The sequence below is a fragment of the Desulfocurvibacter africanus subsp. africanus DSM 2603 genome (assembly GCF_000422545.1).
Taxonomy (GTDB): domain Bacteria; phylum Desulfobacterota; class Desulfovibrionia; order Desulfovibrionales; family Desulfovibrionaceae; genus Desulfocurvibacter; species Desulfocurvibacter africanus.
The window spans coordinates 56,974-114,644 of record NZ_AULZ01000014.1 but is presented as its reverse complement, the minus strand read 5'-3'; the positions used below and the strand labels follow the sequence as shown (position 1 = coordinate 114,644).

Sequence of the window (57,671 nt, the reverse complement as noted above, 5' to 3'; positions counted from 1 at the left end):
TTGTGCTTCTCCGCGAGGATTTTCCCGATGTTCATGGCGTGATACTGCTCAAGCCGCTTGGCCATGGAATTGAACTGGCCCGCGAGTTGCGCGAGTTCATCTTGTCCCGAGACCGGCACCTGCACACCATAGTCGCCATCGGCGATACGCTTGGCAGCCTCGCGCATGCGCTCAACCGGACTAGCCAGACGGCGGGCCAGGAAGATGCTGAGCACAAGCCCGATCACCGTTACCGCCGCTCCCGCGGCGACCATGCGCAGTACCGCCTTGGAGGCAAGCTGTTGCGCCTGGGCGCTGGCCTGGACCATGGCCTCCTGATTCAGCTCCCGCAGATCGACACAGGACTGTCTGACGGCAAAGAACAACGGCTGGACTTCCGTCTGGTAGAAGGTGGCTCTCTCGGCCGTAGGCTTCTGGTAAAAGCCATGTGCATTGCCCAGAAAGGCTAGGTATCCTGCTTCAAGCTTCTCAAGCAGTGCGACCTCACTCTCGATGGTGATGTTGTCCTTGGCCTTGCCGAGCCATTGCAGGAAATCGCTCTCCATCGCGCGAAAGGCTTCGGAAGTTGCCGGGTTGATGCCGAGGAGTTCGTAAAGGAGCAGGCTGTCCTGGCGCTCCAGGTCGTTGATCATGTTCTCGGCGGCGAGGATGGACTTGTAATTTTCTTTGAGTATGGACTCAGACGCCAGCCCGAGCGTTCGCACGTTCGTCACGGACCACCCGAAGACGATGGCGATAATGACGATGGCCGCGCCATAACCCAGGAGGATTCGCACCCGGAACGAACGCAACCCAAAAAGTTCAGCCATGGGGTAGCCTACTCATCTTGGGAGAATACCGGATTTTTATATTGCTGGCAGTGCGAGTACCGGTCCACGCAAAAGGAGCGGATTCTCGTCTTGTTGACGACCATGATGCTCCGGTACGCCCGGCAGAAGTGGATGTCCTGGCCATCTCCCGCAAGTTCGGCGAGCAGGTGTGGGCAAATCGAGGCCAACTCCTGTTCGGGACTTCGGGAACACTTCAAGGCCGCAGTCATGTTTTGAGGATGGAGCGCGTGCAAGGCAAGCTGTATAGGGTCACAGTAAAGAACCCCCGTAACGCCAGCCCCTGAAAGCGCTTGCAGGATGTCCCGATTGGGGCTTGTGAGAAGCACATAGATCAATGGCTTCCTATCTTTCTCCAGGCTGTCCAATATCCTGCATAGCTCGATGGCGAGATCTCTCTTCTCTTGTCCCAGGCCGTGGAAGGATATGAACACTGCCGCGACGTCCTTCTCCCTGGCTTCATGCAGGTATGTGGCAGGACTCGTGACGACTTCCAAGCTCTGACCGGCAGTCGGGGGCACTTCACCTTCATGGTAGAGCAGGTATTTTGGGGGTGCTACGGGAGACATCGGGTAACCTCCTGCCTTTATAGGCAGGAAGTGTGCCCAGAAGAAATATTTTTATATTTAAAATACTTAAATCAAGATAACCCAGGGGAGTCAGCCCGACTCATTGCATAATGCACGAAAACCACCTTGCATTCTGCACGATTACCCAAGGCCATACTTCCTGCGCTTGCGCCACAGCGTGGCGGGATCGATCCCGAGTATGCGCGCGGCTTCATCCATGGTTGCAGTCTGCACGAGTACCGAGCTGATGTGCTCGCGCTCCAGTTCCTCAAGGGTCGGGGGGATACCGGCAATTGGTTTGGGACGGCGAACTCCTTCGGGAAAGTCTTCAGGTGTGAGTTGCGGCCCCGAAGCCATGGCTACAGCCCTCTCGATGACGTTAGCCAATTCCCGGACATTGCCCGGCCATGGATAGCGGGTCAGTTGGCTTATTACACTTGGAGCGAAACCTCTCACATCTCTTCCATGCATATTTCGAAAATGATCAAGAAAATGGTCCGCAAGCACAGGAATGTCGTCCAGACGTTGCCGAAGAGGCGGCATGGACAGCTCAACCACATTGAGGCGGAAATACAAATCCTGCCTGAATAGGCCCTCGTGTACCATCTCCTCCAGGTTCCGGTTGGTTGCTGCGATCACACGCGCATCCACCGTGCGCACCTTCGTGTCACCGACTCGCTCAAACTCTCTGGACTGGAGGAAACGCAGCAGCTTGGCCTGCAGGCTTGGCGACAGCTCCCCCACCTCGTCGAGGAAAAGCGTGCCTTCATCGGCGGACTCGACCTTGCCTGGCTTGTCACGCACGGCTCCAGTGAAAGCTCCTTTAACATGGCCGAAAAGATCGCTTTCGAGTAGGCTCTCCTGGAGAGCGGTGCAGTCAACCGTGACGAATGGCTGCTCAGAGCGAGGACTCCAGTCATGGACAAGCCGTGCCAGTAACCCCTTGCCCGTGCCGCTCTCGCCAGTGATGAGAATGCTGGCCTTGGTTTCCGCTACCTGTCTTGCAATCTGCAAGACCTTCTTCACCTGTGCGTTCCTGGTCAGGAACGCACCCTGATGCACTATGCCGTTCAGCTCCGATCGCAAGCTTTTCACTTCGGTTTCCAGGCTGCGAAACCTCTCGATCATGTCCAGGACGTGCTCCACCTGGGCTGCCGAGAACGGCTTGACCAGATAATCGAACGCCCCCTTTCGGATTGCCGAGACAGCCGTATCCACCGAAGCATGGCCGGTTATCATCACAATGCTGGCCTTGTGGCTTCGTTTGCCTAATTCCTCCAGCACTTCGAGGCCGCTCATGTCAGGTAGCTTGAGATCAAGAAAGACTACGTCAGGCAAGCTGGAGTCATATGCCTCAATGCCCAGCCTGCCTTGATTCGCGGTCAAAGTTGTATATCCCCGCTCATCAAGGAGGAATGTAAACGTTGTGGACAGGTTGGCATCATCATCCACAATCAAGGCAGAGCGTTTGCCCATGATACGATACCTTTTCTTTTGAAAAGACTGATACTCCACGTCAAAGACGTTGCAGCAATCTGGATACAGATGCCGCGTACCATTTACCGCCGCGAGGCGTTGCAATCCGCTGGCGATTCAATTCCGGGGCTATGGCATTTGCACGTGTCAGCCCCTGAATCTCGACACCAGCGGCATTAACGTACTTCCGCAAATGCTGCGCCCCGTTCGGACACCCTAGCCTTACACCACGAGCCTTGGCCGCAGCCAGCGCTTCCTTGGTGCGCTTGGAGATGGCCTTGCGTTCCTCCTCTGCAACCAGGGCCATGATGCCAACAGTCAACTCGTTCGCCTGGGGCATATCTGCGCATACGAAGCGCACTTGGGATTTCTGTAGGCCAAGAAGGAAGTGGGCATCGCGAAAGAGCCGGTCAAGCTTGGCAATGACCAGGGCTGCCCCGGTCAGCCTGCAGGGCTCCAGGGACTTGCGGAGTTTGGGCCTGTCCGTTCAAACCTGTGTACGCGAAAGATGACCTTCGGGTCACGGGGGTGTATGCCGTCCAAAACAGCTAATAGCCTGCAAATAGATGCGAGTGTCCAGCGATGAGCGCAGTGAGCTTTTCACAGTATATCGGCATCGATTATTCCGGTGCTGGCAGAGATGACCAAGGGCAGGCCAATATCCAATGCTGCTGTTGGAAGCACATGGCTGATGCATGCGAGAATGCAAGGTCGCCAGCCGGTCGCCACTGGAGCAGGCAAGCTGTCTCCGAGTGGATCACCGATCGGCTTGCCACGGCAGAAGGGCCAGTCATCATCGGGCTCGACCACGGCTTCTCCTATCCACTCAGCTATCTTCAACAGCAAAATATCGACTGCTGGGACGACCTGTTGGAGCACATATTCCGCTTGCACAATGAAAGTGAACGGCCTGCCTTGCACGGAGCAGGGCAGTTGGTTGGCCCAAGTTATCCTCTTCGCCTTGCCGAGATGTGGACCGTTTCCGCCAAAAGCGTGCTCTGGTTCGGAGGGCAAGGGCAGGTCGGGCCCGCCACCAGGGCGGGCCTAGCCCAGCTGTACAGACTGCGGCAGGGGTTGAGGCGACAGGGGATCAAGACGCACTTCTGGCCTTTCGATGGCTGGAGCGTTCCAGCGGGAAGCCATGTCATTTGCGAGGCGTACCCGGCTATCTATAAGCGCAGATACGAGCAGGTTGCGCCGGCCGAGTTCAGCAAGGCTGCCAATCCGGACCTTTTCGATGCGTACTGTGTCGCACGATGGCTAAAGGAACGGGATGAAGCCGGGCTGCTTGAATATTACTTCACGCCGCCGCTCACTACTTCCGAGCAGGCGCAAGCTCGGCTGGAGGGGTGGATTCTTGGAGTCTGTTGAGCGGGCTTGGAGGGAGATGGAGGGGGCAGGTTGGGCAGAAGGCACTAGTGAAAATGCACCATTAGAAGCAAGGCAGAAGCTTACATGTTTGGGTATTAATTTATGATGGTTGGAATTGAGTGGTGGTGAGGGTGGTGTAGTTCATCCTGAAATTAGGTCCAAGCACAAGATTAGTTTCCGGCTTTTGTATAGGGTCTGCGGATATATCTCTGTGCAACTACCGGTCGCTGGTTTAGGCATGGAACCGATTGGTGATAAGCGCAGTCAACATCCTATCAATCGAAATTGGAAGAGTATCGCAGGCGCATGCCGGTTACATTGGTATCTAGATTTTCTGATGCTAAAGGGGTATCGAGAAGGCGTTTTGAATGCGACCTGATGGAGGCTTGTCATGCTCGGAAAATATTCGTGTTTGCTAGTTCTTACGATATTAACCTTTCCGGCTTGCGCGCGACTCAAGACTGATTTCGAGTATGTCAAACCAGTGCAGCAGCAGAGCCGGACGGAAATAGAGCGTCAATATCCATATCCGATGAATATAGTGTGGCATTCTTTAGTAGAACATCTTGGTCAATTGCCATTAAACCAGATGCGAATAGACAAGGACTCTAGCGTCATTAGAATTGAACAGCAAACTGAGGATCCAAGTGGTTTTGTTGACTGTGGCAGCAATACTTACACTGTCAATCGGAGGAGTGGTTTGCCGTTTTTTAGGAGAACGTCTTTGTATTCACAGAAGTCTATTCCGGCTGTCGCTAATTATGCAGAGTATGAGAAAGGTGAGGGCAGAAGGAAGTCTAAGTATCAACAGCGAACAGCTCTAAAAATAACTTCGACAATTAAAGTAAATCCAATTGCTTCAGAATTGACAAATGTTAGCGTTGCGTCAACGTATCTTCTTGTCATTGATACTTATATTAGTATGCGTGGCGGCTACCATAAGGTTAGTGGACGGAGTTATACGATAAGTCAGTTTGGAAACCATGGGGACACTGGAGAACTTACCTGCATTTCTACTAATTACGAATCTAGCTCTATCTTAAATGGGATTGAGGAGATGATTCATGTAAACGTAGGCAGGCTAAAGAACTAGATTCAGCGGTGGCTAGGAACCTCTAACAAACCTAGTCAGCAGCCTTTCGGCTTTATGGTTTCCCACAGGAGAAGCTATAAAATCCGCCGAGTATACCGCTCATATTTTTAGACCAAGGCATCCGATTCCACCCACCTTCCTCCCTCGGAATTCCGCGACGTTGACACGGAAACCAAATCGTATATCGCTGTCGGCATAATAGGACGACTTGAGGTGCCGTATGAGTATTCTATCTAGGCTGAACGGATGGCAGCGTCTTTTCCTCATCTTATCCATCTGTTGGTTCGTTGTCGGTTCAGTCCTTGCCGTCCAAAACGCACCATCGTTCTATACCGAGGAATATGAGATACAAGAAGCCATCCAAGCCTCACTACAAAAGGAACTCGATAGTGAACTAAAAAGAGAGTACAAAACTGGACTAGATGATATAATTCACTTTTGCAGAGAGCATGAGTCTGAGATCCATAAGGACTACGAGGAGGCTGTTACAAATAACCAAGTGCCGACGTTCTTAGACAACAGTGACATTAGCTATGATAGGCCGCACAATGCATATATTTATGAAGATCTTAATCTGGTCAATCCCTATAAAGTGCGGCTCCCTCACATTTTCGACTTCCTTACAGAGGAACAAGCTTGGTATATATTTGCCAAGCGCTACACTAATCTGAGTTTGTCAAAATATTCGCAAAAAGCGTTTCTATTGTCACTATCAACTAAGGGCGACTTCAAACCCTCTCTGGTTGCTCAATACATAATAGCTTGTTTGTTGGTGTTCTGCCTAACCACAGCTGGAACTTACATATCCCTTCTTGGCCTCAGAAAAATAACCTTATGGGTGGTCGAAGGATTCAAGAGACAATAGCTGGAGCCACCTCTCAAGGAAGCTACTCAGGGGCAACTCCACTATTCTCTATTAGTGTAAAAGTTGGGAAGCTGGAACCTGTTGAAATGAAAAAGGGTCAGACGAGTCTGACCCTTTGATAAGCAATGTGGCGGAGAGGGTGGGATTTGAACCCACGTACAGGCTATTAACCCGTAACCCGATTTCGAGTCGGGCGCGTTACGGCCACTTCGCTACCTCTCCGCGTTGGTAGGAGGACAGGTTAATTACCCACGATGCGTAACGAGGTCAAGGGGAAAGCAGGTCTTGGCGTGCCTTTCGCCTGCGCAGGAAAAAGCTCGACAGGAGCGTGCCGCATTCCTCGGCCATGATGCCCTCCAGAACCCAGAACTGGTGGTTGAGGAAGGGCAGGCGCAGCCCCTTGAGCCGCGACAGCACTGCGCCGGCCTTGGGATCGCGGGCGCCGATGACCAGCCCGGCGATTCGCGCGTGGACCAGGGCGCCCAGGCACATGATGCACGGCTCCAGGGTCACGGCCAGGATGCAGCCGGTCAGGCGGTAGTTGCCGAGCGTGCTCGCGCCCTGGCGCAGGCAGAGCATCTCGGCATGGGCCGTGGGATCGTTCAGGCTCAGAGGCGCGTTGTGCGCCTGGGCCAGCAGCTCTCCTTCAGCCGAAAGCAGGGCCGCGCCCACGGGCACTTCGCCCATGCTCCCTGCTTCGTGCGCCTGGCGCAAAGCCACATCCATGACTTCGCGCCAGGAAGCCCAGCCTGCAGGCGGCGAAACGGGAGGCAACAACTGAGGAGAGATCATGGACGCAGGTGGCTACTGCGCCTTCAGGTAGCGCACGCCGCCCGCCAGCACGGAGATGCCGAGTTCGGCGTGTTCGCCGCGAGTCCAGCCCGGATGGTTGGTAGGATGGTTGAAGGCCTCGGGATGGGGCATAAGGCCGAGGATGCGACCCGAAGGGTCGGTCAGGCCGGCGATGCCCAGGGGAGAGCCGTTGGGGTTGAATGGATACTCTTCGGTGGGCTCGCCAGTCTCGGGATGGACATATTGCAGTGCCACGAGATTCTCGCGCACGACCTTGCCCATGAGCTCGGCGTCCTGAAAGACCATCTTGCCTTCGCCGTGACGTATGGGCAGGGCGAGTACGCCCAGGTCCTTGGTGAATACGCAAGGCGAGGCAGGATTGGCCTTGAGCTGCACCCAGCGGTCCTCAAAACGGGCGGAGTCGTTGTTGCCCAAGGAGGCTTGGCGCTCAAAGTAGGCGCCGTCCATGGCAGGCAGCAGCCCGAGCTTGACCAAGAGCTGGAAGCCGTTGCATATGCCCAAGATTACTCCGCCGGACGCGAACAGGCGTTCGAGTTGGGAGACGATGGGTTCTCCCTCGGAGGTTTTGGCGTAGCGCCAGCGCAAAGCCGCGGCCTGGGCCGCGCCCAAATCGTCGCCGTCCAGGAAGCCGCCTGGAAAGATAAGATAGTTGAATGGGTCCAGCCGGATGCGGCCCGAGACCAGGTCCGAGAAGTAGGCGACGTTGACCTCATCGGCGCCGGCCTGGCGCACGGCATAGGCCGATTCCTTTTCGCAATTGGTTCCATAGCCGGTGATGACGAGGGCTTTTACTAAGGCCACCGTGCGACCTCCACATTGGTTTCTTGACAGGGGGTTCCCGCCTGACTAGCTTGGGCGGGGCTCAGCGAAGATAAGGAGAGCCGGTGGCCGAGTCAACTCAAGGCGCTGAATCTCCCGAGGCTTTCACGCGAAGCCGATGCTTCGTGATAGCGGCCGGTAAGAGACCCCAGGTGTCCGGTTCCTTGCGGCCGCCTCTTTTTTTGTGTGCGGGAAGCCACGGAGCTTCACTCGCCGTTGGCGCTAAGAAATACATATGAGTGTCTTGCTTATCAGCAGAGTAAGGATGGGATGACCATGCAGACCAAGTTCATATTCATTACCGGCGGTGTTCTCTCTTCCCTGGGCAAAGGATTGGCGGCAGCCTCCATCGGTGTGCTGCTCAAGGCCCGTGGGCTCAAGGTGACCATCCAGAAGCTCGATCCCTACATCAACGTGGACCCCGGCACCATGAACCCTTTCCAGCACGGCGAGGTTTATGTGACCGAGGACGGAGCCGAGACCGACCTGGATCTGGGGCACTACGAGCGTTACCTCGACGCCTACATGACCCAGCGCAACAATTTTACCTCCGGAAGCATCTACAACTCGGTCATCACCAAGGAGCGCCGCGGCGACTACTTGGGCGGCACGGTTCAGGTCATTCCGCACATTACCGACGAGATCAAGCGCTGCATCACCGGCGTGGCCACCAATGAAGACGTGGTTATCGTGGAGATAGGCGGCACGGTTGGCGATATCGAGGGCCAGCCTTTCCTGGAGGCTATTCGGCAACTGCGTGGAGAATTGGGCAAGGACAACGTGCTCTACATCCACCTGACCCTCGTGCCCTTCCTGCGCACCGCAGGGGAGGTGAAAACCAAGCCCACTCAGCACAGCGTCAAAGAGCTGCGCTCCATCGGCATCCAGCCCGACATCATCCTGTGCCGCTCGGAAGTGGACCTGAGCAAGGATATCAAGGACAAGATCGCCCTGTTCTGCAACGTGGACAAGGACGCAGTGTTCACGGCCAGGGACGTGAAGAGCATCTACGAGGTGCCGCTTGAGTTTTACAGCGAGGGCGTAGACCAGAAGATCGCCATCATGCTGCGCCTGCCGGCCAAGAACGCGGCCCTGGAGCAGTGGAAAACCCTGGTCTACAAGCTGGAGAATCCCCAGGGCAGAGTGACCATCGGAATCGTGGGCAAGTATGTGGACCTCAAGGAGGCTTACAAGAGCCTGCACGAGGCGCTCATTCACGGCGGCGTGGCCAACGACGTGGCCGTGGATCTGGTCTACGTCAATTCCGAGGAGGTTCAGCCCCGGAACGTGGCTGACAAGCTTAAGAATCTTGACGGCATCCTCGTGCCCGGAGGCTTCGGCTCCCGTGGCGTGGAAGGCAAGATCGAAGCCATTCGCTACGCCCGCGAGAACAAGGTGCCCTTCTTCGGCATCTGTCTGGGCATGCAGTGTGCGGTTATCGAGGGCGCGCGCAATGTCATCGGGCTGGATAAGGCCAATTCCGAGGAGTTCGACCTGACCACTCCCCATCCGGTCATCTATCTCATGACCGAGTGGTATGATTTCCGCAGCAAGTGCGTGCAGAAGCGTGGAAAGGACAGCGCCAAAGGCGGCACCATGCGTCTTGGCGGCTATCCCTGCGAGGTCAAGACCGACACCAAAGCCTTCGACGCCTACCGGGAGACGGACATCACCGAGCGCCATCGCCACCGCTACGAGTTCAACAAAGCCTACTTCAAGCAGTTCGAGGAGCACGGCTACGTGTTCAGCGGCTTGTCGCCGAACGGAGAGCTGGTGGAGATCGTAGAGCGCCAGGACCATCCCTGGTTTCTGGGCTGTCAGTTCCATCCGGAGTTCAAGTCCAATCCCATGCGGCCGCATCCGCTTTTCAGGGAGTTCATCAAAGCCGCCAAGGTCAATAAGGAAACGTCCAAGTAGGGCGAGAGCCTGAAACAGGTCAGTCAGGAGCGAGCTCTAATGACATTTGAAGAACGCGCACGCAGGGTGAAGCTCCTGGTTCTGGATTGCGATGGAGTCCTGACCGACGGCGGGCTCGCGTACGACGAGGAAGGCCGCATCACCAAACGCTTCGACGTCCAGGACGGCCTTGGCATCAAGGCCGGCCAGCACATGGGTTTGGATTTCGCGGTCATAAGCGGCCTTGACCATGCAGGTGTCGCGCGCAGGATCAAGGATCTCGGCATCAAGCATTACTTCGCCGGCCACGTGCAGAAGCTGCCCATCTTGGACGCTTTATGCGCGGAATTGGGCATCCGTTACGACGAGATCGCCTATATGGGCGACGACTGGGTGGACGCGGCACCCATGGCTCGTGTAGGCTTGCCCTTGGCGGTGCCCAATGCCCAGCCCGAGATCCGGGCGCTGGCAGCCTGGGTCGCCTCGGCGCACGGAGGCCACGGGGCAGTGCGCGAAGCCGTCGTGATGATTCTCAAGGCCCAGGGCACATACGAGCAAGCCTATCGGCACTGGAGCGGCTAGGTGCTCAGGCGTCTGGCCGTGTTCTTTCTGGTGTTGTCCCTGCTCGCCGTAATCGGCTTCGCGCTGGTGAAGCTTACCGAGCGAGCCGGGCTCATGCCCGATCTCAGCGGCTTCGTCACTGATGTCGAAATCGACATGGCCGCCAAGGGAATTGAACTAACCCATGGAAACGAGGGTAAGCTCATCTGGCGTTTGCGAGCCGAAAGCGCGAGCTATGATCAGGAGAAAGGACTCGTGCTCGTCCAGACTCCCAACATAGACTACTTCACGCAGCCAAGTGACAAATTGCTGCATGTCCGGGCCCCTCAAGGCTCCGTGCATCAGGAAAGCAGCGAGGTTCATTTCTGGCCTGAGGTTACGGCCGTATATGAAAAAGCCTCGCTTACGGCCAAGGAGATAATGTATGATGGCCAGGGTTTGTTGACCGCTAGCGGCGGAGCGGTCGTTAAGCAGGAAGGGGTCACGCTCATGGCGCCGGTCATGCATTTTGACTTGAATGCGCGCGTCTTTGTCGCGGAGGGCGGAGTGGTTGTCGAATCCGGTACTGACAAGATTTTTACTGACCCCTTGAAAGCTAATGCACCCTAGCCATCTTATCGTATTCCTAATTTGCGCCATGGCGTGGATACTGCCCATCACTGCCCAGGCCGCTGAGGAGAACCTTGTCCCCACCAAGGTGACAGCGGATCGTCTGACTTATTCCCAAGAAGGCAACCGGGCCGTATTTGAGGGCAAGGTGCATGTCGTTCGGCAGGATATGGAATTGTGGGCCGATCGTATCGAAATCGACCTGCGTCCGAACGGTGATGGCAAGAGCGGCGCCAGCGGACCGGATATGGCCTTCGCCACAACCGAGGGCGCTTCGCGCATCAACAGGATTATCGCCTTGGGCAACGTGCGCATGCGCCGAGGCCAGAGCGAGGGCAAATGCCGCAAGGCCACCTACCTGGCGGATAAGAGCATGATTATCCTGGAGGGCGATCCTGTCCTCAAGGAAGGTGAGAATACCCTTCAAGGCAAGGAAATACGGATCTATATCAATGAGAACCGTAGCGAGGTCATTGGCAACACCAAACGCCCCGTGGAGATGATCTTCGTTACCCCCGAGAAGGGGGCCGAGAAGAAGAAATGAGCCAGAACGAGTTCTCTCAATTGCGGGCTGCGGGCCTCAAGAAGCGTTATGGAAAGCGCGACGTTGTTTCCAATGTGAACCTGGACATCACTCAGGGAGAAGTGGTGGGCATCCTGGGACCCAACGGCGCCGGCAAGACGACCACCTTTTATATGCTGGCGGGCGTCGTGAAGCCGAATGACGGCACGGTATTCCTTGACCAGCGCGAAATTACCATGCTGCCGCTGCACGAACGGGCGCGGTTGGGCATCAGCTATCTGCCCCAGGAGAGTTCCGTATTCAAAAAGCTCACCGTGCGGCAGAATATGGACATCATCCTGGAGCATACGGGGCTCTCCCGCCGTGAGCGGGCCGTCAGGGCCGAGGAGCTATTGGATGAACTGGGCATCACGCGCCTTTCGGGCCAGAAGGCTTCGAGCCTTTCCGGCGGCGAGCGCCGTCGGCTCGAAATCGCCCGCGCCCTTATCCGCCGTCCCCGTTTCGTCTTCCTTGACGAGCCCTTTGCCGGCGTGGATCCCTTGGCCGTGCTGGATATCCAGGATATCATTAAAGGACTCAAGGAAAAATGCATCGGCGTGCTCATTTCCGATCACAACGTACGTGAAACCCTGTCTATTTGCGATCGAGCCTACCTGGCCTACCAAGGCAGCATAATCCTGGAGGGCTCCCCAGAGCAGATAGTCTCCGATCCGAAGGCACAGCAGGTCTACCTGGGCCAAGGCTTTCGTCTGCAGGGAAGAGATATCTAAGAATCCTTGTCCCACAATGCTTCTCGCGTTCTGGCGCAATGGTTGCATACACACATCAAGTATGGCATGAATACACCCACGGCTGCCTGATGAAACTGTGGATACGCTTTCCCCGAAGCCCTTCAGGCCGCTTTATTTATACGGGAAGGCGTCACTGCACTGCCGTCGCGGCAACGAATCCTTCGTGAACGCCATTGGGAGATTATGGGCTTAGAACTACGACAACAACTCAAACTTTCGCAGCAGTTGGTCATGACTCCCCAACTGCAGCAGGCGATCAAGCTGCTTCAGCTTTCCCGGCTCGAGCTGCTCGATACCGTGCAGCAGGAACTCATGGAGAACCCGCTGCTCGAAGAGGGACAGGCCAGTGATCTTGGTAATGAGATCCAGGCCCTTGAGGTCCATGAGCCTGTTCAGGAAATTTCCAAGGATCGCGATGAGATTCTGACGCGTGAACTGACCCGCAATGCGGACTGGGAAGATTACCTCGGTGAGTTTTCCAGCTCGGGCAAGCAGATGCAGATGCGCGAGTCCGAAGTTCCCGAGGATGGCGTCAGTTTCGAGGCTCGCCTTTCCTCAAAGCCGTCCTTGGAAGGGCACCTGTTCTGGCAGGTGCGGCTTTCCGATTTCAGCGAAAAGCAGAAGCAAGTCAGCGAGATCATTATCGGTTGCCTGAGCCCGGCGGGTTACTTGCAGTCCACGGCCGAGGAAATCGCGGCCATGGCGCACACCACGCCGGAAGAGGTCGAGGTGATCCTGCGGCGCATCCAGCGTTTCGATCCCGTGGGCGTCGCAGCCAGGACCCCTCAGGAGTGCCTGCTGGTGCAACTCGATGTCTATGAACACAATGACCCCATACTGCGGGCATTGGTTTCCGAGCATCTGGAAGACCTGGAAAAACGGCGCTACAAACCTCTGGCTCGCAAATTCAAGATCACTCTCGATCAGCTCAAGGAGTACCTTGAGGTTCTGCAGACCCTGGAGCCCTTGCCGGGAGCCAGCTACTCCTCCACCGAGCCGTACTATGTCAGCCCGGACGCCTACGTATACAAATTCAACGATGAATTCGTAATCATGCTCAATGAGGAGGGCATGCCCAAGCTGCAGCTCAACTCCATGTATATGGACAGCCTGCAGGGTTGCAATTCCTCGGATAAGGAATACATGCAAGAGAAGATGCGCTCGGCAGTCTGGCTCATGAAGAGCCTTTACCAACGCCAGCGTACGCTCTACAAGGTCCTCGACAGCATTCTGCGCTTTCAGCGCGACTTCTTCGAGGAGGGGGTCACCCATCTGAAGCCCCTTATCCTCAAGGATGTAGCCGACGATATCAGCATGCACGAGTCCACGGTCAGCCGCATTACGACCAACAAGTATGTCGCCACGCCTCATGGCGTTTTCGAGCTGAAATTTTTCTTCAATAGCGCCCTGGACCTTGATGACGGCAGCCAAGTAGGCTCGGAGAGCGTCAAGGCGCTCATCAAGCAGCTCATATCCGACGAAAGCTCCAAGAGGCCTCTCAGCGACGAGCGCATAGCCGAGATTCTCAAGGAAAAACTCCAGGTGAATATTGCCCGCAGGACCGTGGCCAAGTACCGCTCGGCCTTGGGCATCGAATCCTCTTCCAAGCGCAAGCAAATCTTCTGATTTCTGCCAACCCCGCGCAAAAGGAGCAGGTATGAACATCCATTTCACGTTCAAGAACTTCGAGCCTTCCGAGCACCTCAAGAACTACGCGCGAACCCGGTTTGGCAAGCTCTCCAAGCATGGGATCAACAGTGCCGAGCTGCAGGTCAATATGAGTGTCGAGAAGCATCGGCACATGGCCGAAGTGGTTCTTTCCGGCGATAGTCTGCATCTGTCCGCCAATGAGGAATCACAGGACATGTACGCCACCATCGACATGGTCTTGGATAAGCTCGTGGCGCAAGTCAAAAAGAGCGGCGACAAGAAATCCCTGCGCAAAAAGCCCGGACAGACTTCGGTTCGCCTGGACGTGTTCAGTTATGCGCAGGCCGGTGACCGCAAGGAGCGCACCATCATCCAGACAGACAGCTATATCCCCAAGCCCATGGATGTGGACGAGGCGGCCATGCAGCTGGAGAGCCTGGGGTATGAGTTCCTGGTCTTCCACAATGCCGAGACCGAGCGCGTCAATGTCATTTATCAGCGCAAGGACGGCAACTACGGCCTCATCGATCCGGGGATATGAGCACATGCTGATTGCGGATTACCTGCACAAGAATCTCGTTCTTCCGGACTTGGCTGCGGTAGCCAAGTCGGAGGCGTTGACTGAACTTGTCGAGCCTCTCAAAAGCGAATTCCCAGATCTGGACCTGGCCAATGCGTTGCAGGTCCTGCTGGAGCGCGAGCAGTTGGGCACGACTGGCATCGGCGATGGCGTGGCTATTCCTCACGGCAAGCTCGTGGGACTCGACAGGATCATTCTCGTGGTCGGCCGTAGCCGCCAAGGGGTGCGTTTCGAATCCCTGGATGGCAAGACATGCACCATTTTCTTCCTGGTGCTGGCTCCGGAACAGGCCGCGGGTATGCATCTGCGCATTTTGGCGCACATCTCCAAACTGCTCAAGGACGAGGGATTCCGGCGTTCCTTCCTTGAGGCCGAGGGGCGCGACGAGCTGTACACCTTGCTGAAAACACTTTGATCGAGGCGCTCCATGCCTAGGCCTTCGCCTATTCCCGTGCTCGTTCTGACCGGGCTGTCCGGAGCAGGGAAGAGCACTGCCTTGAATGTGTTTGAAGATTTGGGTTTTTTCTGCGTGGACGGCCTGCCTGCATCCATGCTGCCCAAGCTGGTTAGCCTGTATGAGGGGCAGGAGGTGTTGCCCGGCAAGGGGCTGGCCTTGGGCATGGATATCCGTCAGCAGGATTTCCTTCGTCAATGGGGTCAGGCCCGGCAAGATTTGGCTCAGTATGACATCTCCCTGCAGGTCATCTTCATCGAGGCTGAACTGCCGGAGCTCATGCGCCGCTACGCCACCACCCGGCGGCCCCATCCGCTCGAGTCCGAGCAACTCGGCCTGCAACAGGCCCTTGAGTTGGAGCGGAACCTGCTGGAACCTGTGCGTGCCGAGGCCGACTTAGTGCTCGATACCACGCATTATTCGGTGCACGACCTCCGGCGCGTGTTGCAGGAGAAATGGAGTTATCTGGAGGAGCAAACCTCCGGCCTGCGCGTGCACATAATCTCCTTCGGCTTCAAGTACGGCCCGCCCAAGGAAGCCGACCTCCTCTTCGACTTGCGTTTTCTGCCCAATCCGTATTTCGATCTTCTGCTGCGTCCACTTACGGGCAAGGACCAGATTGTCGCCGATTATGTATTTCAGGACGAAAGCGGAAAGCTTTTTGCGAACAAGCTCATGGAGTTTGTTTTATTTCTTTTGCCGCTCTATGCTCGCGAGGGCCGCTTCAGGGTGACCATCGGTCTCGGCTGCACCGGGGGGCGGCATCGATCTGTCGCCGCCGCCGAGATGCTGTTCAGGAACCTTAAGGAACAGGGCTACGCCGTCAGTCTTGAGCATCGGCATATCGAGAAGGGCTGATTTTTAGGGCAGATTGCTTTTGACAGCCCGTTGGAAAAAGGGCTGTGCGGGCCAGGAAGGCCCGCTGGTTGCGAAGCAATCGCCCGTAATAGTGGAGCTTTGCTCCACTATTACGGAGTTGAAAAAGTCCAGGACGGACTTTTTCAACAGTCTGTTAAGACGCCCGCTCCGGCGTTGACGGCGCAAGTGAATTGCGCCTACGCGGCGGCAAGCCATGCCGACGCATGGCTTGCAGAGCATTTTCAAAAGCAAAATGCTCTAATTGCCTGTGGACAGGGGAAAGGCGAGGCGATAATCAGAACGCGATGAAAGTTATACGCAAGGACCAGCCCAAGATCACGGGCGTCATCATCGTCACGCACACGGACTATGGCGAACGTCTGCTGGCAGCGGCTCAACTCATCCTGGGTCAGCAGGGTGGCTGCCGGTCCATCCCCGTGGATGTGACTTCCAATGTGGAAGAAACTGTCCGGACCATCAAGGCCGCCATTCAGGACACCGATACCGGCAATGGCGCCCTTATCCTGACGGACATGTTCGGCGGGACGCCCACCAACTTGAGTTTGTCCTTGCTTGGCACGGCGCATATCGAGGTCATCACCGGCGTGAACCTGCCCATGCTGCTCAAGGTATTCGGCAGCAGGCATCTGCCGCCGGCGGATCTGGCCCGTGAAGCCAAAAAAGCCGGTGTGCAGGGTATTGTCGTGGCCGGCGAGGTGCTGCGGCAGAAGATCGCAGACGGATAAGCCATGCTCTGGGTGCGCATCGACAACCGCTTGATCCATGGCCAGATCATCGAGACATGGCTGCCCTATACCGGGGCGGCGCTGCTTATTATTGCCAATGACGAACTGGCCACCGATGCCTTGCGCCAGGAGATCATGTCTTTGGCCATTCCCAACGATGTAAAAGTCGTTTTTACAAAAATCAATGCCGTGACCGATTTGGTGGCCCGTTTCAGCACTGGTGATCGGTCCAATGCCCTTGTCCTTTTTTCGTCTTGTCCCGACGCCAGGCGGGCATACGAGCAGGGCTTCGCCTTCGAAGGGTTGAACATCGGCAATCTCCATTACAGTCCTGGAAAGAGACAGATCTGTGCGCACGTCGCACTTGGCGATGAAGATCAGTCCTGCATCGAATTCTTCAGCCGTAAGGGTGTCAAGCTGGACTTCCGTTGCGTGCCCAACGATTCCGTCCAGGTGAGGATCTTTTCGTGACCTTGGGCCAGATGCCCTTGCAGGCGCTGTTGCCCCTTGTCGGTTTTTTTTTGTCCTGTTTTCCCTCTTCCGTTTCCAGCTCAACATAGGCCTCCTCGAGCGGCCGCTGGCTATCGGCCTCGTGTGGGGCCTGCTTTTCGGTGACCTGGCCACAGCGATTTCCATCAGCCTGTTCTTCGAGCTGTTCTGGATGGATCTCATACCTGCGGGCACTTTCATTCCCCCGCAAATGGCCGCATCGACCCTGGCGGCGTTGACTCTCGTAGAAGTCTATCATTTCACTGCTCCACCTTTAGCAGTGCTGGCCATCATCGCCTGTCTGCCCCTGGCCTGGCTTGGCACGCGCATCGAGGCCATGGAACGTGAACGGCAGAACAAGAGCTACAACGAGCTGCTGCGTTCTTCCCGTGGCGGAATGGACGCGTTCTCTCCCGGGGGGCTCGTGCGCAAGGGCTTCGTTCGAATGGCCATCATTAATTGGCTTTTCTTCCTCGTCAGCTCCATTACGCTCGTGTGGATCGCCGGATTAGTCTTGCCGTTCCTGCAGCGGTATGTTGTCCTGCTGCCGGTAAAATGGTGGCATGTCTGGTTCGGTGCCAGTCTGGGCGGTTTGCTTTCCATTCGTTTCCGGCCTGGGTACATTCTGCTGGCCGTGGCTGCGGCAGCTACAGCGTTTGCGGCTTATCTTGCAAATCTTGGTACATAATGAGTTTTCCATAGACTGGATGTGGAAATGTCTTGGCAGCGCAGTATGTTTGTGCTATTTGGCACAAGCCTCTCTTGGCTGCAATTTCGCAATTCCATATAGGAGGAACCTACCATGGCTGCCTATGTTGTTGGACACAAGAATCCGGACACCGACTCCATCGTTTCCGCCATTGCTCTTGCCGACCTGATGACCAAGCGCGGCATTCAGGCCGTTGCCGCCGCTCAGGGCGCTCTCACCCCCGAGTCCAAGTTCGTTGCGGACAAGTTCGGGCTCAAGGCTCCCGAGCTGATCGACGATGCCACCGGCAAGCAGATCATGCTGGTCGACCATTCCGACATCGCCCAGACCGTGGAAAATCTGGCCAAGGGCGAGCTGCTGGCCATTGTCGACCACCACAAGCTGGGCGACATCACCACCTCCAACCCCCTGACCATGTGGGTTTGGCCCGCCGGCTGCACCTGCACCGTCATCAAGGGCATGTACGACTTCTACAAGATCGAGATTCCCAAGGGCATCGCCGGCGGCATGCTCTGCGCCATCCTGAGCGACACGGTCATGTTCAAGTCCGTGACCTGCACCGATGATGACAAGAAGGCTGTCGAGGCCCTGGCCAAGATCGCCGGCGTGACGGACGTCATGGCCCTGGGCATGGAAATGTTCAAGGTCAAGTCCGCCGTCGAGGGCGCCTCCATGAAGGATCTGGTGCACCGCGACTACAAGGACTTCGACATGTCCGGCAACAAGATCGGCATCGGCCAGCTGGAAGTTGTCGATCTGTCCATCCTCGAGCCCGTCAAGGCTGGCCTGCTCGCCGAGATCAAGAAGATGCAGGGCGAAGGCCGCCACAGCGTGTTCCTGCTGCTCACCGACATCATGAAGGAAGGCTCCGAGATGCTTATCGCGACCAAGGATGCCTCCGTGGTCGAGAAGGCCTTCGGCGTCAAGGCCAACGGCGACTCCGTTTGGCTCAAGGGCGTCATGAGCCGTAAGAAGCAGGTCGTGCCCCCCTTCGAGAAGGCTTTCGGCAAGTAAGCTGAATCCTCCTGAATCTACAAAGCCCGACCTGGATTTCCAGGTCGGGCTTTTTGCGTCTCTGCAAGGCCATTCTTAGGCGGCCCCCAATCGCGCGTCTTACAAAATGATGTAGGCGTGATTAGCTTGCCGTATGGCAATACAGCACCTTGCAAATAAAATGAAAAATGGGGGTGCAGGGAGCGCCGCTCCCTGCCGGGAGAGAGTCTGAGAGAGGGCAGCGCCCTCTCTCAGTTCAAACGCAAATTGCTCTAGCATCCAAGGAAATCAGATCCGACAAGAGAGGCTCTTAACAAAGACACGAGCAATCGCTTTGAACAAGGGTCCTCTGATTATGCAAGAGGAGACGGTTTAATGACTGTGTGTTTCTCTGGCTAATTGCTAACCGTTCTGGCTTGAATTCCCCTTTGGATCATAGACAGCCCCTGTCAGCAACGCCTAGCAGTGCTAGTGTTGCTGACTTGTGAGCATTTCCGCCGTCTAGGCGGGAAAGGCACATTATGCATTTCTTGCGGGGGCACAGGTGAAGGCAAGCGAGTGCAGGTCGTTGGCCGGCCAAGCCATACTACATCAGCAGCCTGAGGAGGGGGGACCCTCCTCAGATCAATGTGGGGCGCAAGGGTTAGGCGTCACTTCCCCTGTTGTCTGTTCCTGAGCTCTTTTTGTGCCTATTGCGAGGACGGCGGCGCTTCTTGCGTTCTTCGCCTTCATGCGCGGAGGCTGGCTCGTGACCCGTTACCGGCTCCGTGCGAGGCGCGGATTGGCGGATAACCGGCAGTTCGGGCGGAGAGTGTAGAGTCTGCTGATAATAGTCGTCCAGGAGCATGGCGATGATGGCCAGTTCCTCTTCGTTTTTGCCCAATTCCTGTGCCAGGGGCATGAAGCGCATCATGCGTTCCTGTTTTAGAGGCGGCCGAGCGCGTAGAGTGGACTCCAGAAGCGCGGTCACGCGCTCCGAGGCCACGGATCGCACGGTTTCATCCGTGGGCAAGGGACGTGTCACGAGGTCGATTGTGAAGCGCTTTGCCAGACGTTGCATCTCAAGCTTCTGGATGACGTCGACCAGGGTAATGACCTCGCCGCTGGCTCCAGCCCTACCGGTGCGTCCGGCTCGGTGAATGTAGGACTCGGGGTCCTCGGGCGGCTCGTACATGATGACGTGCGACAAGTCGGGAATGTCGATGCCACGCGCGGCCACATCCGTGGAGACGAGCAGCCGCAGGGAGCCCGCGCGTACGCGGTCCAAGATGCTCTCACGTTTGCTTTGAGACAGGTCGCCGGTGAGGCCGTCGGCGTCGTAGCCGAAATTGGCCAGCACCGTTGATACGTATTCCACCTGGGCTTTGGTATTGCAGAAGATGAAGGCCGAGGTTGGGTTCTCCACCTCGATGATGCGCATGAGGCACCGCTCGCGGCCCATGCGCGGCACCTCGTAAATGACGTGCTGCACCTCTGCCACATGTACCTGCTTGCTCGATAGGGACAGCATCTGCGGCTTGTGCATGAACTCGCCTGCCAAACGCATGACGAAGGCTGGGTAGGTGGCCGAGAACATGAAGGTGTTGACGCGCCGTTTGGGCATGTACCGCTGCACCTGCTTCATGTCGGGATAGAAGCCGATGGACAGCATGCGGTCGGCCTCGTCAAAGATAAGCGCTCGCAACTCCTGCAGATTGAAGTTGTGGCGCAGCAGGTGGTCCAGGATGCGGCCGGGCGTGCCGACCACGATGTGCGCTCCGGCCTTGAAGCCTTCGACCTGCTTGCCGAAGCTTACTCCCCCATAGACGGCCACGACTCTGGCGCGGTCTCCTACCAGTACCTCGGCCTCGTGGGCCACTTGGCGGGCCAGTTCACGCGTGGGTACGAGCACAAGGGCCTGGGTAGCGGCCAAATTCGGATCAATGCGTTCCAAGATGGGCAGCACGAAGGCCCCGGTCTTACCGCTGCCGGTCCTGGATTGAACCATGAGATCGTGGCCGCCCATTATTATGGGCATGGACTTTGCTTGAACAGGCATCAGACTGGTCCAGCCTGCACGGGACAAGGCCTCTCGGAGGAGGGGCGGGAGCATTTCCAGAGTCATTTCTTTGAGCCCCTCGTCAGGCTCCACCTGGGTGACCGCAGAGCTTCCGCCGGCCTTGATCGGCTCCTCCGTTGAGGGCTGAACGCCCTGCTTGGGGGTGTTGCCGTCGTTAATGGGGTCTTGATTCATGGTATGTCCTTTTATCGACCTAACGGTGATGTCACGATCATAAGTCCAGGAAGAGAACAAGGCAAAAGAGAATTACATCCTGACAGCCGCAGTTACGGGAAATGTGACAGCCCCTTTTCGCTGTCTTAGGGGTGCAGGTCAAGATAGTTTAAACGAAAACTGTTTTACTCCAGTCAGATGCAGATCATGTTTTATGCTGTCGCTGGCCCGAAACGGGCGCGGCACACAGATATCTAGCTTTTCCTCGTATTCGGTGCTATTTTTGAAGTCCTCTAGACGTTATATGCAGTAGTAACTGTATTCTGAAGCACTCGGCAAGCATAAGCTCGCGCAGTGTTTGCATAAACGCCAGGATAAGCCGGTGATTGCGCTAGTAACCCTTATAATGTGCGATCAAGACAGCCTTTACAATAGGGCGGAAGGCGACAAGCGCTTTACATTACAGGGGGAGAACATTGATTCGGGTAGTCGTCATTGATGATTCCGCCTTCATGCGCAAGGCTATAAGTACCATGCTCGCGAAGGACCCGGAAATCCAGGTCGTGGGTACGGCCCATAACGGCAACGAAGGGATCGAACGCATCCGCGAACTCGACCCCGATGTCGTAACGCTGGATATCGAGATGCCCGTCATGGACGGCTTGACCGCCTTGCGACGCATCATGATGGAAATGCCCCGGCCGGTGATCATGGTCAGCTCGCTGACCACCGAAGGCGCCGAGGCAACGCTCAAGGCCATGGAACTCGGAGCCGTTGATTTCATCTCCAAGGAATTGTCCAAGGTTTCCTTGGATATCATAAAGATCGAAGCTGACTTACAGAAAAAGGTTAAGGCCGTTGCCAAGCGGAAGTTACGCCACCGGATACCGTTTCGACCCGTGCCGCGTACTGCCGAGTCGCACCTGCGCGAACGCATCGCGGCCATTGGCGGGCGGCCTGTACGGGACATAGTGGCTATCGGCGTTTCCACGGGAGGACCTCCGGCGGTGCAGAAGGTCCTGTCCTCCTTGCCCGTGGATTTTCCGGCCGCGGTCCTTATTGCGCAGCACATGCCGCCAGCCTTCACGGGACCCTTCGCCAAAAGGCTGGACAACGTATGCGCCATCAGCGTCAAGGAAGCCGAGGACGGCGAGCCGCTTAAGCCCGGTACGGTCTACATTGCGCCCGGCGGCAAGCACCTCAAGATAGCCCAACGGGGCACCAAGCTCGATGTCGTCGTGAGTCCGGACCCAGCCGGCGCCCTCTACAAGCCATCGGTCAACGTGCTCATCTCCTCGGTGGCTGAGACTCTGGGGCGTCGAGCTCTGGGGGTCATTCTTACGGGCATGGGAAACGATGGTTTGGAAGGAATTCGCGAACTCAAGGCTCGTGGCGGCCGGGTTTTGGCCCAGAATGATGCCACCTGCGTGGTTTACGGCATGCCCAAGGCTATAGTCGATGCGGGACTTGCCGATGGAATATTAGGGATTGACGAAATGGGTCCGGCAATCATCAGCAGCCTGTACGAGAATTGAGGTTGCGGCCTGCCGGGTCGGCCTGACCGTGCGCATTAGCGTCGCGGTCGTGTGGCGGACCCGCATCTGAGGTATAAGATGGCGGAATGCCAGAGTATTTTTACACAGTTGTCCAGCGGCCAGACCGAGCTCGTGCGCGAGGCGGCCTACAACGCGGGCGAGTCCAGGTGCGAGGAAAGCGTGCCACTTCTGGCCGGGCTCCTGCGCAGCAAGAATATCGGCATCCAGGAGGCGGCCGAGGTCGCCTTGCGCAAGCTCGGAGGAGCCAGCACGGTCAGGTCCGTGTTGCCACTGTTGCGTAGCGACGAGGCACCCGTGCGCAACGTGGCCATGGATATCCTTCGCTCCGTTGGCGACCAGGATTTCGAGTCTTTGGTGACCATCCTGCGCGATGACGATGCCGACATCCGCATCTTTGCCGCGGACATCCTCGGCTCCACTCGCAATGTCCTGGCCGTGGCGCCGCTATGCGATGCGCTGCTCAAGGACCCCGAAGTCAACGTGCGCTACCAGGCGGCCGTCAGTTTGGGAGATTTGGCCTTCCATGAGGGCGCGCGTTGTCTAAACAGGGCCCTGGAGGACGAGGAGTGGGTACAGTTCGCAGTTATCGAAGCCTTGGCCAAAATCAAGGACGACACGTCGGTGGGTGCCTTGGTCTTGGCTCTGAACCGTACCTCGGATCTCGTTGCTTCCATGATTGTTGATGCCTTGGGTGAGATGGGCAATATCAAGGCCGTCAATCTGCTTCTGCGTCGCATGGACGCCAGTCCGACGGCTTTGCGCAACAAGATTGTCAAGGCCGTGGTTAAGATCCTGGGCGGCAAGTCCCTGGCCCTGCTCACTGAAAAAGAGCGGGAGAAGTTCCGCGACTACCTGCTGGTGGCCATCCGGGACGAGGATGTCGAGATCCAGGACGCGGCCATTCATGGCCTGGGATACCTGGGCAATGACGCGGCTGCTGTAGAGATACTGGACTTGGCCGGGAAAATGAACCCGGAGCTTGATCGCGAGCGTATCCTACACGCCATCGACATGCTCGTGGCCATCGGGCCCAGCCCAGCCCTGATCCAGGTTCTGAACCAGGACGATGGCCAGAAAGCCACGGTGGCCGTGGAGGTCATGGCCAGGCTCAAGGACAATACCCTCAATCAGGCGCTTATGCAGGCCTTCTGGGCCAAGAGCCGCGACATCCAGCGCGAGATAGTCTCGGCCCTGCTGCGCGTTGGGGGCCCGGAGGACACACTGTTCTTCATGGATATCCTTGACCGGCATAATGACGGTACCGTGCTTAAAGGCGCCATCGCTTTCCTGGGCATGAAGGTCAAGGCGCAGCAGGCTGGCGACAAGCTCTTCGGCCTGCTCGACCATCCATACGACGACGTCAAGGAAGCTGCGCTGGAGGCTTGCCTGGCCATTTTCGACAGCAGCATGCGCGAACGTTTCGAGGATTTCTTTCGTAGCGAAAACCCGGTGCATCGTCTCATGGCTGTCTACGCCTTGGGCAAATCCGGTGATATGACCTCCAAGACCAGGATCGAGGAAGCCCTTGGCGACGAGGTGCCGGACGTGCGCAAGGTTGCCGTGGAGGCGCTCGTCACGCTGTGCGGTTCCGACGAGAGCGTTCTGCCCATTTTGGCTGGTGTTCTGAGCGATGAGGTGCCCGAAGTACGCATGGCCGTGGTCGAAGAGCTCGGCAAAATGGCTCTGAACGGTGCCGTGCCGCTGCTCATGCAGGGCCTGGATGACGGCAACGATTGGGTGCGCATACGTTCAATGGAAGCGCTTGCCGAACGCAAGGAGACTTCCGCCATACCACTGGTGATTCCCCTGTTGCATTCGGAGAACACGCTTCTGGTAATCAAGTCCATCGCGTGCCTTGGCGAGATCGGAGGGCGTGCCGCCTTTCGCGCCCTGTTGGAGTTGACAAGCCATGACGATCCGCAGATCCAGTCCGCCGCAGCAGAAGCCGTTGCGATGATTCAGGACCAGGAAGAGGTACGCTAGATGTCATCCCTGTTCTCCAAGACAATCACTCTTGGAAAAGAACTCAAGATAAGTGATAGCGAGTTCGCTCAGCTGCGCGACTTCATCTATCAGAAGAGCGGTATATTCATCGCCGACAATCGCAAGTATCTGCTGGAAAATCGTCTCGCCAATCGACTCAAGATTCTGAATCTAAAAGATTTCGGCGAGTATTACTATTATTTGCAGTACGACTCCAAGCGTCAAGGGGAGATGACCGAGCTCTTCAATGCAGTGACGACCAACGAGACGAGCTTTTATCGCAATCCGCCGCAGCTTCAGGTCTTTCAAGACAAGGTATTGCCCGAGATACTCGAGGATCAACGCAAGAAGCGTACACGGACGCTGCGCATCTGGTCGGCAGGCTGCTCCACAGGCGAAGAGCCTTATACCTTGGGCATTATTCTGCATGAAGCCCTGGGATCAGAGATCAGCATGTGGAACATCAAGATCACGGCCAACGATCTTTCTGAAAACGTGCTTCAGTCCGCCCGCGCGGGCGTATACACGGAGTACGCGCTACGTACCACTCCCAAGGTCATAGTGGACAAGTGGTTTACGGCGCAGGATGGCAAGTTCCTGATCAAGCCGGAAGTCAAGAAACTCGTCTCCTTCGGCGCCATCAACCTTAGCGACAGAGCGCTGATGAAACGGGTGGAGCGCTCTCATCTGATCTTTTGTCGCAATGTGATCATTTATTTCGATGACGAGATGAAGAAGTTGGTCATCAGCTCCTTTTACGACAACCTGCTTACCGGTGGCTATCTGTTCATCGGCCATTCCGAGTCGCTGCACAATATAACCCGAGCTTTCAAACCGGTGCATCATCCCGGCGCCATTATCTACCGCAAGGAGGATTAGCCGGGCATGAAATCCGTGGTTGAAGAGAAAAGAGAATACACGCGGCTGCCCAAAAGCTTTCGGGTCGAGATCAGGAAGCTTGCCTTCCCCCTGAATGCGCATCCGGCGCAGTTCGTGGAGAGCGTGGATATAAGCGTTGGCGGATTACGTGTGGAGTGCCGAGGCACCTTTGAGGCAGGGGACAAGGTTCAGGTGCGTATCTTCATACCGAGCTTGAACAAGTTTCATCCAGGTTTCCTAAAGGTCTTCGAGAGCGCCACCGATCAGAGCATGCAGGCCATCGGCGAGGTTGTTCGTGTGGAAGCAGGCCTGCGCGGTTCGATGTTGGGCATCAAGTTCGTGGATATCGATCAGGATGATTGGAAGGCGTTGCATCTCAAGATTCAAAGCGAACTAAGAAAATAAAGCGCGGGAGTCGGGCGGGCTTATGTCCGTAGGCGTCACTAACCGCAACAGAGGGAAGACCGTGGGCGCAACAATACTGCCGATCGCCAACCAGAAGGGCGGAGTGGGCAAGACCACCACGGCCCTGTCCTTGGGCGCGGCCTTGGTCAGACTCAAGAAGAAGGTCTTGGTCGTGGATTTAGACCCGCATGCCAACGCCTCCATCCACATGGCCTTCTTTCCGGAGAAGCTCAAGTACACAGTGCTTGATCTGTTCCTGTCTAAAGGCCCGGAGCCTGATATCTGGGACAGGATCATCTATCCGGACAAGGGCAGCGGCTTCGACTTCGTGCCCAGCCACATCCGGCTTTCCGAACTGGAGGTGGATCTCAAGGATAAGCCTGGCAAGGGGCTCATCCTGCGCAAGGCCCTGGAGGCCGTGAGCTCCGAATATGATTATGTCCTCCTGGATTGCCCGCCTCATGTGGGCATCATCCTGGTCAACGCACTGGTGGCCGGAGATCTGCTCATTATTCCAATCCAGACCGATTTTTTGGCCCTGCATGGCGTGCGGCTCATTTTCGACACCATCCGTACTTTGAGCAAGGCTTTGGGGCGGCCAATCCGTTTTCGCGCTTTGGCCACCATGTACGATCAGCGCGCCAGCGCCTGTCGCAGGGTGCTCGACATCCTCACAAAGAAGATGCCTGACCGCCTCTTCAAATCGGTCATCAGCATGGATACTAAATTTCGGGAAGCCAGCGCCCAGGGACAGGTGATCTTCGACATTGATCCCAAGTGTAGTGGCGCCAAGCAGTACCTCCAACTCGCCAAAGAGATTATCGCTCATGAAAACTCCTGAAGAGTACATAACGGAAAGCGTCTTCATCCCAGAAGAAGTTCAGAAGGACTGTCCGTTTAGCGATGCGGAACAGGCCTTCATCGACAAATACCTCGGCATGGACGGCGAGCAGTTCCTGGCCAAGGTGCCCAGGGTCGATCCCAGGGAGATCGACATCGTGCAAGGAGCGGCACAAGCCGCACCAGCCAAAACCCAGGAACGACTTGCCCAGACTGGTCCGTCAGCTCCTGTCGTTTCTGCCCCTGTAACGCCCATGGTTGTTTCCGCGCCCGCGGAGAAAGCCCCGCCTTCCATAGCCCCGGAGGCCCAGGTCCCTGCGGCATCGGCTGTCGCCAACACGGTGGTGGATAGTCAATTGGCGGGCAAGGCAAAGGGCCAGGGAAGCCCTGCCGCGACTGCTCCGGATAAGCCGCTGAACCAGGAAAAGGCTGCGCCTGTCAAATCCGTGCATGCCGCGGCCCCAGCCAGGGAAGAGGAAAAGGCGGAGGATCTGAGGTTCAAGGAAGGGCTGCAACTTGTAAGCTTCCTGCTCGACGCACGGGAGATGGCCCTGCCCATCCAGTGCATTCAGGAAGTCATTCGCTACATCGAGCCCACTAAGATTCCGTCGGCGCAGGTCTTTGTGTCCGGCGTCATCAACCTGCGCGGAAAGGTCACACCGCTTTTGAACTTGCGGGCTCTGATGGGACAGAGGAGTGGCCAGGAAGGAAACGGTAAAATCGACCGCTTCATCGTAGTCTGCCGGCACAAGGGACTGCAGGTCGGCCTGATAGTCACGGCCATTTCGACCATGTACCGTCCCCCGGCGCGGGATATCGAATGGAATGTCGAGTCCCAGGTGGGCATCAGTTCCGCTTTTGTCGCGGGCTTGATGAAAAAGGACGATAAGCTCATCAACATACTCTCCATCGACCAGCTTGTTGATAGGGTCATAGCGAGGTAGGAGAAAGCCATGTCCAAGCATATCCTTATCGTGGACGATTCAAAAACCGTCCGCAACCTCGTGGCCTTCATCATGAAGAAGGAAGGCTTCAAGGTGACTACGGCCGAGGACGGCCTTGACGGACTCGAGAAGCTCTACTCCAACTCCATTGACCTGATAATCTCGGACGTCAACATGCCTCGCATGGATGGATTCACTTTCATCAAGATCGTGCGCGAGCAAGAGGCGTACAAGGATACGCCTATCGTCGTCCTTTCCACCGAAGGTCAGGAGAAGGACATCCAACAGGGCATGAATCTTGGCGCTAATCTTTATCTGGTAAAGCCGGCACAGCCGGAAAAGATGGTCATAAACATCAGGATGCTGCTCGGCACTGAATAGCCGATGCCGTGCCGGTTGGTTTTTTTGGAAACGGCAGGCAGTGTGACAGCGCATGACGCAGAGGACATGCTATGAGCCAGGATTTCTTGGATCCTGAAATCTTTTCGGATTTCATTGTCGAGGCCAGGGAGCACCTGGAAACCATTGAGCCCGCGCTTCTGGAGCTGGAAAAGTCGCCTGGAAACTCGGATCTGCTCAACGATATATTCCGACCCATGCATTCCCTGAAGGGTGCCTCGGGATTTCTTGGGCTGAACAAGATCAATGGTCTGGCCCACAAGGCCGAGAGTATCCTGGATGAATTGCGCAACGGGAAGATGGTCGCGACTTCCGAGATTATGGACCTCATACTCTCTGCCACTGATGCCCTGACCAACATGATCAACAATCTGGAAACCGCCAATGATGAGGGCGACATTGAAACGCGTGACATAATCGCGCATATCGAGTCGCTCATGAACGGCGGTGGCTCGGTCAAACCTTCATCTGTTTCAACAGTGCCTCCGAAGCCGGGCAAGCGCAAAGAAAAAGCCCAACCGCTCCATGTGGAGAATTTGCCACCGTTCGACGCCGAACCCTACACCTTGACCGTTATCGGCGAAGGACACCTGCAGGATTTTCTGGAAGAGGCTGAGGAGATCCTGGATGGCTTAGGCAATGCCTTGTTGCAGTTGGAGAAGAATCCGCAAGGCAATAAGGAACTCATCAACGATTTGTTCCGCTACTTCCATAACATCAAGGGCAACTCGGGCATAATCGGTTTCAAGGAACTCAATGCCCTGACTCACGAAGCCGAGACGCTTCTGGGCCGCGTGCGCAAGGGCGAATTGGCGCCAAGTCGAGGCCTGATCGACCTTTTGCTGGCCGTGTCGGATGCCATGGCCGAGATCCTTTCGCAGGTGGACTCAAAAACGGCCAGAATTCAGCCCGTGGACACCAGACTTACCCTGGCGCGAGTCAAGCGAGCCCTGGAGGGCGACATTCCCGCCGACTCCGCATCGGCTGGGGATAGCGCATCCTCCAGCATGGCCGAGGGCGAGTATGATCCCGAGGACGTGCAGGCTTTTGACCAGACAGTGGTTCAACAGCTCGAAAATATCGGCATCGCGCTGCGCACCTTGTCCCAGGACAGCTCGCAGAAGGATTTTGTCGATGGCCTTTACCGCAGCCTGATGACGATCCAGAATTCTTGCGGCTACATGCGCTTCGGCGACCTCAAGGTCATGGCCGAGCGCACGGCCGGCCTTGTGGACCAGGCGCGCAAGAGCGGCCTCGATTTCGAGCTCATGCTCGACATTCTCAAGCAGGAATGCTCTATCATCGCCGACGGAGTGCACAAGCGGCTCTCCGTCCTGCGCTCGACGTACGGCTCCAAATCCGGCGACGCGGAGCCGTCTGCCAAGTCATCTGTGGCTGCTCCAAAACCAGCTTTAGCCGCCTCTTTGGACAGGACCCGACAGGAAGAGGCCGCGCCTGCGGAGATCGATGAGATAATGGAGCTGGAGGATGGCGAGCCCACCACCGGCATTACCGCCGCGCCATCAGCCGCGAAGTCGGCGCAGGCTGGTCAGGCTCAAGCGTCGCAAAAGGCAGCGGCCAAGGCCACAACCACCATCCGCGTGGATCATGAGAAACTGGACCATCTCATGAACGTCATCGGCGAGCTGATTATTAACCGCAATCGCTTTTCCATGCTGGCGAGGGCCTTGGAGTCCGGCCAGGAGGACGTGCAGAAAGTCGCCCAATCCTTGTCCGAAACGACCGACGCCATGGCGCGCATCTCAGACGACCTGCAGGACACCATCATGAAGGTGCGCATGGTTCCGGTGTCCTCTGTCTTTTCGCGCTTTCCCCGTCTTATTCGAGATTTGTCGCGCAAAAGCGGCAAGGACGTGGAGTTGCTCACCGAGGGAGAGGAAACGGAGTTGGACAAGAGTTTGGTCGAGGTCATCGGCGACCCTCTCGTGCATCTCATTCGCAACTCCGTTGATCACGGCATCGAGACGGCCGAAGAACGAACGGCGGCGGGCAAACCGCCGATGGGTCGGGTATGGTTGCGGGCTTACCATAAAGGCAACTCCGTGGCCATCGAGATCGCGGATGACGGCCGAGGCATCGATCCCGTCAAGATGCGCCGCGCTGCGGTGAAGAAAGGGTTGATCTCGGAGGAAGAGGCTGCGGCAATGGACGACCGGGAGGCTATCGAGCTCATCTTCGCCCCGGGCTTTTCCACTGCCGAAAAGATCACGGATATTTCTGGTCGCGGCGTGGGCATGGATGTGGTGCGTAACAACATCAAGAACCTCAAGGGCAGCGTGAGCATCACTTCCGAAGTGGGCAAGGGCGCCAAGTTCATTCTGCTGCTTCCGCTGACCCTGGCGATCATCGACGCGCTCATGGTCACCATTGATAACGAGGTGTTCGCCATTCCCCTGGATGCTGTTTCGGAAACGACCAAGATCGAGGCGAGCAGATTGACGGAAGTGAACACCCGCAAGGCCGTGACCCTGCGCGGCGATGTGTTGGGCGTGGTTGATTTGCGCGAGATCCTTGGCTTGTCGATCGGCGAGGAACAAAGGGAAATTCTGCCCATTGTGGTCATACAGGACCAGGATCGCAGGCTGGGAATCGTCGTTGACAAGCTGCTCGAACGCCAGGAAATTGTCATCAAACCTCTTGGAAGTTACCTGAGCGACTTCGACCTCAAGGGCGTGTCCGGTGCGACAATCATGGGCGATGGCAGCGTGGTGCTCATCCTTGACCCCCATGAAATCTACTCCCTTGCGACATCTACCACGGCACGCTCCATTTAGGCGTACATAATGGAAAAGGCCGGCCAGGAGTGTGTCCTGGCCGGCCTTTTTTTATTGCGGATAATTGACGCTATTGCCCCAGGAACTGAAAGCCAGCCAAGCAGAGTCCCGCGAGCATAAGCAGCAGGAACAGAACGGCCAGGCCGATGACCGGCTTATGGCGCAGCGGGGTGTCGCTCCGCCACACGAATAGATAGGCCAGCATGGCCACGAGCAGGGCCGAAGCCGTAATGATGACGCCTGCGCGCAGGATCGGATCGGCCGCCAGGGCAAGTCCGGCCAGCAAGTGCACACTGGCCAGCCACCCCAGGAAGCCGGCCTGCAATCCCAGGCTGAGCAGTGTCCAGCCGGCGCCAAGACGAAGGGCGAAGCCGTAGTAATCCCTGCCCCAATCATCCTTGTTGCGGCGCATGACGGTGTAGGCAAGTCCAAGGCCGCCGGCACAGGCCAGGGCCAGCATCACGACCAAGCCCAACAGGAGCCAGAAGGGCGCTGTAGCTGGAATAAGGAAGTGATCCTGGATCACGATAGCTGGATCAGCCCGGTTCTGGATAGCCAGTAGCCTGCACAGGGAAAGGGCAAACCAGATCGAGGCCAGGCTGGCCAAGGCGGCCAGCAATCCCAGCAGCTTGTGCAGGCCGCGGGATTCCTTCAACCCGCGCCAAGTCGTGGCGTGCAGCAACGCAAACGAGATCAGCAGGGCCAGGGCTATGACCAGCGGCAGTAAGAGCATCGGCTGCTCGTTGAGGAACGAGAGCAACATGCTGGTCTCGGCTTTTCGCAGTGCCATTACCAAGCCCGTCAGGAGCAAGGCCACCAGGAGCCAGATCAAACCGGCTTTGCTCATTTGCTGGGCGAACTTGTGATAAAAGACCTTGCTGCGCACGTCAGCCAGGATCTCGGCCGAGGCGCTCAACACGGGTGACCCAAGGGCCGACAGCCAAGCCAGCAGAGCCAGTGCTGCGAGTGCGGCCCACAAGGCTAACGTTGTCAGGTCGGCGGAAAGGGGCATGTGTTTCTCCTCCAACATGGGATTGGCCTCGGAACCAGGCACGCAAGCGGCAATGCGCCAGAGTGGACCGGGGCTGGAAACCTCGCCGTTTTGCCTTAATTCTTGCTGGCATGCAAGGCAGAACGCAATGCCAGCATAACGCGAGCATGCTCGCAAGCTGAGCGGCCTTACTGATCGAAAATGGCCTGGCTGGCATGATGCTTGTAATAAGCTCAGCAAGCATCCAGTTTTTGAATTGTCCGGACTGACCAGGCTGCTTGCCGAGGCCGTGGACAGGCGCCAGCGAGGAGAACATGAGACGATACTCCATCTGCCTATTAATTTTGCTGACGATCTTCACGATATGCGTCGTGCCTACAGTGACGGCCACTGTGCCGCCTCCAGACGGACGTGTGACGGCCACGGTGAATGCTTTCAGGGCTTCTCTGGCCTCAGCGAACCCTTCATCGGAAGCGAGCCAGGACCGGCCGAGGTTCACCGAAGGGGATATGGTGCAAAGCCTCGACCTTCCTGCGTTGACCACCGCAATCGAAAGCCCGGTCGTCATGGAAATGACGCTTGCGGAGCAGCCTCTGTCTCCTGGAGCAGTACTTGTGGCTGCTTCCGGGACGACGATGGTGGATGCCGGAACCAAGGGTTTAACCCCGGCACAGAAGGCGCGTTATGACAAAGCGCTGGCGCTCGTATGGGATAAAAAGCCCGAGGCGGCTCGCACACTGCTCAATGAATTCCTGGTGGATTTTCCCACATCAAATCTTACGCCCAATGCCCTGTACTGGCTTGGTGAAACGTATTACAGCCAGAAACGCTACTCCCTGGCCATACTAACCTTCAAGGACGTCATGCGGCGCTTCCCGGTGCATTCCAAGGCATCCGACGCAGCGCTCAAGATCGGCTATTCCTACGAGCAGCTCGGTGACACGCAGAACGCGCGCCTTGTTTTCAAGAATTTGCTGAAGACTTATCCAGATTCCAATTCGGCCGAGTTGGCGCGCACGAAACTCAAGCAGCTCGAGGGCTGATGTCCGGCGTATGCGAGGGCATGGGCTCGAGGCCGGATATGTCTGAACCGCCATGAGCAATCGACAGACTGCGGATGGACAGGGAGCGGAGAGTGCTGTCGCGCAGCAGGCTCTGCATGACGAGTACCGGGCGGCCTTGGCCTTGCGCCATACTCCCGGACTTGGGCCTCGTACGTGGAAGCGGATCGCCGAGGCCTTTCCGACGCTTACGGATGCGGCGCGCAGTGCCGGGGCTTGGCCGGGACTGCGACTGACGCGCAGCACGGTATCCGCATCTTTTCTGTCAAAGGCTTGGCTCAAGGCCGCCGAGCAGGAATACGGCCTGGTCCGCGAGCGCGGGCTGCGTTATGTGACCTGGAGTGATCCGCAATTCCCACGCCTGCTCAAGACTATTCCTGACCCGCCGCTTTACCTTTACTATCTGGGCGATGTTGCGCTCATGAACACGCCGAGCCTTGCCCTGGTGGGCTCGCGGCAATGTTCCGAGTACGGTCTCAAGGCTGCACGCGCCATGGGCGAGGAGTTGTCCAGGGCAGGCATCACCATTGTCTCGGGCTTGGCCATGGGCATTGATCGCCAGGCTCACCTGGCTGGCCTCTCCGCCATTGGCTCCTCCGTTGCCGTGCTTGGCACCGGCCTTGACCGAATCTACCCTGAAGCTAACACGGATATATGGGAGGAGCTTCGGACTCGGGGACTCATTGTCACGGAGTTTCCACCGCTCACCATTCCAGAGCCGCAAAACTTTCCAGTACGTAACAGGATCATCAGCGGTCTGTCCTTGGGTGTGCTCGTGGCCGAGGCTGCGGAGAAAAGCGGCAGCCTCATCACCGCCAAACTTGCGCTGGACCAGGGCCGCGAGGTCTTTGCCCTGCCTGGCCCCGTTACGCAGGCGACTTACGGCGGATGCCATGCGCTCATTCGCCAGGGCGCGCAGTTGGTGACCAGTGCTGTAGAGATTATCGCCACGCTGGATTATGAGTTGCGCTCCGCACTCAGTTCCGTCGTAAATGGGGACGCACAGCTTGACGTCAAAGACCATGCACCGATTATCATGCAGTCAGATGGAGGCCGGCGTGAGGAGGCACGCATTCCGATATCTTTGAATGCAAATGTTCAACTAGAAAATGGACGCCACATACAAATCGACGATCTTGCCCCAGAGGAAAACGCGGTACTGCTCGTGCTCGCCGCGGATGCCAGAACGCATATAGATGTCTTGGGCAGGACAACAGGCTTGGCCAGCGGCACTTTAAGCGGTATACTGTTGGCACTGGAGCTGAAAGGACTTGTTCGACAGTGGCCGGGCATGTATTATAGCAGAAAGGGCAGCTGAATCTGCTCAGCTTTTTTGAACAGTGCATAAGCCTCGGCGGATAGGAATGCATAAGATACCGCTTTCGGTGGCAAAAGCAGGCATGCTCCTCGCGGAGCCCGTGTGCAGGGCGAGCGGCATGGTTGTCGTCGGCCAAGGCTGCGAGCTCAACGAGTTTTTGTTGTCCAGGCTAAAGGAGATGGGCATTGACTCCGTTGTCGTCGTTTCTACGGAGATTGGCTGCCAAGCCCCTTGCCAATGCATATGGAGTGATCGAGCCGCCAGATTGGACCATCTTTTTCGTAAGCACTCCGGCGACGCCTGGATGGAAGAGGTTAAAAGTCATCTGAAGAATTATTTTCTCTTGCGCAGCTCCATAGGCGAGACTCGGCCCTCAGAAAACGCCGAGACCGCTGACAAGGGAGCCTGATATGGCCCATTCGGATCTACGGCTCCGTAAGGGGCGAATCCTAGCCATCAGGGATCTGCCCACCTTGCCCTCGGTTCTCGATGAAGTCGTGGCGCTGGTCGAGGATCCAACGACCTCCACGGAGCAGATCGCCAAGATCATCGCCTACGATCAGGTGCTTTCGGCCAAGGTGCTCAAGATGGTCAATTCGCCCATCTACGGCTTCCCCGGACGTATCGGCTCCATTCACCACGCCTTGGTGCTGCTGGGCTTCAATGTCATCCGGGGTATTGTCATCAGCACTTCGGTGCTCGAAATCATGGCCCAGTCCATGACACGTTTATGGACTCACAGCGTTGGCTGCGCCTTGGCCGCGGGTTGTATCGCACGCAGGGCCGGCTTAAAGGACCCCGACGAATATTCCGTGGCCGGGTTGCTGCATGATCTTGGCAAGCTGGTAATCGCCCTGCAGCTTCCGGACTTGCAGGCGGCCATCGACGATAAGATAGCCCAGGATGACACACACCCGCTGTTGGCTGAAAAGGAGATGCTCGGCTTTGGGCATGATCGCGTCAATGCTTGGTTGGCAAAGCATTGGAATCTTCCGCCAAGCCTTGAGGAAGGTCTGAGCCATCATCATAAGCCGCACTTGGCGCGCAACTATCCCAAGTTCGCCAGCGTCGTGCATCTAGCCGACTTCATCGTGCATGTCCTGGATGGCGGGTCGGAGGGCAAGGACCTCGTGCCTTACCTTGAGCCGAAAGCATTGGATATTCTGGGCCTGACGACCCAGGATTTCGGCCTTATTATAGAAGATTTCTTCGCTAAGCATTCGCTTGTTCCCTCATTTTCTCTTTAGCGCCAGAGGTGCGGTGAAATGGCCTTGTCCCCCTGCCGTCTGGAAGAGCATATGACTGCCACGTGCGCGGATTCTTGGGTAGGCAAGTTCCATCTGATCACTGCCGACGCTGGCCTGGAGCGGATGCTCAAAGGGCTTTGGCCAGGAAGTCAGGCCGAGTGGCAGACTTTCAGTGAAGGACGCAAGTCCGTGGAGAAGCTGCTGCTGGAACCTCCAGAGCTTTTCCTCATAGACAATCGCATCCCGGATATTTCGGGCATTGAACTGGCCCGGCTCGTCAAGGGCGAAAACGTCTACAGGCAAATACCCGTGGTACTGCTGCTTGCCAGGGCGGAAGCATTTGAGGGGGTCGATTTCCGCGAACTGGAAATAGACGATTTTCTGGTTTTGCCCTGCGAAGCCGAGCTTGCCCGCTTGCGCATCATGCTCGCCCTGCAGCGGGGCAAGCGCTCTTTCGATGCCAATCCTTTGACCCGCCTGCCAGGTAACACGAGCATCATCCGGCGTATTCAGCGCGGCATCGAGTGCGGCGAGGAATTCGCCGTGGGCTATGTGGATCTCGATTTTTTCAAGTCCTTCAATGATAGATATGGTTTCTCTCGCGGGGATGAAGTGCTCATGATGACCTCCCGCTTGCTGGTCAATTCAGTTCGTGGCGCGCCGGCCAAACAGAGTTTCTTGGGCCACGTGGGCGGCGATGATTTCGTCTTCATCACTCCTTGTACATATGCCGAAGCCACCTGCCGCAGCATCATAAGCTCGTTCGATGCCATCATCCCGAGCTTTTACGACGAGAAGGACAGGTTGGCTGGTGGCATCCGCTCCAAGGACCGTAGCGGCAATGAACGCGACTATCCCATAATGACCGTATCCATCGGCGTGACGCACAACTTTGGCGGTCGGCTCAAGCACTATGGCCAGGCTTCGGCCGCGGCTTCGGCGCTCAAGACTCTGGCCAAGCAGAATGGAAAAAGCGGATATGTCGTCGACCGTCGGGCCTATCCCTGAGTTCGAACTTCCGGACTCCTGTCTGGCTTTTCTCGTGCATTTGGACGTGGAGAAGGGTTACTCGCCGGCCACAGTGCAGGCCTATGGCCGGGACGTTGAGCAGTTCGAGCGCTTTCTGTCCCGGCGGGACAGAAGCCTGGCCGAACCCGAGGGCGTGGACCGCGACGACGTGCGCTCGTTCCTGGCCGAACTGCATCGCATGGGTGTGCGCAAGTCCTCCATGTCGCGCAAGCTGTCCTCCCTGCGCACCTTATTTCGTTACCTGCGCAAGAGCGGGCTGGCCACCGGCAACCCCATGGCTGGCGTCGGCAATCCCAAGCAGGACAAGCGCCATCCCAAGTCGCTAAACGTGGATCAGGCATTGGCTGTCATGGAGGCTCAGGTTTCGGCTGGGCCCGAGGGCTTGCGCGACCTGGCCTTGGCCGAACTGCTCTACGGCTCCGGGCTGCGCATCAGCGAAGCACTGGATTTGAACGTGGACGATATCGATCCGGGCTCGGGTATCCTGCGGGTCATGGGCAAGGGTCGCAAGGAGCGCATCGTGCCGCTCAGCGACGCCTCGGTGCGCAGACTCAAGGCCTATCTTGTCCAGCGCCACGCTTTTCCGGTGGAGCCTCAGGAGCGGGCCTTGTTCCTGGGCAGCCGGGGCGGCCGCCTCAACCGCCGGCAGGCCGCGCGCATCGTGGAGCACATGGCCGGGCTGGCCGGCTTGCCCCAATCCATCAGTCCGCACACCCTGCGCCACAGCTTCGCTTCGCACCTGCTTCAATCCGGCGCGGACCTGCGCAGCGTTCAAGAGCTGCTCGGCCATAAGCGCTTGACTACCACCCAGCGTTACACTCACCTCAATCTGGCCCAGATCACCCGCGCTTATGATGCGGCCCATCCGAGATCGAAGAAAAAAGACGACTAAAGAGTATTGCCGGCCCCGATGGCAAGATATCATTTCAGCGTGTTGGGAGCGAATGCAGCCATGTTTCCGGCCAGGGGAGTCCCAGCCCTGGTGGAGTTCGCGTTTTCGCTCCTGAGATGCCTTGCTGACCTTAACTGACTATATAAAACTCCTCATTATGTCCTCAGGTTGCGCTACACCGCAAAGCGAGGTGTGGCGTGGCGCTTGGACGGCTAGAGCAACTGCTGGGCAGCATGTGGGTGAGCTTTCCTGTAAATTATGAAAAAGAGAAAGGCCGGAACCCGAAGGTTCCGGCCCGGCATGTCGGAAGGGCGGGGCAGTACAGCTTAGAAGTTGTACTGGAAGCCGAAAGCGGCCTTCATGAGCGGATCGGTGTCGCCGGTATCCAGGTCGTAGTCGGCGTAGGCCAACTCGACGATGGCGGCCAGGCTCTCGTAGATCTGGTAGCGGGTGTTGAAGTCCACTTCCCAGTAGCTGTCGTCGGCGGTGAGAGCCACAGGGGCGACGCCAGCGTTATCAGCAACACCATCGCCATCGGCATCACCCGAGGAGTCGGCCGTGCCTTGGGCGTACAGGGCGATCACGTCATGCGATAGCTTCTCAATGAAGGTGATCTGGCGAGCGGCTACGCCGGCCAGCCAGAAGCCGGGGGTGGCGGCGGAGATGTCCGTGGTGAACGCGGAGCCCCAGATGAGCGTTCCGCCGATGCCCCAGTCAGACTGGATGATGGGCATGGCGCCGTCGCCGTCGTCGTTCTGGGAGCTGTAGGCGCCGAAGCCCTGCAGCACGGCGAAGTCCAGGCCCTTGAATTCGACCATGGCGTCAGCCAACCAGCCGCTGGTGCCGTCGTCGAGGCCGCCAAAACCGTCGTCGGCGGAGCCGTAGACGAAGTCAGCGTAGATCACGATGGGATCGAGCATGTCCATGTTGAAGCCAGCGCCAGCCCACCAGACATTGGCGGTCTCGTCATCAGAATTCAGACCGGAATTCTGGCCGATGATGCCATAGGAGAACCAGGGCGCGATGGTCATGCCGTCCAGGGACAAGGGCACGGCGGCCAAGAATGCGTCGGCGTCGTTGCCGGAGGTCGGGGCGGCAACCTCGGCCAGGCGGGCATAGGCAACGGTCAGGCCGATCATGTCGGTGATGGGTGTGGACACGGCAATGGCCGAGCCGTCATCGCCACCCAGGACCATGTTGCTGAACGCGCCGGAGCTGGGGAAGGTGATGTCCTGCTCGCCGGCGCTGATCAGCACGTCGCTGTCGGGCCAACGGAACTGGATGAAGGCGCGCTTGACGAGGAGGGCGCTACCGGCGGCGGAAGAGGTCGCGCCGTACGCGGCAGCTCCCTGGCCCCAAGTCACGTTGCCGTACTGGGTGTACAGCTCGGCCATGACGTTCTCGTTGTACGCGAAGCGGAGCTGCGTGCGGGCGCGGTGCTGAACCGTGAAGGTGTCAGCGCCGGTGCTGGAGGTATCGTCGTCGAAGTCGCCGAAGTTCTGCAGCACGTTGCCGTGCACGCGCCAGGCGCCGGCGGCCTTGACGGCCAGCTCGGCGGACGCGGTGGCGGCCAGGCCCATGATCAGGGCGGCGGCGGCCACGAGGGTCACGAAGCGTTTCATGGTGTCTTCCTTTATTTGCGATTTTTGACAAATGCTAAAGGCAAACCCATCCGACAATGCCAATGTAACGATATAAAGATGTTTTCTAGACTTCTTCAAGCCTGTTGACAATAGGAAAATACAAATATTTGGCGCTGAGTATAATTTTTTATACCAAATAGATCTTTCGTATTCTCATACGGGGTACTGGGCGATGTGCCGTCAGTGAGGCAATGCCGATGCGCAAGGCAAAAGAGTGTTTTGTCACAAAAAAGGCCGGAACCCGAAGGTTTCCGGCCAAGCGTGTCGGGTAAGGCTTTCAGGCTTAGAACTTGTACAGGAAGCCGAAGGCAGCCTTCATGAGCGGATCGGTGTCGCCGGCATCCAGGTCGTAGTCGGCGTAGGTCAGCTCGACGATGGCGGCCAGGCTCTCGTAGATCTGGTAGCGGGTGTTGAAGTCCACTTCCCAGTAGCTGTCATCGGCGGTCAGCGGGGCAGCGCCAATGAAGCCAGCGTTGTCGGCAACGCCATCGCCGTCGGCATCACCCGAGGAGTCGGCCGTGCCCTTGGCGTACAGGGCGATCACGTCGTGGGACAGCTTCTCGACGAAGGTGATCTGGCGGGCAGCGGCGCCGATGAGCCAGAAGCCGGGAGTGGCGGGGCCGAGGTCCGTGGTGAAGGAAGAGCCGTTGATCAGCGTGCCGCCGACAGTGAAGTCGGAGTCGATGTAAGGCATGGCGCCGTCGCCGTCGTCATTGTTGGAGCTGTAGGCGCCGAAGCCCTGCAGTACGGCGAAGTCCAGGCCCTTGAACTCGACCATGGCGTCGATCAACCAGCCGTCGGAGTCGCTGCCGTTCACGTAGCCTTCGTCGGCGGAGCCGTACATGAAGTCGGCGTAGATCACGATGGGATCAAGCATGTCCATGTTGAAGCCAACGCCAGCCCACCAGACATTGGCGTTATCGGTGTCGGTGTTGAAGCCGGAGTTCTCGCCGGCCATGGCGTAGGAGAACCAGGGCGCGAGCTTCATGCCGTCCAGGGTCACGGGCACGGCGGCCAGGAAGGCGTCGAAGTCGTTGCCCGAGGTCGGGGTGGCAACCTCGGCCAGGCGGGTGTAGGCCACGGTCAGGCCGAGCATGTCGGTGATGGGCGTGGACACGGCAATGGCCGAGCCGTCATCGCCGCCCTGGACCATGTTGCTGAACGCGCCGGAGCTGGGGAAGGTCACGTCCTGCTCACCGGCGGTGATCAGCACGTCGGTGTCGGGCCAGCGGAACTGGATGAAGGCGCGCTTGATGTTGAGGGAGCTACCAGCGGCGGAAGAGGTCGCGCCGTACGCGGCAGCGCCCTGGCCCCAAGTCACGTTGCCGTACTGGGTGTACAGCTCGGCCATGACGTTCTCGTTGTACACGAAGCGGAGCTGCGTGCGAGCGCGGTGCTGGACCGTGAAGGTGTCAGCGCCGGTGCTGGAGGTATCGTCGTCGAAGTCGCCGAAGTTGCTCAGCACGTTGCCGTGCACGCGCCAGGCGCCGGCGGCCTTGACGGCCAGCTCGGCGGACGCGGTGGCGGCCAGGCCCATGATCAGGGCGGCGGCGGCCACAAGGGTCACGATGCGTTTCATGGTGTCTTCCTTCTTTCTGTTGCGTTATTGGCAAAAACAGAGGCAACCCATTCCGACACGCATATCCTAAAGGATACGGGAGTGTTCTAGCGCTTTAAAAAAGAGCTGGCAACGGGAAAGTTCACCTTTTTGGCGCTGGGTATAATTTTTTTTACCGTACAATAAATTGAACCACTCGGACAGGGATTCCCTTTTGCTCCGCAAGGATTATAGCAACAACAACGCACTCCCGACCGCCATGCGGCCGGACATTTATTAAGCCGAAGCGGGCCAAGACGAGTAACATGTTCACTTTCGAATCCAAGGCTTTCAGCCAAGAGCCCGGCGTCTATCTCATGAAGAACGCCCAGGGCCGCATCTTGTACGTTGGCAAGGCCAAGTGTCTGCGCAAGCGGCTTGCGTCTTATTTCCGGTCCAGCTCTGGGCTCACGCCCAAGACGCAGTCACTGGTGGCCAGGATCGAGCGCATCGACACGCTTATCACCGCCACGGAGAAAGAGGCTCTGCTGCTGGAGGAGAGCCTCATCAAGAAGCATCGGCCGCGCTACAATGTGCTTCTGCGCGACGACAAGCAGTATGTCCTGTTCCGCTTGGACAGGCACAAGGAATTCCCGCGCCTGGTCATGACCCGCAAAGTGACCAGGGACGGCTCGATTTATTACGGGCCGTTTACTTCGTCCGTGGCCGCGCGCGAGACCTGGAAGGTCATCAACAAGGTCTTTCCGCTGCGCAAGTGCGGCGACCATGTCTTCGCCAACCGCGTGCGCCCGTGCCTCAACTACCACATCGGCCGCTGTCTCGGTCCATGCGTGAATGAAGTGGACAAGGGAGAGTACCGTCGCCTGGTAATGCAGGTAGAGATGCTGCTGTCGGGCCGTTCAGGCGAACTGATGGCCAACCTCGAGGCTGAGATGCGCGCGGCGTCGGATAACTTGGACTTCGAGCGCGCGGCCGTGCTGCGCGATCAGGCCGCCGCGGTGCGGCGCACCGTGGAGCGCCAGACCGTGGTTCTGCCCGAAGAACGCGACATGGACGTCATGGCCCTGGCTCCGACGGGCAGCGGCCTTTCGCTGGGGCTGCTGTTCATCCGGCAGGGGCGGCTCCTGGGCCACAAGTCCTTCTTTTTCTCAGGCATGGAACTAGAGGATGGGCCGGAGGTGGTAGCCAGCTTCCTGGCTCAATACTATACGCCGGCGCGCTTTATCCCTTCGCGAATCGTCATGCCCTTCCCGCCTTCGGAAGAGGAAGACGGCGTGGTGCAGCTCCTGGTGGAACGGCGGGGCGGGCTAGTGATCCTGGCCGAGCCGCGCAGCCTGGCCGAGAAGGAGCTCATAGACACGGCCAAGCGCAATGCACTGGAGTCCATCCGTTCGGCCGAGCGCCAGCCCATGACCGAGTTGCTTGGCCGCAAACTCGGGCTGGCTGTCGAGCCCCGGCGCATCGAGTGCGTGGATGTCTCGCACCTGGGAGGCGAAGGCATGCGCGTGGGGCAGATAGTCTATATGGACGGCGAGCCACTCAAAGACGCCTACCGCACCTATTCTCTGCCGGAGCTGGAAGGCACAGCCGACGACTATCTGGCTCTTGCTTCCTGGGCCAAGCGACGTGTGGAATCGGGAGAGCCTTGGCCCGATCTGGTGCTCATCGACGGCGGCCGGGGACAACTCGCGGCAGTGGAGCGCGCGCTGGGCGAAGCAGGGCAGCCGAATCTCTTCGAGCTGGCCTCCATTGCCAAGGCTGGCCGCCGGGCCGGCGAACTGGAGGACCTTATCTTCCGCCCCGGTCGCAAGAATCCTCTGCCGCTGAAGCCAGGTAGCCCGGAGCTGCTCTTTCTGCAGCGGCTGCGCGATGCGGCCCACAACTATGTCTTAGGGCGTCAACGCCAGGGGCGGCGCAGGCAGGTGCTCCAGAGCGAGCTGCTGTCCCTGCCGAGCATCGGCCCCAAGACCGCCCGCTTGCTTTGGGAGCGCTTCGATTCGGTGGATGCGATGCTCGCGGCCGCGCCGGACGAGATCAAATCCATACCCGGCCTGGGCGGCAAGCGCGCCGAGCGCATCCTCGCTTCGCTGAATGATTTGCGCAAGTCGCGAGCGAACTGATGCGATGCGGACTGCAAAGGAAAATGCCTCCGGCGATTGGGGGAAATCATTGCTGAGATCGCTCGTCCATTTCGCTAAGCGGCTACTTCGGCGGCTCGTAGAGCAGTAGCCTGACAGGCAAGAGGTGTCGCAGAGACAGCCAAAATGCCGGGGTCACCAAGGACCCCAGGAACTCGGTTCCGGGCCCGTAAGTGATCGCCATGTTGAATATGGCCATTGAGCCGCGCTTGGCATCTGCTTGACAAGCCCTCTGGAGGCTGTTCTATGGTTTGCTGGGCATTTCCATCAGTGAGAACTGCATGTTAATTGCAGTTTTAGTCTGGTTTGTATTTTTATCTGCATCCGCGTATTCAGGAAAGGCACGAAGCTGCATTCTGCTACATATTCCCGGCGTATGAGCTGTTTTCAGTCTGCGTAAATGATTATTGCTCTTCTAGAGCAGATCGCTTTTAAGACGCCCGCTCCGGCGTTGACGGCGCAAATGAATTGCGCCTACGCCTACGCGGCGGCAAGCCATGCCGAAGCATGCCTTGCAGAGCATTTTCAAAAGCAAAATGCTCTAAGTGCATACTCGCTTGTGAGTAACTTAAATCGTTGAGGGTCCCATGAAAATCAAGTTCTTAGGCGCGGCCAGGACCGTGACGGGCTCCTGCTATGTCCTTGAGGCCAACGGCAGGCGTTTTGCCGTGGACTGCGGCATGCATCAGGGCAATCGGGAGATCGACAAGCGCAACGAGGATATGCAGCCCTACGCCCCCGAGGACCTGGAGAGCATCCTAGTCACCCACGCACATATCGATCATTCGGGATTGCTGCCTCGCCTGGTCAAGACCGGCTTCAACGGTCCCGTATACGCCACTGTGCCCACGCGTGCCCTTCTGGATATCATGCTCCAGGACAGTGCACACATCCAGGAGATGGAAGCGGAATGGCGCAACTACAAGAACCTGCGTCGTGGCCAGCCAGCCGTCGAGCCATTGTACGACCAAGCCGACGCGCTCAAGGCCGTGGGGCTTATTCGACCCAAGGAGTACATGGACTGGTTCGAGCCGGTGCCTGGCGTACGGGCGCGCTTCTTGGACGCAGGGCATATTCTTGGCTCGGCGGTCATCGAGCTGTTCGTGCAGGAGGATGGCAAGGAGACCAAACTGGTCTTTTCCGGCGACCTGGGCCGACCGGATCAGCTGCTCATTCAGGACCCCTCCATTGTGGAGACCGCGGATTATTTGCTGATGGAATCCACCTACGGCAACCGCGACCACAAGGATCCGCAAAAGAGCCGCGAGGAGCTTGCCGAGGCCATCCGCTACAGTTATGCCAATGGCGAGAAGGTCATCATCCCGGCTTTTGCCGTGGAACGCAGCCAGGAGATCATTTATACTTTGTTCATCCTGGCCAAGGAAGGCAAGCTGCCAGCCGATATGCCCATCTATCTCGACAGTCCCTTGGCCATCAAGGCCACGGAGGTCTTCAAGCAGCATCCCGAGTACCTGGACAAAGAGACTAGGGAGCTGATCAATAACGGTGAGCACCCCCTGGAATTTCCCAATCTGCGTTTCACTCAGACGGCCCAGGAGTCCATGGCCCTCAACAATCTGCGCAAGCCGGCCATCATCATCTCGGCAAGCGGCATGGCCAATGCCGGGCGCATCAAGCACCACTTGCGCCACAATCTCTGGCGCAAGGGCGCTAGCATCGTCTTCACCGGTTTCCAGGCCATGGGCACGCCGGGACGCAAGATAGTGGACGGAGCCAAGAAGATCCTCATCCTGGGCGAGGAAGTAGCCGTCAATGCCAAGGTCTACACCATCGGCGGGTTCTCGGCCCATGCGGGGCAGAGCCAGATGCTCGACTGGCTGTCGAATTTCCGCAACAAGGCCATGAAGGTTTTCCTGGTGCACGGCGAGGCTAAGGCGCAAGAGACATTTGCTGAATTGATCCGTAGCCGCCTTGGCCTCGAAGTGCACATTCCCGATTACCTGGAGGATGTCACTCTTGAGCCCGGCCGTGCGCCTGCCATTGAAGTGGACGTGGCCAAGGCCCGCCCGAGCGTGGATTGGGATTATCTGCTGGGCACCACGCAAAAGCTTCTTGGAGATTTCCGCTCGCGCTTGGGCGAGGTCAAGTCCAAGCCTTGGATAGATCAAACCGAGTTGCGCGAGCGACTGCTGGAAGTCAACCAGTCGCTCATGAAGCTCAACTCCGAGATGTAGATGCGCATTCATAGCGGCGCGTTTCGCGGGCGGTCAATCAAGACCGTGGAAGGTCCAGGCTACAGGCCGGCCACGGCCAAGGTGCGCGAGGCGGCCTTTAACATGCTCTCTGCCAGAGGCTTGGAATTCGAAGGTTTGCGCGTGGCGGACTTTTTCGCCGGCAGCGGCAGCCTGGGTATTGAGACCTTGAGCCGTGGGGCGGAGTTCGCCTTGTTCGTGGAAATGAACCGTAAGGCCGCGGCCATGCTACGTGAGAACCTGCGTGGCTTGGGCGTGGAGCCTGCCCGTTATCGCGTCGAGGCAAGGGATCTGTTCACGGTTCTCAAGGCCCGGCCCGACGAAGCCTTCGGTCTCATTTTTATCGATCCTCCTTATGGCCAAAATTTACTGGAGCCAGCCTTGCAGCTTGCATTTAGCAAGGCTTGGGTTGCGCCCGGCGCACTCATCTTGGCCGAGGTTGAAGCTTCGCTGGATTTCAAGGACCTGGAAAGCCTGCCCGGGCTGGCCCTGGAAACGGACCGGTGTTACGGTCAGACGAGGATACTACTATGGCGAACTACAGATCCTGCGTAGCCGTCTATCCCGGCACGTTCGATCCCCTGCACAACGGGCATGTAAGCTTGGTGCGGCGGGGGCTGCAGATCTTCGAAACGATCATCTTCGCCGTGGCCAAGGACACGCACAAGATGCCTCTCTTCAGTTTGGAAGAGCGCGTGGCCATGGCCGAACAAGCCTTTCGGAATGAGCCCAGGCTCATGGTCGAACCCTTCTCCGGGCTGCTGGTTGATTATGTGGCCAAGCGCGGTGCAAACGTCATCCTGCGCGGGCTACGCGCTGTAAGCGACTTCGAGTTCGAGTTCCAGATGGCGCTTATGAACCGCAAGCTGAACAGGCAGGTTCAGACGGTCTTTCTCATGACCGATTACCAGTGGCTGTACAGCAGCTCCACAATTATCAAGGAAGCCGCCAAACACCATGGCAATATCAATGGCCTCGTGCCCCATGCCGTGCTCGACAAGCTGCGGGAGAAGTTTCCTTCCGAATCCGATGCTGGTCCTCTCGTGACGCGAGCCACGAATCGTCCTGTGATAGGTTGAGCCTACCAGGAGCGAAATCATACGCTTAGGGTTGATCACCTTGTGCGGATAAAAGCCTTGGTTGGGGATTGTATTGCGACAGATCGGTGCTCTGGTTGCCCGCCAATCAGGCAGATGGTATTAAAAAATCCAACCAAGTTTTTAGTGTGGAGAAGCTAGCGGTTATGGACAAAGGACCGAGAACATTGGTGGATGATCTAGCCGAGGAAACCTTGGCTGAAATGGCCGATACGTTTTTCGGTTCGCGCGTAGAGATCGAGCGAGTCTTGTCCAAGCTGGCCGAACTTGCCGGGGAGCTTCGGGAGCGCCTACCGCATCTTCGTCGTAGCGCCGCCGCCTTGCGTTATCTGCTTCTTGACAGAGCCACGACGGAGAGCTTCTATGATAACATCGGGGTTCTAGCCGAACCCTATCTGCAACTTGCCGAGCAGGATCCGGGCGAGTGGCGGCATGTTTTCAAACCTTCCTTTGCCTTGACCAGCAAGGGCAGGTGGACCAAGAGCGTGCTTGAGACATACGGGATTCTTCAGAGTGAGGTCGAAGTATACCTCCATGGCCGTTATGAGCCCGATTCCAAGGACCCGCGGCGCAAGCGGCTCACTGCGAATTATAACCAGGTGCGTGAATTGGCCGATGCATCGAACCGAAGCATCGAACAGGCCAACAAGGAAGGGCGCCCATCGGATGTAATGTGCTATATGCGTTCCCTGGACCCTCTGGAACAGGAGAAGGAGCGGTGCACCGGAGCCACCTTGGAAGGCTATTCCCAGCACCTGGACGAGTCCATGGCCATGGCCCCACTGGATTTCGACAGCCTTGGGCTTGTTACAGTCCAAGGTTTGCCGCGCCTCGACGTGGTGCGTGGACGGCTCGAGGCGTTTCTGGCTTCGGTCCACAGGGAGCACGCGAAAGAGATTCACGAACTCATGCGGCGATTGAGGACGCGCGGTAGCCACTGATCCGCGCTGACCTGGGAGGGCCATGTACAGAGAACTGCTCGTTGCTATCTTTACCGTAATTTGCTTCGGAACCCTTTTCGCGGGGATACCAAACGCCCAAGCTCAGGAAGTTTCTCCACAGCGGCCGGGATCTACGCCGCGCGCAGTCCCCGAAGCAGAAAAGGAAAGTAGTCCGCGCATTCCTGTCATTGTGGAGCATGCGGGCTCGGATCCCATAGGCATCCGGCTGGCCTTTGCCCTCAAGGAAACCTTTGGCAAGTCGACGCTCTTCCGACTTGCAGTGGGCGAGGAGAAGAAGATAACCCTGCGCATGGCCACCAAGGCCGAGTTCACGGATAGGCCGGGTTTGGCATCGGGGTGGGCTGTGATCTGGCTGTTCACGGAACAGAGTGATGTCCTCGGCTTTTACCTGGAGAGCGATCTTGGCTTCACTGGCCGCGAGGACCTGGGCGACGTAGCCGTGAGCGTGGCCTCCCGCACCGAAGAGATCGCCAAGCGGTTTTCCTACCTCTTCGAGTGACCGTGCGACGTGTTGCTTTTCCGCAAGAGCCATTCGCCCTCCGGGTGGGGTTCGCGTGGACCATGACTGTCGAGGACGGCGGCCCCCTGGAGGACGCCTTGATCCTGGGCGATCACGGCCAAGTCGAAGCGGTGGGTCCATGGCGCGAGTTACGGGGACGTATCCATAGCGAGGTGGCCGACTTTCGCGGAGTTGCATTGGCCCCAGGACTGGTCAATGCGCATTGTCACCTCGAATTATCGCACCTCGGCCATGGCCTGACCTTGGGCAAGGGTTTCCTGCCCTGGGTCCGCAGCCTTGTGCCCCATCTGCGCGAGCCACTCCGTCCTGAAGCCCTCCAGACGGCCTTGGGCCAGATGCTGGATTGCGGCACGGCTTTCGTGGCTGATATCACGGGCCGCAACTGCGAAGCTGTGGCTGCGGCGCTGGATTCCGCCGGACTTGGCTACTGGCAGTTCATGGAAGTATTCGGCTTTTCCAGCCAATCTCATGCCGGGCCTGCCGTGATTTGTGAGCGAACGCTGTCGGACGCGGCTCTCAGGCATGCAGCGACGGCAGGCCACGCACCGTATTCCACACATCCCGACTTCCTGCGGCAAGCCAAGCAATGGTCCAGAGTTCATGGCAGGCCTTTCAGCATTCACTTGGCCGAGCCCGAAGGCGAGGCTGAGTTGTTGAACTCGGGAGGCGGTGCTTTGGCCGAGTTCTATCGCCGGGCAGGCATCCTGCCGCACGATTTTCAGCCTCCAGTGCTTTCATCCGTGGTTTACGCCGATTCCCTGGGGTTGCTCGACTCCTCGACTTTGGCTGTGCACTGCGTGCACGTGGATGACGTGGACATCGGACTCCTCCATGAGAGGGCCGCGAATGTCTGTCTGTGTCCACGCAGCAACGCGCGCATGGCCGTGGGGCGTGCGCCGTGGGAAGCGCTGTTTGCCGCCGGGGTGAACATTTGTCTTGGCACCGATGGCCTGACTTCCAATGCCGATCTGGACTTATGGAACGAACTGCGTTTTTTCCGCGAGGGATTGCTCGATTCGCTTGATCTGGCTCAGGCTTTGGCCCTGGTCACGTACAACCCCGCCTGCGCCCTGGGTGTAGCAGAAGAGTACGGGAGCATCGCACCCGGCCGGCGGGCGGTTTTCAGCGTTCTTCCCGAGGATGTGGCGGCTTGGCCCGTAGGGAAGAGGAGGGCTCCTCGCCGGCGAGCATTGCATTAAGCACGGCTGTTTTCTGGTCGCGATGCCAAGGCTCTGAATGCTCCTTTAGAGCATTTTGCTTTTGAAAATGCTCTGCAAGCCATGCGTCGGCATGGCTTGCCGCCGCGTAGGCGTAGGCGCAATTCACTTGCGCCGTCAACGCCGAAGCGGGCGTCTTAAAAGCAATCTGCTTTAGGCAGGCTTGTCCACGGAGTGTTGTCTGCGTTCTGATTTGGCCAAAGCCAGGCAGCGCAACTCGCGCAGTCTTTGGCCTGAGCGCGGGCCACGATTGCGGTCCTCTGGCGGGAGGCGTACCTTGAGCATCGTCTGAAGATCATGGCGGGCCTGGGCCTCCATCTTGGCTGCATCGGCCAAAGGCGCGCTCTCGGGCTGGTCGGCGGCTATCAGGGCAAACATCTCTTCGAGCAGGCCGTGGTTATGCAATTGGCTGAGGATGTCCACGCGAGTGCCGGGTCTTAGAATGGAGTAGTGTGCGGCGGTCATATGCAGCGCCGCGGCGATGCGTCCAGCCCGTACGTACCGTTCCGGCAGGCCCAGACGGCGGGCCAAAGCTTCGGCTAGCGGCGCACCGAGTTTGTCGTGCTTGTGGTGCTTCGGCCAGCGCGACGGATCTGTGCCTGCCTTGCCCAGATCGTGGCAAAGGCCCATCCATACGGCCAGGGGCGAGCCGGCAAGTCTGTCCATAACCCGCTGCAGATGGGCTAATAGGCTGCCTGTATGATAGGGTGCTGGTCCGGCAGGTATGCGGTCGAATCCTTCGATTTCCGCAAACCACGGTGCAAGGGCTCCTGTCTGCGCGAGCAGCCCGACGAAGCGCGAAGGCTGGGGTGCGGCCATGGCTTTGAGGATTTCCTTACTGACGCGCTCGCGGGGCAGTTCCGCATAATCTGCTTTCTGCGCGGCCTCACGCATGGACTGGAGTAGTTCGCCTGAAGCCGTAAACTCTGGCAGTTCTGCGCTGAAGCGTGCTGCACGCAGCACCCGCACAGGGTCGGCGATCAGGGAGTCCGGCGAGGCGGGGCGAAGAATTCTGTAATGCAGGTCTTCCAAGGCCCGAGGATGTGCATATAATTGCCCCTGCTCATCCAAAGCCAGGGCATTGATGGTAAGGTCGCGGGCAGCCAAGTCCGCATCGATGTCTGGGCCACGTGGGAGCATATATTCCCGGCCTTCAAGCACAAATGAAGGCGTGGTTCTGCCGACCTCTTTGGCCATGGGGAAGCGCTGCCGGAATTCCTCGCGGCTCATGCCGAAAACGAGGATGTCCTCATCGCTACGCGGTCTGCCTAGCAGTAGGTCACGTACGGCGCCGCCTACAAGGAACAACTTCATGTCTTTTTGCTAACAGAACCGCTCGTGGTCCACCAGCACCGCGGCATGCCTGGCATTTGCGAGGAACTGCATGATTGAAAAAGGTATACATCTCTTGGCCGATGAACTGGAGCCCGGAGCTGCCGTCACGCCCGACGAACTTGCGCAAGCGCACCCGCTTTGGGGTTTAGATGTTCAAGGCTTGGCCCCTTGGGTGCGTCGCCGGCAATCATTTGGTGGAGAACACCTGGATTGTTGGACCAGTGAAGCCGTGGAGATTGCTTGGCCAGTACTGGTCAGCGGGCCATGCGGATCCTCCATGGACCTGGCTTGGCGTCTTGCCGCCCAGAACGCGCTCCCACCTTGGAGCTCCATTTTGGCCGTGAGCCAACAGTGCGGACGGGGCCAGACTCGCCGCCACTGGGATTCTCCCCCCGGAAATCTGTATGCCGCCTGGCTTTGGCCAAGGCTTCCCGAACAGTGGACACGGCTTGCATCTCTTCTGGCCGGTTATATTTTATGCAAGGCCTTGCAGGTGTACGTGCCTGATTTGCGCATGAAATGGCCCAACGATCTGCTGCATGGCGATGCCAAAGTTGGTGGAGTGTTAGTAGAGGAGCGCAAGGATTTGCTTTTGGTGGGTTTCGGACTCAACTTGAGTTCTGCGCCCGGCCCGCAGGACATGCGCGCTGGCGCGGTTGCACCGGCAGGCCACCTGAGCAGTCTGGGGCATGATTTCGGCATTTTGGGCCTATGGTTGAGACTGATCACGCCTGCCTACCGTGAACTTGAGAGAATACAGGCAGGCGAGCCCTGCCAATTCGTGCGATCCATGGAGGAGTTGTTGGCCTGGAGAGGCTCCAGGGTCAGAATCCGAGAAACAGGGGAGGGGGAGCGCCTGGGTACCCTTATCGGGCTGTCGGAGGATGGCGGTCTTCGGCTGGCCGAGGATGCAGGTGAACAAGTGCTTTACTCAGGCACTATTATTCCATTATAGGATTTGTTCGCCACAGCAGCCAGATACGTTATCTTTTCCTCTCCCGCCAAGCATATCACGAACGAAGGATTGATATGGCACCGAAGACCTTCGAGAAAGTCCTTTCCGAAATCAAGGGTAAGCCGGTCCTGGTGGCCAACCGGGGCATTCCAGCGCGCAGGATCGTGCGCACGCTCCGGGAGCAGTTTCAAGCCATTTCCGTTTTGACGGTGACCGATGTGGACAAGACGTCTCCCTCGGCTTCCGCAGCTCGCGAACTACTGCTTTTGGGCGAGGACCCTCGCTCATACCTCGATATCGATCTTATCATTCGCAAAGCCAAACGCCGTGGCATCGTAGCAATTCACCCCGGCTGGGGCTTTGCCGCAGAGGACGATACTTTCCCTCAGAAATGTGACGAAGCGGGAATTATCTTTATCGGACCCACGTCCGAGGCAATGCGCAAGCTCGGCAACAAGGTCGAGGTGCGTAAGCTTGCCAAGGAGATCGGCGTGCCCGTGGTGCCGGGCTCCGAGAATTCGGTGAGCATCCCCGAGGCGAGGCGGCTTGCCAAGGAGATGGGTTATCCCATCATGCTCAAGGCTGAAGGCGGCGGCGGCGGACGTGGTATTTCCGAGATTTATACCGACGAGCAACTGGAGAGCGCTTTCCATAAGGCCTCGGCACTGGCTCAGGCATCTTTCGGCAACCCACGCCTTTATGTGGAGAAGCTGCTCACCAATATCCGCCATATCGAAATTCAGGTCATCGCTGACAAGTACGGTAATGTTTTCGCTTTTGACGAGCGCGACTGCACGGTTCAGCGCAAGCACCAAAAGCTCATCGAAGTCACACCCTCGCCCTGGCCAGGCATGACCGACGAGTTGCGGACGCAACTCAAGCAGTACGCCACCGATCTGGTGAGCGCTGTAAAATATCATTCCCTGTGCACCGTGGAATTTCTTGTGGATGGTCAGGGCACGCCGTACCTCATCGAAGTCAATACGCGCCTGCAGGTGGAACACGGTATCACCGAAATGCGCTATGGCATCGATTTGGTGGAGGAACAGATCGCTGTTGCCCTGGGCTCCAAGCTGCGCTTCACCGAGGATAACACGAAGCCCAGCGTGAAGGCCATGCAGTGCCGCATTAACAGCGAAGACCCGCGCAACAATTTCCAGCCGAATGCCGGCGTCATCACCCGTTATGTATCGCCTGGTGGCCAGGGCATCCGCCTTGATTCCTGCGTATCCGTTGGCTACGATTTCCCTTCGCAGTATGATTCGGCCGCAGCGTTGCTCATCTCCTTTGGACACGAGTGGCCCAAAGTCTACAAGATCATGGAGCGCGCTTTGCGCGAATACATGGTCGGCGGCGTAAAGACGACCATTCCTTTCCATTTACAGGTATTGCAGCACCCCAAGTTTCAGAACGTCGAGTATGACACCAAATTCATCGACTGCACGCCTGAACTCTTATGCTATACGGACGAGGAGTCCGAGGAGATCCGACTCTCGCAGTTCGTAGCCGAGATTTCGGCCAAGGGTTACAACCCCTACGTATCGCTAGGTAAGTACCGCGGCCAAGGTGACATGCGCACAGGCCGTTTCAACCCGGTACTGCCCAAGTCGGATAAGGATGCTTGGACGTCACCCTACCCACGTGGCGACGCCAAGGCCATCCTGGACTATGTGCGCGACACTCGCTCCGATGGCGTGATGCACTTCACGGATACCACCACCCGCGACATCACCCAGTCCAACAGCGGCAACCGCTTCCGCCTTGCCGAGGACCGTATTGTTGGACCTTACCTGGACAAGTGCGGCTTTTTCTCGCTGGAAAACGGCGGCGGCGCACACTTCCACGTGGCCATGCTGGCCAACATGACCTACCCGTTCACCGAGGCGGCTGACTGGAATGTCTTCGCGCCCAAGACCCTCAAGCAGGTTCTCATCCGTTCCACCAATGTGCTCGGCTACAAGCCCCAACCACGCAATCTCATGCGCAAGACGGGCGAGATGATCTGCGAGCATTACGACATTATCCGTTGCTTCGACTTCCTTAACCATGTGGAAAACATGCGGCCCTTCGCCGAAGTGGCCCTTGCCCACGAAAAGGACGGCAAGATATTCGAGCCGGCTATCTCTCTGTCCTGGTCTCCTGTGCGGCAACATCTGTTCACGGTGGAACATTACGTTGGCGTAGCCGACGAGATCGTGGATATGTGCGCCAAGGTCGCCGGGGTCTCAACCGATAACATCGCCAAACGCATCATCTTGGGCCTCAAGGATATGGCCGGCGTTTGCCCTCCGCGTTTCATGCGCGAGTTGGTGACGACCCTGCGCAAACGCTACCCCGAGCTCATCCTGCATTACCATCGCCACTACACGGATGGCCTGTTCGTTCCTGCCGTGGCTGCGGCCTGCGAGGCCGGAGCGCACATTACAGACGTGGCCATCGGAGCAACGGTGCGCTGGTACGGCCAAGGCGAAGTGCTGTCCACGGCCGCCTACTTGGAAGAGTTGGGCCTTTCCAATGTGCTCAACAAGGATATGATTCGGCAATCCGGGTTCGTGCTTAAACAAATCATGCCCTATTACGACCGCTACACGGCACCGTACTTCCGTGGCATTGACTATGACGTGGTAGAGCATGGCATGCCGGGCGGCGCTACATCCAGTTCGCAAGAAGGCGCCCTCAAGCAGGGCTACATCCAGTTGCTGCCATACATGCTCCAGTTCCTGGCTGGCACACGCAAGATAGTGCATTATCATGATGTGACGCCTGGCTCTCAGATCACCTGGAATGCTGCTTTCCTGGCTGTGACCGGAGCCTACAAGCGCGGTGGAGAGCGCGAGGTGCTCCATCTTCTGGAGGTCCTGGAGGATGTCGCATCTACACCGGAAGAAAAGTTGACCAAGGCGGTAAAAGAGGATCGGCTGCTTCTCTACCGCGACTCCAATGACGCTTTTCGTCAGCTTCTTTTGGGAAAATATGGCAAGTTGCCCTTGGGCTTCCCTCCCGAATGGGTTTATCAGAGCGCTTTTGGGCCTGAGTACAAGCGCGCGCTGACCGAGCGCACCGAGCAATCTCCCTTGGAAGCGCTGCCTGATATGGATATCAAGGCCGAGCACAAGGCCTTGCGTTTGCGTTTGCAGCGCCAGCCTACGGAAGAAGAATACGTCATGTATCTTAACCATCCCGGTGACGCGCTCAAGACCATTGAATTCCGTTCCAAATATGGAGATCCGAATAATCTGCCATTGGATGTCTGGTTCGAAGGGCTGGAGACTGGACAAGAGTTGGTTTTCGAGGACACACGAGGCAAACCGCACCTCATGCATATTCTGGATATATCTGCCGTTGACGACCGCGGCATGAGCGTGGTGCGTTACGTGCTCGACTCGGAGATTCTAAGTTCGCAGGTAAAGGTGGCTGAAGCCAAGGGTAAAGCTCTGGTGGGTGTTGAGTTGGCCGAAGCATCCAATATCTACCACGTAGCAGCCCCATGCAATGGCGATTTGTGGGTCATGCACGTGAGTCCAGGCGATTTCGTCAAGGCTGGGGAGGAGTTGTTCAATGTTTCTGTTATGAAGCAGGAAAAGGCGATCTTTGCGCCCGTAGATGGCATGGTAAAACGTGTGCTCAAAGATGCTGACTTCCAGCAGAGCAAGAAGATGGTGCCTGTCAAAGAAGGTGAACTGCTGGTGGAACTTGGACCAGTTCCGCGTTCTTGTCCCAATTGCAAGGAGCCTTTAACACGCGATGAATACAACTTCTGTCCATACTGCGGACAGGATATAGTGGCGAACGACTGAGGAACTCATTGACTTGGCTCGCTGGCTCGCGCTAGGTACGTTAGGTTGAGAGTTTCGCGGCGCGCTCCGGGATGTCTGAACAAGTCTGCCGGTATGTGCGGAGAAGTTGGAGTAGACGCCGTTTTGATTTAAGCATCGTTTGTTTCGAGAATCCTGGACGTGCAAGGAGAAGCAAATGGCAAAAGCCGTGACTAAACCTGAAGATACCCCACAGATTAAGCTTGCGGAGAAAGGCGATAAGACCATGGGCAAGGAGCATGTCTCAGGGCTTAAGGACAAGCTTGTGCTCAATGGAGCCGATATCGTCGAGATCGGCGAGGATGCCGAGATTCTCGTGGGTGGGAAGAACTATAACACGGCCATTATCAGCCAGGTTTCGGGCATCCGGGCCCCACAGTTCCGGGCCATTTCCTCTATCGCGTTTCACAAAGTCCTTGATGAAACCAAGGTCAATGCTTCTCTTGTCCGTTCCATAGTCGATACGGAATACGTGAACACGGATTGGAACGATGCCGAGATCAATAAAGATCCGGAATTCCTAAAGAAGTTTGTGCGTTCCATAGCCCGCAAGGTCAAGTCCGAGACGAGTGCGCAAAAAGGCAACCTCATCCGCCTACGCACCTTTATCAATAACGTGGTTGAGGGCTTCGCCGTTTCTCCCGAAGGTATTGACCAACTGCGTAAGCGCTCGGTGCTCGTGCAGGTCGCCATTTTGTCCGTGCAATTGCCGATGGATGTGGAAGATGCCGTGCGCGGCGCTTACCTGTCCATATGCCGCGAAGCCAAGCTGGAGGACGTGCCAGTAGCAGTGCGTTCATCGGCTGCGGGCGAGGACAGTCGAAAGAAAGCCTTTGCGGGCCTGCAGGATACATATCTGAATATCGTCGGCGAAAAACAGGCGCTTGATGCCTATTTGTGGGATTGCTCCTCAGCCTACAACCTGCGTTCCATGACCTATCGCCGCGAAGCCATCCTAGATGCCGTGCGCAAGGCCGAAGAGACGGGTGACAACACAATCGCCGAGGAGGCGAAGAAAGAGTGGGCCATCGAGAACACCTCGCTCTCGGTGTGCATCATGCGCATGATCAACCCGGTCATTTCGGGTACGGCTTTCTCGGCCGATACAGCTACGGGTTGCCGCGGAACTTCGCGCAACGAACTCGTATCCATCGACGCCAGTTATGGTCTGGGAGAGGCCGTGGTGGGCGGCATGGTCACTCCGGACAAATTCTACGTCTTTCAGCGTGACGATGGGGCCGAGGTCGTCATCCGTTCCATGGGCTTTAAGGACAAGAAGATTGTCTACAGCGAGAAGGGCGGGACCGAGTTGGTCAAGGTCGAAGAAGAGGAGGCCTATCGGTGGTCTTTGTCTTTGGCTCAGGCCGAGGAGGTTGCCAAGGGTGTGCGCGCCATCAGCAAGGCTTATGGCGGCATGATCATGGATACGGAGTTCTGCATCGACGGCTCCTCACGCCTCTGGTTCGTGCAGGCTCGTCCCGAAACCCGCTGGAACGAGGACCTGGAGCATCACCCCTATACGATCTTCATGCGTCGCCTGGAAGTAGATCCCAAGGCACTGCCTACCGCCGAAGTCGTCCTGGAGGGCAATGGCGCTTCCCGTGGCGCAGGCCAGGGCAAGGTCAAGTATCTGCGCTCGGCCCTGGAGCTCAATAAGATCAATAAAGGCGATGTGCTGGCAGCAGAGCGTACGGACCCGGACATGGTTCCTGGCATGCGCATCGCCTCGGCCATCTTGGCGGATGTGGGTGGCGATACGAGCCATGCGGCCATTACTTCCCGTGAGTTGGGCATCCCGGCGATTATCGGCATTCAGCGCTTGGAAGTGCTGCGTTCGCTGGATGGCGCGGACGTCACAGTGGATGGTTCGCGCGGCAAGGCCTATCGTGGGAAGCATCCACTCGTAGAAGTTGGTGGAGAAATCGACGTTTCCACTCTGCCTGCCACTAAAACCAAAGTCGGTCTCATCTTGGCCGATGTGGGCCAGTCTCTGTTCCTGTCACGCTTGCGCAATGTGCCTGATTTCGAGGTCGGTTTGCTCCGCGCCGAGTTCATGTTGGGCAACATCGGCGTGCATCCCGCTGCGCTGGAGGCCTATGACAACGGCAGGCTGCAAAAGCTCGTCGAGTCCAAGATCAAGGAGCTGGACGCCAAGCTGACCAAGGTACTCCGCGAGCAGCTTGATGCAGGCATCATTTCCTTCAACTTGAAATTGCGCAACTATGTGGGCCTCATCACCGGCCTGGATAAGGAGATGGAGGCGCTGACCAACAAGGAAAGCGCTCGCGGCACCGACGAGGTGCTGGCCATCCACCGCCGTCTGCGTGAGCTCGACAAGAAGCTCGACCACCATGTGGAACTGGCTACCGAACGTTTCGACATCCTCAAAACGTCAGTGGATTTGGAGGCGCACATAGCCGTGGTGATGGGCTGGACCGAGGTCTTCGAGCCCTTGCCCAGGGATCCGGACGCCCTCAAACAGCGTCAGGATGTGGAACTAAAGATTCAAAAGGTCAAGGATCGCATCAAGGACGATCCAATGGTCACCACGACACTGGCCGAAATCGCCGAAATGCGCCGCGATGTTGCCGTTAAGATCGGCTTGGCCTCTGAGATGGAGACCGTGCGGACTCTGCCTGAGCGTATTCGCGCGCTGCTCATTTCCAAGGGTTTCCGTTCGGGACGGGAATATTATGTACAGACCTTGTCCCAGAGCCTCGCCCTGTTTGCCATGGCCTTTTACGGGCGCGAAATCATCTACAGAACCACGGACTTCAAGACCAACGAATACCGTAACCTCGTGGGCGGCCTGCTCTTCGAATCTCATGAGGACAACCCCATGCTCGGTTATAGGGGTGTGTCGCGCAACATACACGATTGGGAGCTCGAGTCCTTCAAGCTTGCACGCGGAATCTTTGGCGGACGGAATCTCAACATCATGCTGCCCTTTGTGCGTACTCTGGAAGAAGCACGCA

General features: G+C 57.6%; 49 protein-coding genes, 1 tRNA gene and 1 pseudogene (2 of these 51 only partly in view). 39 read left to right on the top strand and 12 right to left on the bottom strand.

The features are described 5' to 3' along the window. From H585_RS0111090 to H585_RS21335, 4 genes and pseudogenes are all read right to left on the bottom strand, one after another. Positions 1 to 809 carry the 5' end (the start) of a sensor histidine kinase gene (locus H585_RS0111090; protein ID WP_027367864.1) on the bottom strand. It extends 1,036 nt beyond the left edge of the window, so 809 of the gene's 1,845 nt are visible here — the first part of the coding sequence; its start codon is at positions 807 to 809; its stop codon lies beyond the left edge, outside the window. Positions 810 to 817: 8 nt separating this feature from the next. Next, positions 818 to 1,396 (bottom strand): hypothetical protein, encoded by a 579-nt coding sequence (locus H585_RS0111085; RefSeq protein ID WP_027367863.1) that lies wholly within the window; start codon positions 1,394 to 1,396, stop codon positions 818 to 820. 141 nt (positions 1,397 to 1,537) lie between these two features. Next, on the bottom strand, positions 1,538 to 2,872 hold the full coding sequence (locus H585_RS0111080; protein ID WP_027367862.1) for a sigma-54-dependent transcriptional regulator: 1,335 nt from the start codon (positions 2,870 to 2,872) through the stop codon (positions 1,538 to 1,540). 40 nt (positions 2,873 to 2,912) lie between these two features. Then, positions 2,913 to 3,344 (bottom strand): annotated as a pseudogene (locus H585_RS21335) (recombinase family protein); the annotation flags it as partial. Between the two features lie 110 nt (positions 3,345 to 3,454). Between H585_RS21335 and H585_RS0111070 the strand changes: the two are divergent. The 3 genes from H585_RS0111070 to H585_RS0111065 all read left to right on the top strand — a co-directional run bounded on the left by H585_RS0111070 (position 3,455) and on the right by H585_RS0111065 (position 6,201). Further along, a complete protein-coding gene (locus tag H585_RS0111070; protein WP_138708180.1) occupies positions 3,455 to 4,243 on the top strand; it encodes a hypothetical protein in 789 nt (262 codons plus the stop codon). Positions 4,244 to 4,634: 391 nt separating this feature from the next. Continuing rightward, positions 4,635 to 5,336, top strand: a complete 702-nt coding sequence (locus tag H585_RS23050) for a hypothetical protein (protein ID WP_138708179.1) — start codon at positions 4,635 to 4,637, stop codon at positions 5,334 to 5,336. 220 nt (positions 5,337 to 5,556) lie between these two features. Then, positions 5,557 to 6,201 carry a hypothetical protein gene (locus tag H585_RS0111065; RefSeq protein WP_027367860.1) on the top strand — a complete coding sequence of 215 codons (645 nt, stop codon included), beginning with the start codon at positions 5,557 to 5,559 and terminating at the stop codon, positions 6,199 to 6,201. Positions 6,202 to 6,329: 128 nt separating this feature from the next. Here H585_RS0111065 and H585_RS0111060 read toward each other — a convergent pair. The 3 genes from H585_RS0111060 to H585_RS0111050 all read right to left on the bottom strand — a co-directional run bounded on the left by H585_RS0111060 (position 6,330) and on the right by H585_RS0111050 (position 7,815). Further along, positions 6,330 to 6,423, bottom strand: a tRNA-Ser gene (locus H585_RS0111060). A 45-nt stretch (positions 6,424 to 6,468) separates the two neighbouring features. Beyond that, positions 6,469 to 6,993 carry a tRNA adenosine(34) deaminase TadA gene (tadA, locus tag H585_RS0111055; RefSeq protein ID WP_027367859.1) on the bottom strand — a complete coding sequence of 175 codons (525 nt, stop codon included), beginning with the start codon at positions 6,991 to 6,993 and terminating at the stop codon, positions 6,469 to 6,471. Between the two features lie 12 nt (positions 6,994 to 7,005). Then, on the bottom strand, positions 7,006 to 7,815 hold the full coding sequence (locus H585_RS0111050; RefSeq protein ID WP_027367858.1) for a phosphoribosylformylglycinamidine synthase subunit PurQ: 810 nt from the start codon (positions 7,813 to 7,815) through the stop codon (positions 7,006 to 7,008). Between the two features lie 294 nt (positions 7,816 to 8,109). On the opposite strand from H585_RS0111050, the gene H585_RS0111045 reads away from it, so the two are divergent. From H585_RS0111045 to H585_RS0110985, 13 genes are all read left to right on the top strand, one after another. Then, the gene (locus H585_RS0111045) at positions 8,110 to 9,750 is read left to right on the top strand and encodes a CTP synthase (protein WP_027367857.1); all 1,641 of its coding nucleotides are present in this window, start codon (positions 8,110 to 8,112) and stop codon (positions 9,748 to 9,750) included. A 39-nt stretch (positions 9,751 to 9,789) separates the two neighbouring features. Further along, positions 9,790 to 10,311 carry a KdsC family phosphatase gene (locus tag H585_RS0111040; RefSeq protein WP_027367856.1) on the top strand — a complete coding sequence of 174 codons (522 nt, stop codon included), beginning with the start codon at positions 9,790 to 9,792 and terminating at the stop codon, positions 10,309 to 10,311. After that, positions 10,312 to 10,899 carry an LPS export ABC transporter periplasmic protein LptC gene (lptC, locus tag H585_RS0111035; protein ID WP_027367855.1) on the top strand — a complete coding sequence of 196 codons (588 nt, stop codon included), beginning with the start codon at positions 10,312 to 10,314 and terminating at the stop codon, positions 10,897 to 10,899. 28 nt (positions 10,900 to 10,927) lie between these two features. Further along, positions 10,928 to 11,443 (top strand): LptA/OstA family protein, encoded by a 516-nt coding sequence (locus H585_RS0111030; RefSeq protein ID WP_102046955.1) that lies wholly within the window; start codon positions 10,928 to 10,930, stop codon positions 11,441 to 11,443. Further along, complete coding sequence (gene lptB / locus H585_RS0111025) at positions 11,440 to 12,192, top strand: LPS export ABC transporter ATP-binding protein (RefSeq protein ID WP_027367854.1); 753 nt, start codon at positions 11,440 to 11,442, stop codon at positions 12,190 to 12,192. Before H585_RS0111030 ends, lptB begins: the two co-directional genes overlap by 4 nt. Positions 12,193 to 12,396: 204 nt before the next feature. Further along, on the top strand, positions 12,397 to 13,839 hold the full coding sequence (gene rpoN / locus H585_RS0111020) for an RNA polymerase factor sigma-54 (RefSeq protein WP_027367853.1): 1,443 nt from the start codon (positions 12,397 to 12,399) through the stop codon (positions 13,837 to 13,839). 31 nt (positions 13,840 to 13,870) lie between these two features. Continuing rightward, the gene (gene hpf, locus H585_RS0111015; protein WP_005983399.1) at positions 13,871 to 14,404 is read left to right on the top strand and encodes a ribosome hibernation-promoting factor, HPF/YfiA family; all 534 of its coding nucleotides are present in this window, start codon (positions 13,871 to 13,873) and stop codon (positions 14,402 to 14,404) included. A gap of 4 nt (positions 14,405 to 14,408) precedes the next feature. Next, the gene (locus H585_RS0111010; RefSeq protein WP_027367852.1) at positions 14,409 to 14,858 is read left to right on the top strand and encodes a PTS sugar transporter subunit IIA; all 450 of its coding nucleotides are present in this window, start codon (positions 14,409 to 14,411) and stop codon (positions 14,856 to 14,858) included. A 12-nt stretch (positions 14,859 to 14,870) separates the two neighbouring features. Next, a complete protein-coding gene (rapZ, locus tag H585_RS0111005) occupies positions 14,871 to 15,755 on the top strand; it encodes an RNase adapter RapZ (RefSeq protein WP_014261098.1) in 885 nt (294 codons plus the stop codon). 305 nt (positions 15,756 to 16,060) lie between these two features. After that, positions 16,061 to 16,501: a PTS sugar transporter subunit IIA gene (locus H585_RS0111000; RefSeq protein ID WP_051183085.1), complete on the top strand. Its 441-nt coding sequence runs from the start codon at positions 16,061 to 16,063 to the stop codon at positions 16,499 to 16,501. Between the two features lie 3 nt (positions 16,502 to 16,504). Continuing rightward, a complete protein-coding gene (locus H585_RS0110995) occupies positions 16,505 to 16,972 on the top strand; it encodes a PTS sugar transporter subunit IIB (protein ID WP_014261096.1) in 468 nt (155 codons plus the stop codon). Positions 16,973 to 17,027: 55 nt separating this feature from the next. After that, positions 17,028 to 17,678 carry a PTS sugar transporter subunit IIC gene (locus tag H585_RS0110990; protein WP_274532706.1) on the top strand — a complete coding sequence of 217 codons (651 nt, stop codon included), beginning with the start codon at positions 17,028 to 17,030 and terminating at the stop codon, positions 17,676 to 17,678. Between the two features lie 114 nt (positions 17,679 to 17,792). Further along, on the top strand, positions 17,793 to 18,713 hold the full coding sequence (locus tag H585_RS0110985) for a manganese-dependent inorganic pyrophosphatase (RefSeq protein WP_027367849.1): 921 nt from the start codon (positions 17,793 to 17,795) through the stop codon (positions 18,711 to 18,713). Positions 18,714 to 19,335: 622 nt separating this feature from the next. Here the strand turns inward: H585_RS0110985 and H585_RS0110980 are convergent. After that, positions 19,336 to 20,925, bottom strand: a complete 1,590-nt coding sequence (locus H585_RS0110980) for a DEAD/DEAH box helicase (protein WP_027367848.1) — start codon at positions 20,923 to 20,925, stop codon at positions 19,336 to 19,338. Positions 20,926 to 21,380: 455 nt separating this feature from the next. Here H585_RS0110980 and H585_RS0110975 point away from each other — a divergent pair, with 455 nt between their 5' ends. The 8 genes from H585_RS0110975 (at position 21,381) to H585_RS0110940 (ending at position 30,705) form a co-directional block, all read left to right on the top strand. Continuing rightward, on the top strand, positions 21,381 to 22,439 hold the full coding sequence (locus H585_RS0110975; protein WP_027367847.1) for a protein-glutamate methylesterase/protein-glutamine glutaminase: 1,059 nt from the start codon (positions 21,381 to 21,383) through the stop codon (positions 22,437 to 22,439). Positions 22,440 to 22,517: 78 nt separating this feature from the next. Then, positions 22,518 to 24,443 (top strand): HEAT repeat domain-containing protein, encoded by a 1,926-nt coding sequence (locus H585_RS0110970; protein WP_027367846.1) that lies wholly within the window; start codon positions 22,518 to 22,520, stop codon positions 24,441 to 24,443. Further along, on the top strand, positions 24,444 to 25,322 hold the full coding sequence (locus tag H585_RS0110965; protein ID WP_027367845.1) for a CheR family methyltransferase: 879 nt from the start codon (positions 24,444 to 24,446) through the stop codon (positions 25,320 to 25,322). It begins immediately after the preceding gene. A 6-nt stretch (positions 25,323 to 25,328) separates the two neighbouring features. Then, positions 25,329 to 25,727 (top strand): PilZ domain-containing protein, encoded by a 399-nt coding sequence (locus tag H585_RS0110960; RefSeq protein WP_027367844.1) that lies wholly within the window; start codon positions 25,329 to 25,331, stop codon positions 25,725 to 25,727. Between the two features lie 22 nt (positions 25,728 to 25,749). Further along, positions 25,750 to 26,568, top strand: a complete 819-nt coding sequence (locus H585_RS0110955) for a ParA family protein (protein WP_005983424.1) — start codon at positions 25,750 to 25,752, stop codon at positions 26,566 to 26,568. Further along, entirely contained in the window at positions 26,555 to 27,511 is a 957-nt protein-coding gene (locus H585_RS0110950; RefSeq protein ID WP_027367842.1) for a chemotaxis protein CheW, read from the top strand. The genes H585_RS0110955 and H585_RS0110950 overlap by 14 nt, the downstream gene beginning before the upstream one ends. Before the next feature lie 9 nt (positions 27,512 to 27,520). After that, positions 27,521 to 27,892 (top strand): response regulator, encoded by a 372-nt coding sequence (locus tag H585_RS0110945; RefSeq protein ID WP_014261087.1) that lies wholly within the window; start codon positions 27,521 to 27,523, stop codon positions 27,890 to 27,892. Between the two features lie 71 nt (positions 27,893 to 27,963). Continuing rightward, a complete protein-coding gene (locus tag H585_RS0110940) occupies positions 27,964 to 30,705 on the top strand; it encodes a chemotaxis protein CheA (protein WP_027367841.1) in 2,742 nt (913 codons plus the stop codon). A 70-nt stretch (positions 30,706 to 30,775) separates the two neighbouring features. Here the strand turns inward: H585_RS0110940 and H585_RS0110935 are convergent, their stop codons facing one another. After that, positions 30,776 to 31,717, bottom strand: coding sequence for a hypothetical protein (locus H585_RS0110935; protein WP_244432523.1), 942 nt, complete (start codon positions 31,715 to 31,717; stop codon positions 30,776 to 30,778). A 323-nt stretch (positions 31,718 to 32,040) separates the two neighbouring features. Between H585_RS0110935 and ybgF the strand changes: the two genes are divergently transcribed. From ybgF to H585_RS0110905, 5 genes are all read left to right on the top strand, one after another. Next, positions 32,041 to 32,739, top strand: a complete 699-nt coding sequence (gene ybgF / locus H585_RS0110930) for a tol-pal system protein YbgF (RefSeq protein WP_476728577.1) — start codon at positions 32,041 to 32,043, stop codon at positions 32,737 to 32,739. A 52-nt stretch (positions 32,740 to 32,791) separates the two neighbouring features. Next, positions 32,792 to 34,075, top strand: coding sequence for a DNA-processing protein DprA (gene dprA / locus H585_RS0110925; protein ID WP_027367838.1), 1,284 nt, complete (start codon positions 32,792 to 32,794; stop codon positions 34,073 to 34,075). Between the two features lie 410 nt (positions 34,076 to 34,485). Next, positions 34,486 to 35,322: an HDOD domain-containing protein gene (locus H585_RS0110915; protein WP_027367837.1), complete on the top strand. Its 837-nt coding sequence runs from the start codon at positions 34,486 to 34,488 to the stop codon at positions 35,320 to 35,322. Positions 35,323 to 35,340: 18 nt separating this feature from the next. Further along, positions 35,341 to 36,330 carry a diguanylate cyclase gene (locus H585_RS0110910; RefSeq protein WP_027367836.1) on the top strand — a complete coding sequence of 330 codons (990 nt, stop codon included), beginning with the start codon at positions 35,341 to 35,343 and terminating at the stop codon, positions 36,328 to 36,330. After that, complete coding sequence (locus H585_RS0110905) at positions 36,302 to 37,243, top strand: tyrosine recombinase XerC (protein ID WP_027367835.1); 942 nt, start codon at positions 36,302 to 36,304, stop codon at positions 37,241 to 37,243. Before H585_RS0110910 ends, H585_RS0110905 begins: the two co-directional genes overlap by 29 nt. Positions 37,244 to 37,569: 326 nt before the next feature. On the opposite strand, the gene H585_RS0110900 is transcribed toward H585_RS0110905, so the two are convergent. Then, positions 37,570 to 38,865 carry an outer membrane homotrimeric porin gene (locus H585_RS0110900; RefSeq protein WP_027367834.1) on the bottom strand — a complete coding sequence of 432 codons (1,296 nt, stop codon included), beginning with the start codon at positions 38,863 to 38,865 and terminating at the stop codon, positions 37,570 to 37,572. A 304-nt stretch (positions 38,866 to 39,169) separates the two neighbouring features. Next, the gene (locus H585_RS0110895) at positions 39,170 to 40,465 is read right to left on the bottom strand and encodes an outer membrane homotrimeric porin (RefSeq protein ID WP_027367833.1); all 1,296 of its coding nucleotides are present in this window, start codon (positions 40,463 to 40,465) and stop codon (positions 39,170 to 39,172) included. A gap of 284 nt (positions 40,466 to 40,749) precedes the next feature. Between H585_RS0110895 and uvrC the strand changes: the two genes are divergently transcribed. The 7 genes from uvrC to H585_RS0110855 all read left to right on the top strand — a co-directional run bounded on the left by uvrC (position 40,750) and on the right by H585_RS0110855 (position 48,573). Then, a complete protein-coding gene (gene uvrC, locus H585_RS0110890) occupies positions 40,750 to 42,564 on the top strand; it encodes an excinuclease ABC subunit UvrC (protein WP_027367832.1) in 1,815 nt (604 codons plus the stop codon). Between the two features lie 605 nt (positions 42,565 to 43,169). Beyond that, complete coding sequence (locus H585_RS0110880) at positions 43,170 to 44,777, top strand: MBL fold metallo-hydrolase RNA specificity domain-containing protein (RefSeq protein ID WP_005983451.1); 1,608 nt, start codon at positions 43,170 to 43,172, stop codon at positions 44,775 to 44,777. Further along, entirely contained in the window at positions 44,778 to 45,350 is a 573-nt protein-coding gene (rsmD, locus tag H585_RS0110875) for a 16S rRNA (guanine(966)-N(2))-methyltransferase RsmD (protein WP_027367831.1), read from the top strand. Next, entirely contained in the window at positions 45,326 to 45,874 is a 549-nt protein-coding gene (gene coaD / locus H585_RS0110870) for a pantetheine-phosphate adenylyltransferase (protein ID WP_014261074.1), read from the top strand. Before rsmD ends, coaD begins: the two co-directional genes overlap by 25 nt. A gap of 164 nt (positions 45,875 to 46,038) precedes the next feature. Next, a complete protein-coding gene (locus tag H585_RS0110865; protein WP_027367830.1) occupies positions 46,039 to 46,833 on the top strand; it encodes a hypothetical protein in 795 nt (264 codons plus the stop codon). Positions 46,834 to 46,855: 22 nt separating this feature from the next. Continuing rightward, positions 46,856 to 47,353 carry a hypothetical protein gene (locus H585_RS0110860; RefSeq protein WP_027367829.1) on the top strand — a complete coding sequence of 166 codons (498 nt, stop codon included), beginning with the start codon at positions 46,856 to 46,858 and terminating at the stop codon, positions 47,351 to 47,353. A 62-nt stretch (positions 47,354 to 47,415) separates the two neighbouring features. Further along, the gene (locus tag H585_RS0110855; protein ID WP_034627849.1) at positions 47,416 to 48,573 is read left to right on the top strand and encodes an amidohydrolase family protein; all 1,158 of its coding nucleotides are present in this window, start codon (positions 47,416 to 47,418) and stop codon (positions 48,571 to 48,573) included. A gap of 171 nt (positions 48,574 to 48,744) precedes the next feature. Here H585_RS0110855 and H585_RS0110850 read toward each other — a convergent pair whose 3' ends face one another. Then, positions 48,745 to 49,905 (bottom strand): tRNA nucleotidyltransferase/poly(A) polymerase-related protein, encoded by a 1,161-nt coding sequence (locus H585_RS0110850; protein WP_027367827.1) that lies wholly within the window; start codon positions 49,903 to 49,905, stop codon positions 48,745 to 48,747. Positions 49,906 to 49,975: 70 nt separating this feature from the next. Between H585_RS0110850 and H585_RS0110845 the strand changes: the two genes are divergently transcribed. From H585_RS0110845 to H585_RS0110835, 3 genes are all read left to right on the top strand, one after another. Beyond that, complete coding sequence (locus tag H585_RS0110845) at positions 49,976 to 50,881, top strand: biotin--[acetyl-CoA-carboxylase] ligase (RefSeq protein WP_027367826.1); 906 nt, start codon at positions 49,976 to 49,978, stop codon at positions 50,879 to 50,881. 74 nt (positions 50,882 to 50,955) lie between these two features. Next, positions 50,956 to 54,678 carry a pyruvate carboxylase gene (locus H585_RS0110840; RefSeq protein WP_014261068.1) on the top strand — a complete coding sequence of 1,241 codons (3,723 nt, stop codon included), beginning with the start codon at positions 50,956 to 50,958 and terminating at the stop codon, positions 54,676 to 54,678. 175 nt (positions 54,679 to 54,853) lie between these two features. Next, positions 54,854 to 57,671: the 5' portion of a PEP/pyruvate-binding domain-containing protein gene (locus tag H585_RS0110835; RefSeq protein WP_027367825.1), read on the top strand. 779 nt of this gene lie beyond the right edge of the window; only the first 2,818 of its 3,597 coding nucleotides appear in the window; the start codon lies at positions 54,854 to 54,856; its stop codon lies beyond the right edge, outside the window.

Coding starts and splice junctions, on each gene's coding strand:
- H585_RS0111085 (WP_027367863.1), bottom strand. CDS start 1,396: ATGTCTCCCGTAGCACCCCCAAAATACCTGCTCTACCATGAAGGTGAA.
- H585_RS0111080 (WP_027367862.1), bottom strand. CDS start 2,872: ATGGGCAAACGCTCTGCCTTGATTGTGGATGATGATGCCAACCTGTCC.
- H585_RS0111070 (WP_138708180.1), top strand. CDS start 3,455: ATGAGCGCAGTGAGCTTTTCACAGTATATCGGCATCGATTATTCCGGT.
- H585_RS23050 (WP_138708179.1), top strand. CDS start 4,635: ATGCTCGGAAAATATTCGTGTTTGCTAGTTCTTACGATATTAACCTTT.
- H585_RS0111065 (WP_027367860.1), top strand. CDS start 5,557: ATGAGTATTCTATCTAGGCTGAACGGATGGCAGCGTCTTTTCCTCATC.
- tadA (WP_027367859.1), bottom strand. CDS start 6,993: ATGATCTCTCCTCAGTTGTTGCCTCCCGTTTCGCCGCCTGCAGGCTGG.
- H585_RS0111045 (WP_027367857.1), top strand. CDS start 8,110: ATGCAGACCAAGTTCATATTCATTACCGGCGGTGTTCTCTCTTCCCTG.
- H585_RS0111040 (WP_027367856.1), top strand. CDS start 9,790: ATGACATTTGAAGAACGCGCACGCAGGGTGAAGCTCCTGGTTCTGGAT.
- H585_RS0111030 (WP_102046955.1), top strand. CDS start 10,928: ATGGCGTGGATACTGCCCATCACTGCCCAGGCCGCTGAGGAGAACCTT.
- lptB (WP_027367854.1), top strand. CDS start 11,440: ATGAGCCAGAACGAGTTCTCTCAATTGCGGGCTGCGGGCCTCAAGAAG.
- rpoN (WP_027367853.1), top strand. CDS start 12,397: ATGGGCTTAGAACTACGACAACAACTCAAACTTTCGCAGCAGTTGGTC.
- hpf (WP_005983399.1), top strand. CDS start 13,871: ATGAACATCCATTTCACGTTCAAGAACTTCGAGCCTTCCGAGCACCTC.
- H585_RS0111010 (WP_027367852.1), top strand. CDS start 14,409: ATGCTGATTGCGGATTACCTGCACAAGAATCTCGTTCTTCCGGACTTG.
- rapZ (WP_014261098.1), top strand. CDS start 14,871: ATGCCTAGGCCTTCGCCTATTCCCGTGCTCGTTCTGACCGGGCTGTCC.
- H585_RS0111000 (WP_051183085.1), top strand. CDS start 16,061: ATGAAAGTTATACGCAAGGACCAGCCCAAGATCACGGGCGTCATCATC.
- H585_RS0110995 (WP_014261096.1), top strand. CDS start 16,505: ATGCTCTGGGTGCGCATCGACAACCGCTTGATCCATGGCCAGATCATC.
- H585_RS0110985 (WP_027367849.1), top strand. CDS start 17,793: ATGGCTGCCTATGTTGTTGGACACAAGAATCCGGACACCGACTCCATC.
- H585_RS0110980 (WP_027367848.1), bottom strand. CDS start 20,925: ATGAATCAAGACCCCATTAACGACGGCAACACCCCCAAGCAGGGCGTT.
- H585_RS0110970 (WP_027367846.1), top strand. CDS start 22,518: ATGGCGGAATGCCAGAGTATTTTTACACAGTTGTCCAGCGGCCAGACC.
- H585_RS0110965 (WP_027367845.1), top strand. CDS start 24,444: ATGTCATCCCTGTTCTCCAAGACAATCACTCTTGGAAAAGAACTCAAG.
- H585_RS0110960 (WP_027367844.1), top strand. CDS start 25,329: ATGAAATCCGTGGTTGAAGAGAAAAGAGAATACACGCGGCTGCCCAAA.
- H585_RS0110955 (WP_005983424.1), top strand. CDS start 25,750: ATGTCCGTAGGCGTCACTAACCGCAACAGAGGGAAGACCGTGGGCGCA.
- H585_RS0110950 (WP_027367842.1), top strand. CDS start 26,555: ATGAAAACTCCTGAAGAGTACATAACGGAAAGCGTCTTCATCCCAGAA.
- H585_RS0110945 (WP_014261087.1), top strand. CDS start 27,521: ATGTCCAAGCATATCCTTATCGTGGACGATTCAAAAACCGTCCGCAAC.
- H585_RS0110940 (WP_027367841.1), top strand. CDS start 27,964: ATGAGCCAGGATTTCTTGGATCCTGAAATCTTTTCGGATTTCATTGTC.
- H585_RS0110935 (WP_244432523.1), bottom strand. CDS start 31,717: ATGCCCCTTTCCGCCGACCTGACAACGTTAGCCTTGTGGGCCGCACTC.
- dprA (WP_027367838.1), top strand. CDS start 32,792: ATGAGCAATCGACAGACTGCGGATGGACAGGGAGCGGAGAGTGCTGTC.
- H585_RS0110915 (WP_027367837.1), top strand. CDS start 34,486: ATGGCCCATTCGGATCTACGGCTCCGTAAGGGGCGAATCCTAGCCATC.
- H585_RS0110910 (WP_027367836.1), top strand. CDS start 35,341: ATGGCCTTGTCCCCCTGCCGTCTGGAAGAGCATATGACTGCCACGTGC.
- H585_RS0110905 (WP_027367835.1), top strand. CDS start 36,302: ATGTCGTCGACCGTCGGGCCTATCCCTGAGTTCGAACTTCCGGACTCC.
- H585_RS0110900 (WP_027367834.1), bottom strand. CDS start 38,865: ATGAAACGCTTCGTGACCCTCGTGGCCGCCGCCGCCCTGATCATGGGC.
- H585_RS0110895 (WP_027367833.1), bottom strand. CDS start 40,465: ATGAAACGCATCGTGACCCTTGTGGCCGCCGCCGCCCTGATCATGGGC.
- uvrC (WP_027367832.1), top strand. CDS start 40,750: ATGTTCACTTTCGAATCCAAGGCTTTCAGCCAAGAGCCCGGCGTCTAT.
- H585_RS0110880 (WP_005983451.1), top strand. CDS start 43,170: ATGAAAATCAAGTTCTTAGGCGCGGCCAGGACCGTGACGGGCTCCTGC.
- rsmD (WP_027367831.1), top strand. CDS start 44,778: ATGCGCATTCATAGCGGCGCGTTTCGCGGGCGGTCAATCAAGACCGTG.
- coaD (WP_014261074.1), top strand. CDS start 45,326: ATGGCGAACTACAGATCCTGCGTAGCCGTCTATCCCGGCACGTTCGAT.
- H585_RS0110865 (WP_027367830.1), top strand. CDS start 46,039: ATGGACAAAGGACCGAGAACATTGGTGGATGATCTAGCCGAGGAAACC.
- H585_RS0110860 (WP_027367829.1), top strand. CDS start 46,856: ATGTACAGAGAACTGCTCGTTGCTATCTTTACCGTAATTTGCTTCGGA.
- H585_RS0110855 (WP_034627849.1), top strand. CDS start 47,416: ATGACTGTCGAGGACGGCGGCCCCCTGGAGGACGCCTTGATCCTGGGC.
- H585_RS0110850 (WP_027367827.1), bottom strand. CDS start 49,905: ATGAAGTTGTTCCTTGTAGGCGGCGCCGTACGTGACCTACTGCTAGGC.
- H585_RS0110845 (WP_027367826.1), top strand. CDS start 49,976: ATGATTGAAAAAGGTATACATCTCTTGGCCGATGAACTGGAGCCCGGA.
- H585_RS0110840 (WP_014261068.1), top strand. CDS start 50,956: ATGGCACCGAAGACCTTCGAGAAAGTCCTTTCCGAAATCAAGGGTAAG.